This is a genomic window from Bacillus sp. BC05(2025), from assembly GCF_056725905.1.
The window spans coordinates 57,672-115,342 of the sequence record NZ_JBWYRA010000011.1 but is presented as its reverse complement, the minus strand read 5'-3'; the positions used below and the strand labels follow the sequence as shown (position 1 = coordinate 115,342).

The following is a 57,671-nucleotide window of genomic DNA, read 5'->3' as shown; positions in this document are numbered from 1 at the left end:
GACTATCAATATCAAGTACACCAATGACATTCCCATCCTTAATAATCGGTACGACAATTTCTGAATTCGAAGCACTGTCGCAAGCGATATGCCCTGGGAATTGATGAACGTCTGCTACAAGCTGCGTTGTTTTCGTTTCAGCTGCAACGCCGCAAACGCCTCGTCCAAACGGAATGCGTACGCAAGCAGGCATTCCTTGGAATGGTCCAAGAACAAGCTGATTTCCTTCTGTTACGTAAAAGCCAACCCAATTGACACGATCTAAAAATTGGTTTAATAATGCGGACGCATTTGATAAGTTTGCGACTACGTTTAATTCGCCAGTTAATAATGCATCCAGTTGTTTAATTACTGTCTCATATTGCTGCACGCGAGATCCTGCATAACTTTCTTTAGTAAACATGGAAACAGCTCCTTTTTTATCGAGATGTGTAAAATATTAGCAAAATACGATGTATTTCACATGACTTTGTCGATAGAAAATTAAAGGAATTTGTCTTAAAAGTCAAGAAATTTAAACTATAGCTGTTCAGTGAGAGGAAGTGAGCGCATGAAACAGACGAAACAAAAAGTAATTGATGCGGCAATATCGTTGTTTAATACGAAAGGTTATGATGGAACGTCGGTGCGAGACATTGCAAAGCGAGCGGATGTGAATGTAGCGAATATTTCATATTATTTTGCTGGAAAGCAAGGCCTATTAGAGCAGCTTATTACTAATTTTTTAGAAGGGTATATTCATGTGATTGAAACGTCCTTTGAACAGAGAGAATATTTGTCGGCTAAAGATGTGATGGTGCAAATGGTGCGCGGGATTTTACGATATCAATTTGAAAATAGGGAACTGACACGTTTCTTTTATCGAGAGCTGTCGCTTGATACGACATTAATTCGCGAAGTGATGACTGTTTATTTTTCTAAAGAAAGATATTATATAGAGCAAATCATAAAGCAAGGACAAATGAAACGAGAGTTTAAGAAGGTATCTTTTACAATGTTTATGACGCAATTAAAAGGCATGATGAATATGCCGTTTTTATATCCGCAATATATATCAGAAGTGCTGCATTCTTTTCCGTCTGAGACATTTTTCTTAGAAATGTACACGAAAGAAATTGAACAATGGATGGAACAAACGTTATGTATAACGAATATGTATCAGGAATGGCCAAGAGCTGTTCATATGTGAGAAATCCCCACCTAACGAACTGAGGTGGGGATTTTTGTGCTTTCTTTTCTTTGCCATACATTGTTGCATAATAGCGCGATAATTGTTAATGAGGCTCCGGCAATTTCAATTTTGTCGACTGTATAACCTCGAAAGATGGAACCGATCAGTGCAAGTACAGGAACTAAATTCATAAATAATATGCCGTTAATAGATGAAATATAGCGATTTCCTGTGTTCCAGCAAAATACAGCGATAACACCTGCAATAATCGACATATATAAGAGTTCAAAACGAACGTTCATAATTGTACGTAGTGACGGCACAGTAACGATGTTTGTATAAGTGAAGAAGGTGACAATGACGATGAGTGAAATTGAGCCGAATAAACAAGTTAACGTCGTGTACCTAAGTGGTGACCAAGATTGAAAACGAGCACCGCCGTTCGTGTAAATGACCCAGCAAGTCACGCCGCATAGCATAAGTATATTTGTTGAGAGGTGACTGGCAGCTCCAAATAATAAGTGAATATTTCCCTTTGAAATGACAAGCATAACACCGATTAGTGCAACGAACATACAAAGGAATGTATAGTTTTGTGGACGTTTGTTTTTTGCTATCCACTGCAATAATACAGCGATGAGTGGCATAAGAGATTGAATCATCGCGGCATGGATGGCTCCAGCAGGTCCGACAAGTTGTTGACCGTAAAAAATGAGAAAACCATATCCAGCGAAACCGACAGTTCCGTAAAAGAATAAAGAAAGTGTTCTTTTCTCTAAGCGGAGTGAAGTTTTCCCTTCAGTGATGAGTAGCAAAATAAGAAAAATAATAGCTGCTGATCCGTATCGGATAGTTGTGAAAAAGAACGGATCGATAAACTGCAGGGCATTTGCCATGACAGGAAACATGAACCCCCAAGAAGTGACGGCAAGTAGGCATAGGAGGGAGCCGAGTAGCATTTGTTTTTTATCCAAGAGTATCTTTCCCCTTTACATTTCGTTATAGTAAGTTGATGAAATAAGTATAAAGAGTAATTGTTTATAGAAGGAAATATCGATTTTTTATGACAGTTATAACTTTTTGTTAGAGGTGTGTACGATGGATTTAGAGGCAGTACGATCGTTTATTGAAGTAAAGAATACGCGAAGCTTATCGAAGGCGAGTAGGCTTTTACATATTTCTCAACCGGCGCTTAGTAAGCAAATTCAAAGATTAGAAGCGCATTTAGAGGTTACTTTACTGAAGCGTTCCGCGCAAGGAGTGGAGTTAACAGAGGCTGGGGAGTTATTTATAAAAAGAATGTTACCGATTTTGGAACACATATATGAAGTGAAAGAAGAAATGAAAAATTTTCAAGAAAAGCGGAAAATTTCTATAGGCATATTGCCGAGTTTAGCAGCACATTATATATCGAAATGTAATGATGTGTTAGGTGAAGGATTCGAAGTAGAATGGAAAATTGAGCATACGAAAGTATTAATGGGACTCTTTAAAGACCGAAAGATTGAAGCAATGTTCATCGATTCGGTAGTAGAAGGCGCTGCGTGTATAAAAGAAATACGAGAAGAAAAAATTGTTTGTGTCGTTTCAAATGATCATCTTTATAAAGAGAAAACAGTAATCCGAATGGAAGATTTGCAAAATGAAAAGTTAATCGTATATCCAGAAATTTGTGATGTAAGAAAAATGATTACAAATATGTTTCAAGGGATAGGTGCGAAACCAATCATTGCATTTGAAACTTCTTATGCAGAACCGATGCTTGCGATGGTCGGTGCTGGACTTGGTATCACGTTACTTCCAGAAATGTCAGTAGAGCAAGCGGTAAGCCAAGGAAATGTGCATGCGATTTCCGTTGAGCCGCCACTTGTGCGCAAAATTTATTTCGCATCTCATATGGAAGAAGGCCGTTTAGTGCATTCATTTGATGATGAGAGGTAATCCAAACGGAATATTGAGAAAGATTACAATTGCATTGAAAGAAACATGAAATTTTAAAAAAAACTAGGTCAAAAACAAACCATTACATGGTATGATTAGTACATTGTTAGTTGTTAAATATAGGGGGATTCCCTTTTTATACATAATGCCTTCCATTTCATAAACGGAACGGACAAAAAAAGAGATATAACTAGGAGGCTTTTTTGCATGGATTCTATCCTGACGATCGTTATCATTGTAGTAAGCTCTATTCTAGTGCTGCTCATGATAGAGCTTGTGATAAGAAATCGTTCATATAAAGATATTGAAGCACTTGAGCAGTGGAAACAAGAGATAAAAGATAAACCTGTGGCAGATGAACTAAAGCGGGTAAAAGATTTAAATATGACGGGTCAAACAGAAGAACTGTTTGGTAAATGGCGTGAAGAATGGGATGAGATTGTCTCAACAACCCTTCCGAAAGCTGACAAAGATTTAGCGCAAGCGCGAAAATTCGCCTCGCAATTCTCCTTCCGAAAAGCAAAGCATGCGATGAATGAATCCATAAGTGGTTTAGATGACGCTGATAATCGTATTACAGACATTTTAAATGAATTACAGCAATTGTTAGAAAGCCATGAAAAAAATAGCTCAGAAATTGAAGGGTTACGTGATACATATCGTAGTATGAAGAAGAGTGTTCTTGCTCATAGACATATGTATGGGGCAGCGGAGCAGAAAATTGAAGAGATGCTAGACGCTGAGTCTGAGAAATTCAAAAGCTTTGAAGAAGCGACAAATAATGGTGACTATTTAAAAGCGAGAGAAATTGTTATTAGTTTGGAAGAAGGTTTAGCAGATTTAGAAATCATTATTCACCAAATTCCAGATTTATTGGTAGAGTGTCAAGCGACGTTACCAGTTCAGCTGGAAGATTTATTACACGGACATAATGATATGGTAAGACAAGGTTATGTATTAGAGTATTTGGAGATCCCTAAAGAAGTTCGTGATATGAAGAAACAACTACAAACATGTTTAATGGATATACAGGAGCTTCACATAACGGAAGCGGCTGAAAAAGTAGAAAACTTAAAAACGATTTTAGATGGCTTCTATGATCAACTAGAACAAGAAGTACATGCGAGACATTATGTGGAGCAAAAAACACTTTCTGTTTATGAAGATTTAGAAGAAATTCGCACTGAAACGATTGAAACAAAAGCAGAAACACAGCTTGTGAAACAAAGTTACCAGTTACAAGATAAGGACATTGAGTCTCAAAAAGTAATTGAAAAGCAAATGCACATTTTAATGAAACGTTTTGAAATGTTGCAATTACGTGTTGCTGAACAAGATATTGCTTTCTCTATCATTCGTGAGGAACTAGAAGAGATTTATGAGCAATGTGAAACTTTAAAAGTACTTCATGCAGAATATAAAGAAATGCTGCAAACGATGCGTAAAGAAGAATTTGAAGCGCGTGAGAAGTTACAAGAAATGCGAAATACTATTTTTGAAACGAAACGCTTTATGCAAAAGTCGAATTTGCCAGGTCTTCCAGAGAGTATTATGGAAGATTTAAAAAGAGGACAAATGGCAATGCAAGCTGTATATGAGCAATTAGAAGTGAAGCCGTTAAATATGAATGCTGTAAATAGCAGTTTAGAAGAAGCGTACAAAACTGTTAATGGTGTAGCTGAAATGACAGAAGAGTTAATTGGACAAGCGTATTTAGTTGAAAAATTAATTCAATACGGTAATCGTTACCGCAGTCATGATGAAAACCTTGCAGAGAGCTTAAATTATGCGGAGAAATTATTCCGTGAATATCAATACGATGCTGCTTTAGAACAAGCGGCTTCTGTACTAGAGCAACTTGAGCCTGGCGTTGTTCAAAAAATAGCTGAATATGTAGACAATGAACAAACCCTTTCATAAGGGTTTGTTTTTTTGTGTAAATTTGAGGGCGATGTTGCTATAATGAATAGCGGAATACAGTAAGGTTATTCGTTTTAAAATATAACGGAACCTTTTAGTAGTCTTAGCGTAATGACACGTATTTGTGATATGATTATATGATGTGACAGCGCTGAAAGGGGAAGAACGATGATCTATTTTGATAATAGTGCGACGACAAAGCCATATCCAGAAGCTCTTCAATCGTACGTAACGGTTGCAGGGAAATATTTTGGGAATCCTTCTTCTATTCATTCGCTTGGAGGAGAGGCAGAGCGTCTATTAACACAATCAAGAACAATTGCAGCGCAGCTTCTTCATGTTAAACCTTCTGAGATTATTTTCACATCAGGTGGAACGGAAGGGAATAACCTTGCGATTAAAGGGATAGCGATGAGGAATCGTTCGCGCGGTAAACATATCATTACAACAAATATTGAACACGCGTCTGTGTTTGAAGCATATAAACAATTAGAAGATCTCGGTTTTGATGTAACATATTTACCGGTTAATGAGCATGGTGTTGTATCGGTAGAGGATGTAAAACGGGCACTTCGTGAAGATACGATTCTTGTGTCAATTATTCACGTGAACAACGAGACTGGAGCAATTCAGCCTGTTGCTGAGATCGGAACGTTATTATCGAACTATCCGAAAATAAGATTCCATGTGGACCATGTACAAGGGATAGGAAAAGTACCGCTTAATTTATATGCTTCTCATATTGATCTTTGCTCAATATCTGGACATAAATTCCACAGTGTAAAAGGAACGGGTCTTCTTTATGTACGTGATGGCGTAAGGTTAGATCCAATTTTATCAGGTGGTCAACAAGAGCTGAAGTATCGCTCTGGTACAGAAAACTTACCTGGTATTGTAGCGATGGTGAAAGCACTTCGCATGACAATGGAACAAGTGAAAGAAAAGGTAGCTCATTTACAAAGTTTACAAGCAGAGCTTGTTCGTTTCTTTAAAGAGATGGAAGATGTAACGATTAATACGTCGCTTGCATACGCAGCACCGCACATTTTAAATGTATCATTTGTAGGTTTAAAACCAGAAGTGGTCGTTCATGCTTTAGAAGAACACGGTGTATATGTATCAACGAAGTCTGCTTGTTCTTCAAAAGCAAATGAAGTGAGCAGAGTGTTAGTGTCAATGGGCGTACCGCATGCGGCTGCCGCAAGTGCTATTCGCATTAGTTTGGCACCAGAAAACACGATGGAAGAAGTAAAACAATTTGAAGGTATTGTGAAAGAAACAATGCCAAAATTATATGAAGTGATGAGGTAAAGGAATATGATGACATATGAATATATTTTAGTTCGTTATGGAGAGATGACGACTAAAGGTAAGAACCGTTCTAAATTTGTAAGCACATTAAAAGATAACGTGAAGTTCAAACTGAAAAAATTCCCAAATATTAAAATCGATGCAACGCATGACCGTATGTACATCCAATTAAATGGTGAAGATCATGAAGCGATTTCTGAAAGATTAAAAGACGTATTTGGTATTCATAAGTTTAACTTAGCGATGAAAGTACCGTCAGAATTAGAAGATATTAAAAAAGGTGCATTAGCAGCTTTCTTACAAGTAAAAGGCGATGTGAAAACATTTAAAATTACCGTACACCGTTCTTATAAGCATTTCCCAATGAGAACGATGGAATTATTACCTGAGATTGGTGGCCACATTCTAGAAAATACTGAAGATATTACAGTAGATGTTCATAATCCAGATGTAAACGTACGTGTAGAAATTCGCAGTGGTTACAGCTATATTATGTGCGACGAGCGTATGGGAGCTGGCGGTTTACCAGTTGGCGTTGGCGGAAAAGTAATGGTACTTCTTTCTGGTGGTATCGATAGCCCAGTAGCTGCGTACTTAACGATGAAACGCGGCGTATCAGTGGAAGCAGTTCACTTCCATAGCCCACCTTTCACAAGCGATCGCGCGAAACAAAAAGTAATCGATTTAGCACAAGAGCTAACGAAATACTGTAAACGTGTAACACTTCACCTTGTTCCATTTACAGAAGTGCAAAAAACGATCAATAAAGAAATTCCATCTAGCTATTCAATGACAGTTATGCGCCGTATGATGATGCGTATTACAGAGCGTATCGCAGAGGAGCGTAATGCACTTGCAATTACGACTGGTGAAAGTCTTGGACAAGTAGCAAGCCAAACGTTAGATAGTATGCACACGATTAACGAAGTAACAAATTATCCAGTTATTCGTCCGCTTATTACAATGGATAAATTAGAAATTATTAAAATCGCTGAAGAAATTGGCACATATGATATTTCAATTCGTCCGTACGAAGATTGCTGTACAGTATTCACACCAGCAAGCCCAGCGACGAAGCCAAAGCGTGAAAAAGCGAATCGTTTTGAAGCGAAATATGATTTCACACCATTAATCGATGAAGCTGTAGCGAACAAAGAAACAATGGTATTACAAACGGTAGAAGTAGTGGCGGAAGAAGAAAAATTCGAAGAACTTTTCTAAAACCATAAATTACCATATCTAAATCGTGTATGAAGTCATGTTATTTATCACACTCTATACTCACAAGGAGGTGATATAACATGTCACGTAGCACAAATAAATTAGCGGTTCCTGGTGCTGAATCAGCATTAGACCAAATGAAATACGAAATCGCTCAAGAGTTTGGTGTTCAACTTGGAGCAGATGCAACAGCTCGCGCTAACGGTTCTGTTGGTGGTGAAATCACTAAACGTCTAGTTTCACTAGCTGAGCAACAATTAGGCGGTTTCCAAAAATAATCCCATATAAGATGGCTTAGAAAGAGCGGGTTCTCCCGCTCTTTCTTTTTGTTGTCATGTCGCTATTTGTCAGTAAGTCGATATCCTTTGTCGAAACGTCGATATATTCAATTTTTCGTTGATAAATCCCAGGTTGTGTTCGATATATTTGAAAAATCGTCGATATAATTTCATTTACCAATTCGACAGAACTGAAAAATTTGTCAAAAGAAGAGGGTTCAAAATAGACAGAAAATTCTTTATTATATAAGGGAGGCATAAAGAAAAAGGAGGATGTTTATGAAAAGAGAGGAATTGTTGGCGCCACCGTCTTATAATTTAGTTTCTGAAATAGAGAAATATATAGGGGATAAAGATAAGCTTGCTTTAATCTGGCAAGATGATAAAGGGAATAGAAGAGAAGTTACATACGCTGAGCTTATGCAAGGTGCGAATAAAATTGGAAACGCTTTTATAAAGAGTGGTCTGCAAAAAGGGGACAAGCTCCTCATTATGATGCCGCGCTTAATTGAAGCGTACATGACGTATATCGCTGCGATTAAAGCAGGATTTGTCGTAATTCCGAGTTCGGAAATGTTACGCAAAAAAGATATCGAATACCGCATTGGACATGGGGAAGTAAAAGCGATTGTAAGTTATGAACCGTACATTGGACAATTTGATGATATAGAAGCGATGGAGTCTCTTCAAAAATTCGTTCTGAGCGAGCAGTCAGTAGATGGATGGATTAATTTAAAAACAGCGTTAGAAACAGAAAGTGATATGTTGGAAATGGCGAAGACAGATAAAGAAGATATGGTCTTTTTATCTTACACGTCAGGGACGACAGGAAACCCAAAGGGTGTTGTTCATACTCATGCGTGGGCATACGCTCATTTACGTACGAGCGCTCCAAATTGGCTCGGAATAGAAGAGAATGATGTTGTGTGGGCGACGGCTAGTCCAGGCTGGCAAAAGTGGATTTGGAGCCCGTTTTTAGCAACTCTCGGATCAGGAGCAACAGGATTTATATACAACGGTAAATTTGAACCGAAAACATATTTAAATTTATTAGACGATAATAAGGTGAATGTGCTTTGTTGTACGCCGACTGAGTATAGATTAATGGCAAAAGTAGAGAATTTAAGCCAGTACAATTTAGAAGCGTTACATAGCGCTGTATCAGCAGGTGAGCCGTTAAATAGAGAAGTTATTGAAACGTTCCAAAAGCACTTTCATATTACAGTCAGAGACGGCTATGGGCAAACGGAAAATACATTGCTTGTTGGTGTAATGAAAGGGATGGATATTAGACCAGGATCAATGGGAAAACCAACGCCAGGCAACCACGTTGATATCGTAAATGAAGAAGGTATTCCAGTTAAAGTGGGAGAAGTTGGTGATATCGCAGTTCACATTGAAACGCCAGCCCTCTTTAAACAATATTATAAAGACGATGAGCGCACAGCGATGCAATTCCGCGGTGATTATTATATTACTGGCGATAAAGCGAAGAAAGATGAAGACGGCTATTTCTGGTTTGAAGGGCGCGGTGATGATATTATTATTAGCTCTGGTTATACAATCGGGCCGTTTGAAGTAGAAGACGCGCTTGTAAAACATCCTTACGTAAGAGAGTGCGCAGTTGTCGCCAGCCCTGATGAAATTCGTGGAAGTGTCGTGAAGGCATTTATTGTATTAAGAGAGAATATAGAAAAGAACGAAGAAACATTAATCCCAATACTCCAACAACACGTCAAAGAACTTACTGCACCATATAAATACCCTCGCAAAATTGAATTTGTAGATGAACTACCAAAAACGATTTCTGGAAAAATTCGCCGTATTGAACTTAGAAAACAAGAGATGGAGATTCCGTCAAAATAATTTAGAAAATAGTTGAATGAACTGTAAACTATATGATATTATAAAAACGAACATAAGTTCGTGTTTATAAATTAAAAAAAGAGGTGTCCGTATGATTTTAGGTATTAATCCGTATTTAGTTTTAGATGGTAGTGGGCAAGAAGCTGTACAATTTTATAAAGAGGCGTTAGATGCAAAAGTAGAAGTCATGCAAACCTTCGGTGATATGCCTGAAAATCCAGAATACCCGATTCCAGCTGAAGCGAAAGAGCGCGTTTTACATGCTACTTTAAAAGTTGGTAATACGGACCTTATGATTTCTGATACATTCCCAGGTCAAGGGCATGCAATCGGATCTCAAGTAACAATCGCAATTCAAATTAATAATGCAGAAAAAGCGAAAGAAGTATTCGATAAGTTACAAGAAGGTGGAGAGGTTATTATGCCACTTCAAGAAACATTCTGGAGCCCAGCATACGGACAAGTAAAAGATAAATTTAATATTGAATGGCAAGTTACAACGTCTACTACTGAACAAAAGTAATGTTTAGAAAAGCACCATGTTTTGAAATGGTGCTTTTTTTTATACAATAATACAAAGGAGATGGGATATATGGGGGAAATTTGGTATGGCGGCACCATTTACACGATGCGAGAAGAGAATGAAAAAGTAGAAGCAATTTATGTTGAAAACGGTATGATTGTTGATACTGGGAATAAGGAAGAGCTAGAAAGTCGATATTCAGAAGTGAAGTTGTACGACTTAGAAGGGAAAACAATGATTCCAGGTCTCGTTGATAGTCATATGCATCTTATTGGGCATGGAGAGAGGTTACTTCGTCTAGATTTATCAAATTGTACATCTTACAGTGAAGTGCTGACTCTCGTTCGGAAACGAGTAGAAGAAGCACCAAAAGGTTCTTGGATTATTGGAGAAGGCTGGAATGAAAATAATTTTACAGATACAAAGCAAGTTCATGTACGTGATTTAGATGAAATCTCTAAAGAACATCCAATTTTATTAAAGCGAGTTTGTCGTCACGTTACATGGGTGAATTCATACATACTGCAAGAAGCAAACATAACAGAAATGACGCAAGACCCGAAAGGCGGGAAAATCGGCCGTGATTCATCAAATATGTTAACGGGGCTTTTATATGAACAAGGGCAAGAATTAATTAAACATGTACAACCTGAAATTGATGAAGCTTATTTACAAAGGGCTTTGCAAACAGCGATTAAAGACTGTTGGCAATATGGCCTCGTTGGTGGGCATACGGAAGATTTAAATTATTACGGTGGCTTTAGAAAAACGCACAATGCGTTTTCTCATGTCATAAAGGATATGCCATTTAAAGCACATTTACTCGTTCACCATGAAGTAGCACATGAACGAAAAGAATATGAAAATGAACACTATATTGAATTTGGTGCGATGAAAATTTTTTCTGACGGTTCTTTTGGCGGAAGAACCGCTTTATTAAGTGAACCGTATGAAGATGCGCAGGAAACAAATGGAGTTGCAATCTTCTCGCGCAAAGAGCTTGCGGAGTTAGTGAAAAAAGCACGAGACTTACATATGCCAGTTGCGATTCATACAATCGGTGATTTATCTCTTGAATATGTCATTGATGCGCTTGAATTATATCCACCAGCAGAAGGATTACGCGACCGCATTATTCATTGTCAGCTAGCTCGTGAAGAGTTGATTGAGAGAATGAAACACTTGCCGGCTATTATCGATATTCAGCCCGTCTTTCTGTCATCGGACTTCCCGTCAGTCATTGAAAAACTAGGCGAGCATCGTCTTCGTTATGCATACGCGTGGAAGACGTTACTAGAAGCAGGATTACACTGCAACGGTGGGTCTGACGCACCCATTGAACAAGTGAATCCGTTTTTAGGCATATATAGCGCTGTTACACGTAGAAGTTTTATTGACGGTGTATGCTATATGCCAGAGGAAAGATTAACCGTATATGAGGCTGTCTCTCTATTTACGACAGGAAGTGCCTATGCAATCGGAAAAGAAGCGAAACGAGGACAGATTACAAAAGGATATGAAGCGGACTTTACGATATTAGACCGCGATATTTTTGAGATAGAGGCGGAAGAAATAAAAGAGGTACAAACTGCGATGACTGTAATTGATGGGAAGATTGTGTATAGAAAAGATGCGTGAAAATATATCAGCGATTATTAAAGTATATTGATTTCCCGACAGGAAATGACAAAAATAGCGGCCGATAGCGAAAGAAAAAACCGCCGCATTATGGAATATCATAATGCGGCGGTTTTTTCATGTTATAAAAACGTTCTCTGTACTTTTTCCCAGAAGGAATTGTTTTTCAGTTTAACTGTTTTAATTTGTTTATCGCTTAAGCGTACAACAGCTTTTTCTACTTGTTTAATGCTAAGCGCTTCATTATCCATACCGATAACAGGATAATCGTTACCGTCTGGTCTTAGTTTTAAAGTTAGTGTACGTTCGTGATTTAAAATGAACGGTGAACCGAGCGTACGGTATGTGTTGTTATTTAATGACGCTAGTTCGCTTACTTGGAAGCACGGAATAAGTGGGTCAACAACCGCACCATGTAATGATTTATTGTAAGCTGTACTTCCTGTTGGGGTAGAAACAACTAAACCGTCCCCTCTAAATGTTTCGAAATATAGATCATCAACGTGAACATCTACAACGAACGTTTTAATAATGCTAGAACGTAATGAAAACTCATTTAAACAATGGAAAGATGTGCTACCATCCACATCTACTTCAATTGTTGGATATTTTCGCACTTCAATTTCATTTTTTGTAATTTCTTGAAGGGCTGTATCAACGTGATCAATGTGGAAATCGCAGTAGAAAGAAGTTTCATCTTTCGTAGAAATCCCTGCGTATAAGCAATCTTCTCTAAAACCAGTTTTACGAACGGCTTGCAAGAAAGTTGCATCATCTCCAACACTGACAATAGCGTTTGCATTTTTTGGATGATCTAATATGGTAAATCCATTCTCTTCTAAAATACGATAGATTGGTTTCATTTTTTCAACGAGCGTTGCTTTGTCATCACCATAAAAGAAAAATAAATTGCGACGATCTGCCATTATGTATCCCTCCACTGCAGTTAATTTTCTGTTCTTCGTGCTACATATCATCCAAATACGTTCCCCGATGATATGTTCAAATAATATATTTCGATATAAAATGTCAAAAAACCTTTTTATTTTTAGAAAAATTTTTATATTCAATCTTATGAAATTCTGTTTAATGATGAATAAACTTGTCGATAATGGGTACGGAGTGAAAGGATGATACGTATGAAGTGGTTCGTAATTGGAATAATAATTCTTCTCCTTTTTATTTTGCTTATACTATTGTCGAAAATAAAGCTTAAAGTGACATTTTTATATTCAGAAATGGAAAAGCAATGTTTGTTTCAAGTAAAAATATGGATGGTTCGCTATACATTCGATGTGTTGGAAAGAATTGAAAAGCAACAGAAGAAGACAGGGCAAAAGATTGAGAAAGCTGAAGAAGATGGTGGATTAGATAATAAAATTATAGCGCAACTTGATAGTATAGGGGAACTGATAAAAAAGCTGCAAGAAGTTCATACTATTGTTAAAGATTTTCTCAAACGAGTGAAAATCAATGGTTGGAGATGGCACACGCAAATTGGAGCAGGCGACGCGGCTAGCACTGGAATTGTCACCGGATATGCATGGGGGACAAAAGGAATGGCTGCTGGAGTTGTAGGACAATATATGCATATTGTAGACGTACCAGAATTTGAAATTACTCCTGTTTTTCAAGGAAAAGGATTTGCATCAAGATGTGAGTTAACGGCATCTTTTCGCATATTTCGTGCTATAAAAACAGGAATCAAATTACTCGTATTTATGAGAAAACAAAGATCTGGTACGACTGAAAAATCTGTTCAAGCATAAGGGGGGATATAGAATGGACCATCCAATTCAAGGTTTAATGACAACCGCAATGCAGCATTTAAAACAAATGACTGATGTAAATACAATTGTAGGCGATCCAATTAAAGCTGCTGATGGAAGTGTAATTCTTACCGTTTCAAAAGTGAGCTTCGGATTTGCGGCTGGTGGAAGTGAATTTGGTAAAATAGAACATTCAGGCCGTCATCCATTTGGCGGGGGAAGTGGTGGAGGAGTTTCTATTAATCCTGTTGCTTTTCTTGTAATAAATGGAGAAGGTGTAAAAGTGTTGCATTTAGATAAGCAAACACACGTCATCGATAAAATAATTGAATTAGCGCCACAAGCTGTTGATAAAGTGAAAGAAATGATGGATAAACGAAAAGAAGACGATCCTGAATTTCAAATTTAACGAATAAAGAAGCTGATCAATGGATTAGCTTCTTTAATTTTTTTGTAAATAAAGCGATTTTATTTGCATTATCGATAGGGACAAACTATCATTTACATTGTACATATTTTGTTTAAATAAGGGAGGATTTTCAAGTGGCAAACGTAACTTTTAAAGGTAACCCAATGACTTTAATTGGAACAGAAGTTAAAGTTGGCGATCAAGCGCCGAATTTCCAAGTATTAGCAAACGACTTATCTCCAGTAAGTTTAGAGACATACAAAGGCGAAGTAAAATTAATTAGTGTTGTACCTTCAATCGACACAGGTGTGTGTGATGCACAAACACGTCGTTTTAACCAAGATGCAGCAGGTATTGAAAACGCGAAAGTATTAACAATTAGCGCTGACTTACCATTCGCTCAAAAACGCTGGTGTGCAGCAAACGGTTTAGAAAATGTTGTTACACTTTCTGACCACCGCGACCTTTCATTCGGTGAAGCTTACGGCTTAGTAATGAAAGAGCTTCGTTTACTTGCTCGTGCGGTATTCGTAGTAGATAGCAACGACAAAGTAGTTTACGCAGAATACGTAAGCGAAGGTACAAGCCATCCAAACTATGAAGCAGCATTAGAAGCAGCTAAATCGGCAAAATAATGTGAAGGAAGATGACCTCTTTGTAAGAGGTCGTCTTCTCTCATATATTGCTATATGGAATCGATATACGAGAGAAGACGTTACATCATACATCACTAAAAAGGGAGCTCTTAAAAGGGGTCGCTTTTTCTTTTGGGAAAAAATCAGATTATGGTATGATATAAGTTATGTGTAAAAGAGAGAAGGAGGAATGTACGTGAGTCAGACAGTAGAAACATTATTTTCTATTTTTGATTCTTCTGCGGTAGTTTTACGTAAAGAATTAGATGTAACATATTTAGAGGCGCTTGTGGAAACAGGTGATAACTTGTTTGAAGGAGCGATTTTACAAGAGGAATTATCTGAATCAGCAATTGAAAGGCTGAATCATGAATATAGTACGTTTAATGAAGAAACATATAAAGGTGAAGAAATTCGTAAAGCATTTCAGTTAGCCATCTTAAAAGGAATGAAAGAAGGCGTACAAGCGAATCACGAAATGACGCCTGATGCAGTTGGTATGTTTATGAGTTACCTATTCCATAAATTTATGAAGGGTCAAAATGAAATTACTGTGTTAGATCCTGCAATTGGAACGGGTAACTTAATGACGACAGTGTTCAATAGCGCTCAAGAAAATGTTACGGTGAGTGGATTTGGTGTAGAAGTGGATGAAGTGTTAATTAAACTTGCTTTAGTAAATGCAAATTTACAAAAGCATGCAATCGAATTCTTCCATCAAGATGGACTAGCACCACTTTATATCGATCCAGTTGATGCAGTCGTTTCAGATTTACCGATTGGTTATTATCCAAATGAAATCGGTGCAAGTGAATATAAGTTAAAAGCAGATGAAGGAATGTCATATGCCCACCACTTATTTATTGAACAAAGTGTGAAACATACGAAAGAAGGCGGGTACTTATTCTTCTTAGTACCGAACTTCATTTTTGAAAGTGATCAAGCACCAAAATTACATGCATTTATTAAAGAAACATGCTTTATTCAGGGGTTATTACAGCTACCTGTTTCCATGTTTAAAAACGAGAAAAATGCAAAAAGTATATTTGTTCTCCAAAAGAAAGGCCCTAGTGTAACGATGCCAAAACAGGCGTTATTAGTGGAATTACCTAAATTCTCTAACATGAAGGCGATGGAAGACATTATGGACCAATTAAATACTTGGTTTGCAACGCATAAATAAGGTTAGGCATATGTAACAGGGGTAGTGATTCATGTAGTACAGTTTTATATGATATGTCATATTTTTAAATGTATACTAGATTAAACTGAATTTTTTTGAAATCTGTAATATATATTTTTTCTTGGTGTTACAATTTTTTCACTTGAAATATATGTCGTACGATGTTTAAATTAAAATCGTGAGTATAAAATTTGCTAAGAATGAAACGTTTTCATATTTAGTGAATTTGATCAGATAAAATCGAGCGGTTTGTGGAAACATCCACACAACTACCAAGAGAAAAAGGGGCGAAAGACTAGATGTCAAAAATCATCGCGATTAACGCAGGAAGCTCTTCCTTAAAATTCCAATTATTTGAAATGCCAAGTGAAACAGTATTAACAAAAGGTTTAGTAGAACGTATCGGTTTAGAAGATAGTATCTTCACTATTACTGTAGATGGCGAAAAACAAAAAGAAGTTACAAACATTCCAGATCACGCAGTAGCAGTTAATATGCTTCTTAACAAATTAACTGAAAACGGAATCGTTAAATCTCTAGATGAGATTGGCGGTATCGGTCACCGTGTTGTTCACGGCGGCGAAAAATTTGCTGACTCTGTTTTAATTACTGATGAAGTATTAGCTGATATCGAAGAATTAAGCGATTTAGCACCACTTCATAACCCAGCAAACGTTGTTGGTATTAAAGCATTCCAAGAAGTATTACCAAACGTACCAGCAGTAGCAGTATTCGATACAGCATTCCACCAAACAATGCCGGAATCTGCATTCCTATACAGCTTACCATATGAGTACTATGAAAAGTTCGGCATCCGTAAATACGGTTTCCACGGAACTTCTCATAAATATGTAACTGAGCGTGCGGCTGAACTATTAGGTCGTCCACTTGAAAGCTTAAGCTTACTTTCTTGTCACTTAGGTAACGGTGCAAGTATCGCAGCAGTAGAAGGCGGTAAATCTATCGATACTTCTATGGGCTTCACTCCACTTGCTGGTGTAACAATGGGTACACGTTCTGGTAACATTGACCCTGCGTTAATTCCATACATCATGGAAAAAACAGGCCAAACAGTAGAAGAAGTAGTTAACGTATTAAACAAGAAGAGTGGTATGTTAGGTCTTACTGGTTACTCTAGTGACCTACGTGACATCATTGCGAAAGAAGAAGAAGGCGATCACCGTGCGAAAGTAGCACTTGATGTATTCGTAAGCCGTATCCACAAATACATCGGTTCTTACACTGCTCGTATGAAAGGTGTAGACGCAATCATCTTCACAGCTGGTGTAGGTGAAAACAGTGCAATTATTCGTGAGCGCGTATTAGAAGGCCTTGAGTACATGGGCGTATACTTCGATGCAAAACGCAATAACGTATTCGGTGAGGAAGCATTCATCAACTTCCCACACTCTCCAGTAAAAATTATTGTAATTCCAACTGACGAAGAAGTTATGATTGCTCGTGACGTACTACGTCTTGGAAACATTGGTTAATATATGAAAAGAAAGACGAGATCCTATAGGATTTCGTCTTTTTTCTTTTGGATATAGTTTAAAATTCCATCTGGATATAGTACTTTCTTCCCTTGAATGAATGCAGTAATGGGAATCCATTTCGCATACGATATTATTTGCTCATCTTGTATATTCATTTTTTCCATTTCATATAGTGATGTGTCTAATAAGCGTAGAGAATATAGTTGGATGATTTCATGACCAATTTCTCCGTCAGGATGAAAGATATTTTCTAAGCAACCTAAATAATTGATGATTTCCACTTCTGTATGAAGCTCTTCTTTATATTCACGAATAACGGTATGTGCTGATTTTTCACCAAGTTCAATTGAACCGCCGATAGGTCGGTAATATATTTCATCTGCTGTACGATATTCTTGTACGAGAAGGCGACCGTCATGTATAGCAATGCCAAAAGCTTTTGCACGTGGATACATATACAACCACTCCTTATTTATTTTGTATAAGGATGATTATAATGCAGTGTGTGATAAAAAGTGTCATGTATTTAAGAATGTGGTTTAATCGTAATCCCATCGAATAAGTCTCCCCAAAATGCTTCATTGTACTGAAATACATCCATAATAGGACATTTTATAACACAAATATTTTGTAATCCCCAATCTTCTTCCGTAACAGTTGGTACATCTTCAGGAATGAGTAATAGAACGGAGAATGTATGTGTGACGATTTGAGATAAAATGTGTTCCAAGGAACGTGCTTCTTCGTATGTTCCTCCAGTGCGAATAAATAATGTGGATTGTGCTGTGTCGATTGTAGTTAGAAAACGATGGATTCGATGCTCATAGTTTAACTTAATTTCTGTATAAGAAGGCCAAGAAGTTGGTATATTTACATCTGTTTTAAAGTCGTGGCAAGAGTCGATTTCATATAGGTTGTCACGGAGTCTTAATTTTGCACCATCATCCCAAAATGAGATGAAGGATAAGTTTTCGAACTGTAAAAAACGGTCAAATCGATTTTGTAATAATACATTCACTTTTTCTAATGAAGGGCTTAGCATAAAATCGATAACGCCAAAAAATGGTGATAATTCGAATTGATATAATGCCCAAGCAGGCCAGCAGTTTTGCCCTAAGCTGAATACAGCGTTATATTCTTTTTTTATATTGGATAGATTCATCTGATCCATCTCACCCTTTTTGCTAATATTTTATGTCATGAAAAAATGGTGTGTGAATAAAGATAGACAAGCATATTTGCAAAGAATAAGCAGAAATATGTTACAATAGAAAAAAATCGAACGAGGTGGTTGTTACGATGCGATCGAAGCGAGAACAAGCCATTTTAGACAATATAAAAGAATGGGAATCGCAATTAGTTGAGCAAGAAGCGACTGATTTTCAAAAAATGTTTGATAAATGGGTACATAATACAATTGCGAAATTACCTGAGAAAAAACGAAAAGATTTCTTTACGAAAGCAGACGGATGGCTCTTTCATTTGCATGCATTGATTCAAAGTTCACAATCGCAGTTAGAGGCGCGTAATCGTATTTTAGGAACGTCGAGATTATTTGATGAATCGATTGAGCAACTAGAAGATTTAAAAGCATTATCTATTGATCAATTAACATACATAGCAGAGCAGCAAACAGCACGACATCGCTTATATTCATTCGTACAAGGCGGAGCAACGGGTGCTGGAGGGTTATTATTATTAACAGCTGATTTCCCGGTTATGATTGCGTTAAATGTGAAGGCTGTCCAACTTATTGCAACATCATTTGGGCATGATGTAAACAAGCCTTATGAAATGATGCTTGCATTAAAGGTCTTTCATGCGTCCTTACTACCAGGAAGACTTCAGCAATACGCATGGTACAATTTACTGCAAGAGCTAGAGCAAGAGGATTCGTTCTTCTACGAAGGAGACGAAGCGGTATTACAACCAGCTTCTACTGAAATTATTTTAAAACAAATTTTGAAAACATTTTCGATTTATGCTCTTCGTCGTAAATTATTCCAAGGTATTCCGGTAATTGGAATGGCAATCGGATCTACAGTGAATTACCGCTTAACAAGAAACGTTACTGAATTTGCAAATAGATTTTATCAAGTGCGTCACATAGTCGAGAAGGAAAAAAGAGCATAAAAAAAGCGAGAGGCCGAAGCCTTTCGCTTTTTTAATTTGTTGCATGCTTTTTGGACATTGGAATAGATACTGGTTGCTTTTCTTCTGCTTTTTCTGTTTTTGGATAATAAATTAAATCCAATGTTTTTGCCTGTACGGCAATCGAAAGAATAGTAAAAGCGATTTCTGTCCAATTTAAATAATATAATGAAAGCGCAAGAACAATCGCGTCAAAGACGAAGAAAATTTGCCCAATTGTAAAACGTGTTTTTTTACTTAATACAATTGTTAAAATATCGTCTCCACCGGTTGCACCGCCAAATCGCAATATAAAACCGAGTCCAATACCAGCTAACGCACCGCCAACTACTGCAGCTATAAATAAATTGTTTGATAAATCGACCGTAAATGGAGAATAATTTTCCATAAGAGAATAAAATACTCCGAATGAAATTGAACCTAAGAATGAATAGCCAACCATTTTTCTACCTAACAATGAAGCGCATAGTAAAATAATTGGGATATCCATCATTACAGTTGAAATAGATGGTGAAATATCATAAAAATTTTGGATGAATAGTGCGATACCTACAAATCCACCTTCTGTTAAGTGGTTTTGGAAGTGAATGTGATATAGCGCTGCTGCTAAAATAAATGAACCGATTAAAACCATAAAAACTTCTTTAATAATTTGTCGACTTTGGATGTTCCTCATCGTTATTCCTTCTTTCCGTAGTTAGTAGTCCTTTTTGTGTTGTAAACTAACTACGAGCTCACATGTAGCTTCAGTTAGTTTACGAAAAAACTAACTACGCTATATGTCGCTGAAGAAATAACGAATAATCCTCTCGTCCATCAATTCTCCCTACTTTCGTTTTAGTTTAAGTCTTAAAACGACTAAACAAAACGTGGAGTAGGATTCTTCATTTAGCAATCCTGCTCTTCTTTGTTTTGTTTAGCTAGTAACAATTAAGCCCTAAACAAAACGCTATGTGTAAGAAGAGTCTTTTTTTTGCCAAATTATCCTTCGGGCAATCATAATTTCCCCACTCTCGTATTTTTTTCGCTAGACTAAAGTATCTGAGCTGAAAAATACGCTACGTGTATGATTCGTCAATACGATGCCACATGCTCCTTCGAGCGATCATGATATCAAAATCCCTTCCTTCAAGATTTATATTATTATATCATACTTTCAAAAAATGTATGCGGATGGAAACCGACAATAAACGGAGGAAATCTACAAAAATTGTTATGTTTAAATATTTTTGTAGAAAAGCCTAAGTTATTTTGCAGAATTGGACAGTTTTTTAGTTTGTCCAATAAGTAAGAAAAGAAGAGTTTTTATTCAGTTGCATTCTTATCATCACTTTTATCTTTAAAAAACGCATCCCAGCTAATCACACTTAAAAAAGTTAAAGCGATAATAACGAAAGCACGCATAAGTTTGAACCTCCTTTTGTACATAGTATATGAATCGTTCACTTTGGAATGTGTCATTTTTTTACAAGTCTTAACTATTATGAGAGTATATTAATATAGATGGATGAAAGGGGAAATGAGAATATGCTAAAAGACATGTTTAAAAGAAAAGAGTTAACATGTGTTTCATGTCAGAAAAAGATTCAATATGAAGAAGAGCTTGTTGCTTTTGTAAAGTTGCCGAAAGAAAGAAGTATATTAGTTGGTCCATTTGATGTGTGTTTGGCAAAAACAGCACAAGAAATATATTGTAAATCGTGTTACGACAAAAAAGCATGACCCAAATTAATTGAGGGCATGCTTTTTTCATTGGTGTGCCTTCCCCTCAGATACGTTTTGAGTGAGTCGATACCAAAGCCAAAGGTCATTAATGATGGAAGCGAGATCGGCAATTTCTGAATTCAGTTTGCAAGAAATTTCGAAGTCTTCTTCGTTATTTAAATGATGCTGTTTTGCATTAATATAATGTTCGAGTTCTTTTATACGATCAGGAATCTTTCCGCGAACTTGTTCCCATTTTAATAAAATAGCATGCTGCATTTTTTCGGGGATATCTTCCCAATCTTCTTGTAAATGCGGAATTTCAATTCCTAGATGATCATCGTATAAGAAATACTTTTCCATAAGTTCACCCCCGTTTTCCTGCTTATATTGTACATAAAAACAGAAAGAAGTTCGACGAAATTGTTTGAAAAAATTTGAAAATGACTCTTGATACATTTTGTAAAAGGTGGTAAAGTGTGAATTATTATAAAAGAAAATGAATATTTATTCTTTAGGGGGATGCAAAATGGAGAAGAAAAAAGTTGTATTAGCATATTCCGGAGGTCTTGATACTTCCGTTGCAATTAAATGGTTACAAGAGAAGAATTATGATATTATCGCGCTTTGTTTAGACTTAGGGGAAGGTAAAGACTTAGCATTTGTAAAAGAAAAGGCACTTTCAGTAGGTGCAATTAAATCATATATGATTGATGTTCAAGAAGAATTTGCAAATGAATATGCATTGATGGCGATGCAAGCGCACACGTTATACGAAGGGAAATACCCTCTCGTTTCAGCGTTATCACGTCCGCTTATCGCGAAGAAATTAGTAGAGATTGCAGAACAAGAAGGAGCGACTGCAGTTGCACACGGATGTACAGGGAAAGGGAATGATCAAGTTCGTTTTGAAGTTTCTATTCAAGCGTTAAATCCTTACTTAGAAGTGATTGCGCCTGTACGTGAATGGAAATGGTCACGTGAAGAAGAAATTGCATATGCAAAAGAAAACAATGTACCAATTCCGATTAATTTAGATAGCCCATTTTCAATCGATCAAAACTTATGGGGACGCAGCAATGAATGTGGAATTTTAGAAGATCCATGGGCAGCGCCGCCAGAAGATGCATATGAGATGACATTGGCATTAGAAGATACACCGAATAAACCCGAGTTTGTAGAAATCGGTTTTGAAGCAGGCGTACCGACTACTTTAAATGGTACTGCCTATCCACTTTCAGAACTTATTAAAACGTTAAATGCACTTGCTGGAAAACATGGCGTTGGACGTATCGATCACGTTGAAAATCGTCTTGTTGGTATTAAATCACGTGAAGTATACGAATGCCCAGCAGCAATGACATTAATTACGGCGCATAAGGAACTGGAAGATTTAACACTCGTAAAAGAAGTAGCGCATTTTAAACCGATGATTGAGCAAAAAATAACAGAACTTATTTATAACGGTTTATGGTTCTCACCTTTAAAACAAGCGCTTAACGCTTTCTTACAAGAAACGCAAAAGAATGTAACAGGTACAGTGCGTGTGAAATTATTTAAAGGCCATGCGATTGTAGAAGGACGTAAATCTGAGTACTCTTTATATGATGAAAAACTAGCAACATATACTGCTCAGGACGAGTTTAATCATGATGCAGCAGTTGGATTCATTTCATTATTCGGTTTACCAACGAAAGTATACAGCCAAGTGAATCAAAAGAAGGTGGAAGCGTGAGCAAACTTTGGGGCGGACGTTTTACTGAAGAAGCGGAAGCATGGGTTGAAGAGTTCGGAGCATCCATCTCCTTTGATCAACAGTTAATAAATCAAGATATAAACGGAAGTATTGCACACGTAACGATGCTAGCAAAGCAAGGCATCGTTACGAAAGAAGAAGCCGAAAAAATAAAGATAGGTCTTCAATATTTATTAGAAGAAGCGAAACAAAATAAATTGCATTTTTCAGTTGAAGCGGAGGACATTCATTTAAATATCGAAAAGATGTTAATTGAAAAAATCGGTGAAGTAGGAGGGAAACTTCATACTGGCCGAAGCCGTAACGATCAAGTAGCGACTGACATGCATTTATATTTGAAAGAAAAAGTAGAACATATTATAAAAGCTACAAAACAATTGCAAACTGTTCTTGTTCATCAAGCAGAAAATAATATTGAAACAATTATGCCTGGTTATACGCATTTGCAGCGTGCGCAGCCGATTTCATTTGCACATCATATTCTCGCTTACTTTTGGATGTTAGAGCGCGATGTGAACCGTTATGAAGATTCATTAAAGCGTATTAACATTTCCCCATTAGGAGCAGGAGCGTTAGCTGGGACAACATTCCCGATTGACCGAGAATATAGCGCGGAGCTTCTTGGATTTAATGGAATCTATGAAAATAGCTTAGATGCAGTAAGCGATCGTGATTTCATACTGGAGTTCCTAAGTAACTCATCTATGCTCATGATGCACTTATCACGCTTTTGTGAAGAACTTATTTTATGGAGTAGCCAAGAGTTTCAATTTATTGAAATGAGCGACCAATACGCAACGGGAAGCAGCATTATGCCGCAAAAGAAAAATCCGGATATGGCGGAACTAATCCGCGGTAAAACAGGCAGAGTGTACGGTAATTTATTTAGTTTACTTACAGTCATGAAAGGATTACCGCTCGCTTACAATAAAGACTTGCAAGAAGATAAAGAAGGAATGTTTGATACAGTAAAAACAGTAGAAGGCTGCCTTCATATTATGGCAGGCATGCTAGAGACGATGACTGTCAACAAAGAAAAAATGGGGCAAGCTGTGACGCAAGATTTCTCTAACGCAACAGAAATTGCTGACTACTTAGCAAGCAAAGGACTACCGTTCCGTCAAGCTCATGAGATTGTTGGGAAGCTAGTGTTACACTGCACACAAAAAGGAATTTATTTAGTAGATGTACCACTTGAAACGTATAAAGAAATGAGCTTGTTATTTGAAGAAGATTTGTATGAAGTTCTTTCACCATATGCCGCTGTAAAGCGCCGTAATAGTGCTGGCGGGACTGGGTTTGAACAGATTGAAAAAGCTTTGGAGAAGGCGAAGGGATTAGTTGGAGAGTTTGTTGGAAGTTGATTGATAAGAAAGAAGGTACGCTAACCTTAGTAGAGGAAAGCGTACCTTCTTTGTGATTTTTACAGCTTAAAATGAATCATACTTATGTCGATCTTCCGTAATTCGAATATATTCAATATCCATTAAATCTCGTAGTAATGCACCATTACTTAGTTCCACACCATGTTTCTCTTTGAAATGTGTACGGATTGTATCTAACATTTCAATTTCCTTTCCGCTCACATCTAAAATAATACGTTCAGAATCATCCATGTTGCATCCTCCTTTTTTAAACATATATATTTTGTCCGTCTATTTCTAAAAAATGTATGTTAATGTAATGTTAGGAAATAAGAAAGGAATGGAAAATGAGACGTATTTATTTTATAGGGCTAATTTTGTATACGTTGGTTGTAGTACATGTTGCATTCCCAAGCGTATTTTCATTTAAGGATGTAGAAACAGTACACGTTGGGATATTTATCTTTACTCTATTTATAGTAGATTGCTGTATTTCAATATGGCTTTCGAAAAGAAAACATGTACAAGATAAAAATGAAATGGAACGAAAAAAGAGAAAACGTTCATTTTGGATGACGATGTATTGTTTTACTTTAGCGATTGCTGCTACTCTTTTTAGTGAGAATATCCCATTAGAAAGATTAAATATTGGATTTGGAGCGTTCGTATTTGCATATTATTTTTTCATGCATTTTCTTCCTTATATGAAAGAAAAGCGAGGAGAAGAGGAAGATCCACTTGTAGAAGAAGCGAGAGAACGAGAGCATAAGAGAATAGAAGAAGACATAAAGAAACTAGGAGAACAAAAATGGTATTTAAAATCTAAAATCATATATGTTCTTTGCTTTATTACGCCGCCAATTGGTTATTTGTATGTTTTCTTACTTCGTAAAAAAATGACAGAAGATGCAAAGCAAACGTACTTAACGGTTGCGACGATTATGATGGCGTTATGGTCTTTGAAGTTTCTTCCGCCTTATGTATTGGCAATTACTATTGTTATTGTGGCTTGTCTTGTATTTATAGTGAAATATGTGAAATGAAAAACACCAAGCCCATGTGGACTTGGTGTTTTATTTATAAATTAAAGCTCACCTTGCTCCTCATCACCACGAACAACAAGGACATCGCATTTCGCATAGCGAATAATATGTTCAGAGACGCTACCAATTAGGAAACGTTCAACAGCATTTAAACCAGTTGCACCACACATAATTAAATCTACTTTATGATTTGGAGCAATTTCTTTTGAAATTTTAGATTTAGGGTTACCGAATTCTAATACAGTCTCAATTTTTTCAAGGCCAGCTTCAAGCGCAGTTTTTTTGTAGTCTTCTAATAAGTCTTCTGCAAATAGATTTGCTCGTTCAGCAATTGCACGGCTATAAGCTTCTACTGCTGAGTATGCTTTTACATCAACGATATGAGCAATTGTTAATGTTGCATTGTTGCGTTTTGCGACTTGAATTGCTTTTTTAAAGGCTTTTTCTGCTTCTTTAGAACCATCCACCGCGATTAAAATATTTGTATATGTATTATTCATAGTAAATTCCTCCCAATCATTTTTATTACCTTTTACAACTTTATTATAAAACAAATTTTGGTAATGTGCTTATCGGAAACGTTACAGAATTTTGAAAACTCTGTTTCAATTCATTTTAGTTGTAATTGGTGCGAGAACTTGTTACATATGAAGTATAGCAATTTAAAAGGAGGCATGTTTGTGAGACACGCGCTCATTACAGCCGGTACGAAAGGTTTAGGAAAGCAAGTAACAGAAAAGTTATTGGCTAAAGGTTATTCAGTAACAGTAACATATCATAGCGATATAACGGCTATGGAAAAGATGAAAGAAACATATAAAAATATGGAAGAGCGTCTACAATTCGTGCAAGCGGATGTCACGAAAAAAGAAGATTTACATAAAATAGTAGAAGAAGCGATAAGCCGTTTTGGCAAAATTGACTTTTTAATTAATAATGCTGGTCCATATGTATTTGAACGTAAAAAGTTAGTCGATTATGAAGAAGACGAATGGAATGAAATGATTCAGGGTAATTTAACAGCGGTGTTTCATTTGTTGAAACTTGTCGTTCCGGTTATGAGAAAACAGAACTTTGGCCGTATTATTAATTATGGATTCCAAGGGGCAGATAGTGCACCGGGATGGATTTATCGTTCAGCTTTTGCAGCAGCGAAAGTAGGACTTGTTTCATTAACGAAAACAGTTGCTTATGAAGAAGCTGAATATGGTATTACTGCAAATATGGTATGTCCTGGTGATATTATTGGTGATATGAAAGAAGCGACAATTCAAGAAGCACGTCAGTTGAAAGAACGTAACACACCAATTGGTAGATCTGGAACAGGTGAAGATATCGCAAGAACGATTGCGTTTTTATGTGAGGACGATTCCGATATGATTACTGGCACAATTATTGAAGTAACTGGTGCAGTAGATGTTATTCATAGACATCGATAGAGCAAAATAAAGTGAAGTTTCGAATAATTGGACAGTTTATCCTGTATGCAAGGAGATGCGGATAATACTGTCCTTTCATGTAAGATTAAATCTATCGGAAAACTTGTATTATTTTTTGTCAAATATTGAGATATTATGTTAGAATATAAGAGCGTAGAAAGCGCTTTAAAAAATGATTCAGGGGTCATTTCATAACTCAAGGGGGAACTAATCATGCGTATCGGTATTCCAACAGAAATTAAAAACAATGAAAACCGCGTGGCAATGACGCCAGCGGGAGCAGTACATTTAGTACAAAATGGTCATGAAGTTTTTGTTCAAAAAGGAGCAGGTTTAGGATCTGGCTTTACAGATGAAGAATACGTACAAGCTGGTGCAAAGCTTGTTGAAACTGCTGAAGAAGCATGGAATCAAGATATGGTTATGAAGGTAAAAGAGCCAGTTGCAAGTGAATACGGCTATTTCCGTGAAGGTTTAATTTTATTCACATACTTACATTTAGCTCCAGAACCAGAATTAACGAAAGCATTAATTGATAACAAAGTTGTATCAATTGCATACGAAACAGTACAATTAGACAATCGTTCACTGCCGTTACTTGCACCTATGAGTGAAGTAGCTGGTCGTATGTCTGCACAAATCGGTGCACAATTCCTTGAGAAAAACAAAGGTGGTAAAGGTATTTTACTTGCAGGCGTCCCAGGGGTAAAACGCGGCAAAGTAACAATTATCGGCGGTGGTCAAGCTGGTACAAACGCAGCGAAGATCGCAGTAGGTTTAGGTGCAGATGTAACAATCATCGACTTAAGTGCAGAACGTCTTCGTCAACTAGATGACATTTTCGGTAACCAAGTAAAAACATTAATGTCTAATCCATACAACATTGCAGAAGCTGTAAAAGAATCTGACCTTGTGATTGGTGCGGTATTAATTCCAGGTGCAAAAGCGCCAAAACTTGTAACAGAAGAAATGATTCAATCAATGGAACCAGGTTCTGTCGTTGTAGATATCGCGATTGACCAAGGTGGTATTTTCGAAACAACTGACCGTATTACAACTCATGACAACCCAACTTACGAAAAACATGGCGTTGTTCATTATGCAGTTGCTAATATGCCAGGTGCGGTTCCACGTACATCAACTCTTGCATTAACAAACGTAACAGTACCATATGCAGTACAAATTGCGAATAAAGGCTACAAAGATGCTTGCTTAGGTAACACTGCATTACTAAAAGGTATTAACACATTAGACGGATATGTAACATTCGAAGCAGTTGCAGAAGCGCACGGCTTACAATACGCTGATGCGAAAGAGCTTCTTGAAAAAGCTCCTGCTTTATCATAATAGAAACAAATTCAAGACCTTTCTTTATGGGGAGGGTCTTTTTTTATGGAGAAATAATATGTGAATAATTGTTATTTATTGATGTAAATCGATTTTTATTATGATAATTTAGAATTATATAACAAATAGAGGGGATTCAATGGGGAGCAAAAAGAGGAAGAGAAAGCAAGCTAAAAGACAAAAGTATATAAAGAAAAAACAGGAACAGAACATACCTCTTTCGAAAAAAATAGTCATTATGATAGAGAAAACATTTCGGTATATTTGTATGTTCTTGTATGTAATTTTTTGTGTGTTTTTATGTGGGATGGTTAAAAGTTTGGGGATAACCCCTAATGTTATTGAAGGTATTTTTGGCGTTATGCTTGTTATGGTAGAAGGAATCTTATTTTTTATATTATTTGATAAGGTTTGGCCTAGTCATGAAAGTAAAAAAGATAGAAAAAGAAGCAAAAAATCTTCATCCAATTCAAGCTCATCAAGCGGATTTGGTGACTACAGTAGCGACGATTGTAGCAGCTCAAGTGATGGTGGAGGAGATTGCGGAGGTGGTGGAGACTAAGTTAGTTTTTCAGAAGAACGACTAATGAAAGGGTGGAACGAAATATGGAAACTGTGAATTTGATAGAATTAACAAAGGACATTCAAGATCAACATAAAAACTTCGTCGTTTCAAATATAAATAGTCATTGCTTACGAATCGCTGTATTTACTGGCGAATATGATTGGCACTATCATTCTAATTCGGATGAATTATTCATTGTGCTAGAGGGAGAATTACTTATTGATTTTGAAGATGGAGAAACAGCGGTATTAAAGCCAAATGATTCTATCTTAATTCCAGCATGCAAGATTCATAGAACGAGAGCGTTAAAGAGAACGGTAAATCTTTGTTTTGAAAATATAGAGGCGGATACGATTAAAGTGGAGCGATTATGAAAAAATTATCTGTAGCCGAGTATAGAGAAATCCTTCCGATTTTAGAAAGTCTGACAAGAACAACGACGTTTGCTTATGCGGTATGTGATCAAATGATAGATGGTGAGATTTTTGTCAACGAGAAGTTAACAGCAGGACTAATTCGTACAGCTAACGGTATCTATTATTTATTTGGTGATACGGCTGATCACAATTATAACGAAGATTTATTTGCGTATTTAAAAATGGCTATTGAAAAAACAGAGAAGAGATTTACACTCTTCACTTCAAGTGGCGAGTGGGAAATGATGTTGGAAGAGCGTTGTAATAATACACTTCGGAACATGCCACGAATGAAATTCCAACGAGAAATTTCTGAAGAGAGAAAACAAGATGCAAACAAAAATACATATGAAGTGAAGCGTATTAATAAAAGCGATATAGAACGAAGCAATGAATTTACAGAGGTGTATTATAAAGAATATTGGGGATCAACTGGGGCATTTTTAAATAATGGCTTTGGGTTTTGTATAGAACAAGATGGGATGATTGTAGCTGAATGTGTTTCGATATTTAACGGGAATGGATTTGCTGAAATTGATATTGTGACGCATGAAGCATATCAAGGAAAAGGATTAGCACAAGCTGTTGCAACACGATTTATTGAACATTGCATGCAAAATGATATTACACCGTGCTGGGATTGTTATGTAGACAATATTCCTTCGCAAAAACTAGCTAGTAAATTAAGTTTTCATAATCCAATAGAATATAGATTGTTTGTACGTAAGAAAACGGGGGAATAAAAATGAATGTGGAATTAACGAGATTCAAAGTGAAACAAGGTAAAAGTCATCGTGTAGATGAATGGATGCAGCTTCTTAATGACAATATGAAAGAAGTGCTTTTGACATTAAACGACGAGAAAATGTATGTAGAGACAATTTTCCGGGAAATAAGAGATGGAGAAGAATACTTATATTGGTATTCTGTGCAAGGAGAAGGCGGGGCTCTTGTCGAAAATTCTCATCATGAAATTGATAAAAAGCACTTGGAATTTTGGTATGAGTGTATTGATGAAGAAGCACCATCTGTTGATATGAAAACAGAAGTCGTTATGATTCAAGATGTTGTGAAGGACGCGATGAAATAATAGAATAGTATTTTTGAGAGAAGCACATCAAGGTAGTTGTGCTTTTTATTTTGAAAAAAATTTGAAGAAAAGCTGTATTTAGATATCTTTAAGTGAAAATAACGGGGGATATTAAAAATATTTTAGGGAAAACTATAACGAGATGAAAAACTTTAAAGCAAAAGATTTACCCATATACGGTGTAGTTGTAGCAGGTAAAACAGAGAATTTACAAAGTTTACAAGGAGCACAATATATTAAGGCTGCTGTTAGAGGTGTAACAGTTGAGAAATATTAATTACAGTCTATTAATGTGAATAATCAGAAAATTTATGGTATACTATGTGAAAAGGAGGTTTATATGAGGCAAATACATGGAGCAATTTATATTTACATAACAATGTTTTTCGTGGCGATATCCTATGGATTAGGGCACGTGTATTCGCATCCTATACTAACTTTTTTAAGCGGAGCATGTATGGCGTTTGCGCTTCTTGTCCACCTTTTCTCAGTTTGGATCGTGAAATTTCAATTAAATATTAGTGAAATAGAAGAAGGCACTTTCTAAGTGGCCTTCTTTTTTTAATAATATTTTGGAAGTTCTTGTAGCAATTTTTCAATTTTGCATTCGGTTTCTTCACATATAGACAGTGTGCGTAGTCGGAAAAACAAACTACGTAAGAAAGATTTTATATTTCCGTATAGGTACTCGTACGATTCAGTATGTAATGTCTGTTTTTTGACGGGTAATTGAGCTACTAATTCATGAAGGGCTAATAGGAGTACCTCTTCTTTTAGACCATTTTGTAGCATTGCGACAATTGGATAAACGAGGCGTTCGTCTTCTTCATATTTGTAGTAAATAGAATGGACACAAACCTTGTTTAATAAAGTTTGTAATATTTCTTCGTAATATAAAGTTTCCAGTTTAGGACTACGAACAAGCGCTTCAAATGTATCAGAAGCGTGAGCGATACTATGTGCCCAGCCGCGGTCCTGCACATATCCACGGAAATCATGCTCGTTGTTCATATATAGAACTAATTGATCTTTTGCATATAAAAGATCAGCCTGTGATAAGAAATTATGATTTGTATCGGCATCAATAATGAGTGCAATTAATAATGTTGTAAAGGCGCGGGTAAATACAGCATCTTCGTCATCTGAATGAATCTTATACAATAAATATTTTTCACTAATGCTTTCTAATAATAATTTCTGTAAGTGTGTATGTGAAATGTAGTCCTTTTTGATGAGATGATAAAAAGTAGAGCAAATGAGTTTGTCTCTTAAATAGCTATCGGTAACACCGATTTTCTCAAGCATATTGGAACTTAAAGAATCCATGTTAATTGTGTTATCCATTATGTAATTATTATTACGAATTTCTTCTAACTGTTGTTGTAACATATAAACCCCCCTATTTTAGAAAATTCTGTATTTTAATAGTATAATAAGAGGAAGAAATAGACAATAAATAAATGCTTTTGAATGGAGGGGCATGATGAAGAGAACATTATTCTTTTTAGGGAGTTGTTCGATTTGGTATGTTACTTTTTCTAGCGAGAGCAAAAGTTGGACGGGACAATATAAGGGTCATATTAAGGACGACAGTGAAGATGGAGTGTTTACGTTTCAGTATAAGGGCGGAGATGGGGATACAGAATTTAAAAATTTAGAGATTGCTATTAATGGAGCTTTTAGCACAATGACACAAACGTCAGAAAATCATAAAGGAGCAAAGATTGAAATGAAGTCTTCTTGTGTAAGTTGTGCGCCTTTATCTAAAGATGAACCGATAGAGGTTGTGATTAAATGGGATGATAAGTATGAGGAGAAGATGGTGTTAAATTTGAAATAGACTAGAGTAAGGAGTTAAAAATGAATAGGCATATGAAAAGCTTTATGTTTCTAAGTGTATTTTTAATCATATTATCAGCGTGTACTACAAAACAAGTAGAGCAAGTAGCAGTAAAAAAAGTACCTGAAGAAGGATATGTCATAGTAAGAAATGATACGGTATTTTTCGTCAGTGATAAAACGTTTGAAACGAAAGTAGAGTTACAAAATTATATAGAACAACAAATGAATAAAGAGTATCCATCACATATAGTTCTGAGTTTTAAGGTTAAAGATGCATATAATAAACTAAAAACAGGGGATAAAATAAAAGTATGGTCTTCTCAAACACTTGAAAGTTATCCAGCAAAAATGATTGTAGAGAAATTTGAAATAGTAGAGAAATAAAAAAGGCAGCAAACAAGCTGCCTTTTTTATTATTTCACAAATTGTAATTCTTTCGGGAATTTCGTTAAAATTTCTGATCCGTCTTTTGTGATGTAAATATCATCTTCAATACGAACGCCACCTACGTTTGGTACGTAAATACCTGGCTCGATTGTGAAGACCATACCTTCTTTTAATGGAGACTCGTTACCAGCTTTTACATCTGGATATTCGTGTACGCTAATTCCAAGTCCGTGACCAAGGCGGTGCGGGAAGAAATCACCGTAACCTGCATCTGCGATAACAGAACGAGCAGCGTTGTCGATTGCGCCAAGTGTAACACCTGGTTTACATGCTTCAACTGCTTGTAGTTGTCCAGCAAGTACAGTGTTATAAATACGAGTTTGTTCTTCAGAAATATCACCGAATGCTACTGTACGTGTAATGTCAGAGCAATAACCATCAATGATTACGCCTAAATCAAATAGTACGAAATCGCCGCGTTTCATTTTGTTTGCACCTGGAATACCGTGTGGAAGAGCAGAGTTTGCACCTGCTAATACCATCGTATCAAATGACATTTTATGTATACCTTTTGTTTTTAATTCGTGTTCGATAATTGCTAATACTTCTAGCTCGCTACGATCTTCTTTAATTGCATTTACACCAACTTCAACAGCATAGTCCGCCATTTTAGCTGCTTCGCGTAAAATAGAAAGTTCTTTTTCATCTTTAATTAAACGAAGTTCACGAACTTTTTCTTCAGCTGATTTGAAAGAGGCATTTGGGAATAGTGTTGTTAATTCTTCGTAGCGCTCTACGTTTAAATGTTCTTTTTCAATCGCAACCGCGTTTGCATTGATGCCGCGGTCTTTAATTGCTTTTGCAATCATATCCCATGGTCTGTCAGTATCAGTAAATCCGATAATCTCATGTGCCCAGCCAGCGTTACGTGCTTGGCCTTCTTCCATTTTAGGGCAAATTAAAATAGGCTCTTTTTCTTGGAATACAAACATACCAAGAAGTCTTTCGTGTGGTTCACAGTGGAAGTTTGTCATGTAGAAGACGTTCGGTGTAGAAGTTAAGAACGCAGCTTCTACGTTTTTTTCTTTTAGCCATTGCATTAAATTTTCTAATCTAGCATTCATCGATTGGCACCCCCGAAATATTTAATTACAAATATAACTTTACATCGTAGGAAAGCGTTATGACAAGTAAATCGATGTTAGAAAAGACAGGGAATTGAAAAATCATGTAGAATAAAAAGTGAGAATGTGAATAGAGGAGGAATGTAATAATGAAAGTATCTTATCATGGGCATTCAGTTGTAAAGATTGAAACGAATGGAAAAGTGATCTTAATTGATCCGTTTTTAACGGGAAATCCGAAAACAGATTTAAAGGCTGAAGATGTGAAAGTAGATGCGATTCTTTTATCGCATGGACATGGCGATCATGTTGGAGATACAGTAGAGCTTGCGAAGAAAAATAATGCAGTTGTTGTGGCACCATTTGAACTAGCGACATTTTTAAGTTGGCAAGGTGTAAATACACATCCGATGCATATTGGTGGTTCCCATGAATTTGACTTCGGAAAAGTGAAGTTTACACAAGCATTCCACGGTTCTAGTTATATTGATGAAGAAAATAAGACGATTACATATACAGGTATGCCAGCAGGTATTTTATTTACAGCAGAAGAGAAAACTGTGTACCATGCAGGAGATACTGCTCTATTCTCTGATATGAAATTAATTGGGGAATTAAATAACATTGATGTAGCATTTTTACCAATTGGTGATAACTTCACAATGGGGCCAGAAGATGCTGTTTTAGCAGCAAAATGGATTCAGGCGAAAACAGTTGTGCCGATGCATTACAATACGTTCCCGGTAATTGAACAAGATCCATATCAATTTGTAGAAAAGCTACAAAATTGTACAGGGAAAGTATTAGAAGCTGGAGAAAGTATTACACTATAGAAAAGAAACCCTTCATTTGAAAAAGACAAGTGAAGGGTTTTTTACGTGTGTAGGATAGCTTTTAAGGGTTGTACTTGTTTTGATGATTCTTTTCTTTTCGGAAGTGGCTGTTCAGGTGTTTCATTTAATTCCATTGCAACTTTTTTCCCGTCTACGAAAGCTAAAAATACAGCACCTACAACTTCTAATAATTTTTTCATCATGTATTCGCTCCTTTGTTTCATTTCTTGTCTTCATTGTATATGGAAGTGGTTGGACAAACTATCGAACGAGATGACAATACCATTACATTGTTGTAATGGAAGAAGCAGTGTAATGTAAGGCGTATTTTGTTATAAAAAAAATAGTACAGATATACAAAGAGAGAGTGTAACAGTTTTGAAAATATAGTATACTGAAAATACAACACATGAAGAATTTAGGGAAAAGAAAGTATGGTGAAACCATTTGGCTACCAAGCATAACCAAATTTTAGAACATATTAATAGCCTGCCAGTAGGCCATAAAATTTCTGTAAGGCAAATTGCGAAAGATTTGAGCGTAAGTGAAGGGACAGCTTACCGTGCAATTAAAGATGCAGAAAATAAAGGATATGTTAGTACGATTGAACGTGTCGGAACAATTCGAATTGAACAAAAGAAGAAAGAAAATATTGAAAAACTGACATACGCAGAAGTCGTTAACATTGTCGATGGTCAAGTACTTGGGGGCAGAGAAGGACTACATAAAACGTTAAATAAATTCGTAATCGGAGCAATGAAATTAGAAGCGATGATGCGCTATACAGAAGCAGGAAACTTACTGATTATCGGTAACCGTACGAACGCACATCAATTAGCGCTAGAAGCCGGAGCTGCGGTGTTAATTACGGGCGGATTTGATACGGAAGATCATGTGAAGAAATTAGCAGATGAATTAAAACTGCCGATTATTTCAAGTGGTTACGATACATTTACAGTTGCAACGTTAATTAACCGTGCGATTTACGATCAGCTTATTAAGAAAGAAATTGTACTCGTTGAAGATATTTTAACGCCAATTGAAGAGACACTATATTTAAAACCAAATGATACAGTGCAACAATGGCATGCGTATAACGAAGAGACGATGCACGGAAGGTATCCGATTGTTGATGAGAATAAAAAGGTATTAGGTATTGTAACTTCAAAAGATATGATTGGTGTTGCGAAAGAAACACCGATTGATAAAGTAATGACAAAGCATCCAATTACGGTAAATGGAAAAATGTCTGTCGCAGCTGCGGCCCGTATGATGGTGTGGGAAGGTATTGAGTTACTTCCTGTTGTTGATGAAGGAAATAAACTGCAAGGTATTATTAGCCGTCAAGATGTACTTCAGGCGTTGCAAATGATTCAGCGTCAACCACAAGTCGGTGAAACAATTGATGATATTGTTACGAATCAATTCATGACGCCGAAAGAAGCGAAAAATGAACATTTATATCAATTTTCAGTGACGCCACAAATGACGAATTCAATTGGAACGTTATCTTACGGTGTATTTGCAACGATTGTGACGGAAGCAACGAATCGCGTTATTCGTGCGCAAAAGAAGAGTGATTTAATTGTTGAGAACTTAACAATTTATTTCGTAAAACCAGTTCAAATTGACAATGTTGTATCGGTTCATCCGAAAGTATTAGAAATTGGACGTAAATTTGGTAAAGTTGATGTAGAAGTACATCATGAGGGTAATGTTGTTGGAAAAGCACTACTTATGGTGCAGTTAATTGATAAATAAAAAGATGGAGCAAGCCGCTTTGGTTTGTTCCATTTTTTTTAGAACGCTATAGTAGGGACTTTTAAAATTTAGTTAGCAACTGAATCTATCACGCCTTTCGAGAGGACTCCCGCCTCTAAACGTAAGTGAAGGTGGTGGGGTGAATCGAAAGAAATATTTTATTTTCAAGAAAAAAACAGGAAACGTACGTTCTCTTTTTGCTATAATATCCTTAACAAGGAGGTGAATAAAATGACAAAGAAAAATCCATCAAGCTATAAAACTCTTCAAATTTGGATTAAAAAAGGGCATCGTATGTATTCTTATTTTCAAGAATCTTGTCATAACGCTAAGAATATGTACAACACCACAAACTTTTATATACGCCAGGTGTACACTGGATTAACACAAGAAAAAGAGTTGCAGCCTTTGCAAAAAGAAGTTCTGGACAATATTCATAAAAATATTGGTAAGATGAATGACACACAACGTCTTGCCTATCAGAAGAAATTGGAAAAAGAGAAATTAAAGCCTAAAGAAGAACAGAAAGAGATTACATGTAATTTGTTTTCAGAACCTAATTTTGAAAAACCTTATGTAGATTACAACTTTCTAGATGCACTATTTAAGGCTATGATTCAAAATGATTATCGAGCTTTGCCTACGCAATGTAGCCAGTCAATCATGAAAGGTTTGTTCCAAAATTGGAAATCTTTTTTTGCTAGTTTAAAAGACTATAAAAAGAATCCAAACAAATATGCTGGAACGCCTAGGATTCCAAAGTATATTCGTTCTTCTGAAAAAGAGATTCTGTATACAAATCAAGATTGTATCATTAAAAACGGTAGATTTTTAAAGTTTCCAAAGACGAAATTACAATTAAATATTGGGAAACTAGGTTTCACTGAAGGTAAACTGAAACAAGTTCGTGTTATTCCAAAATACAATGAATATGTAGTGGAATTGGTAATTGATGTTCCTTCTGAACAACAAATGATTGAAGAGAATGCTCGTTATATGAGTATTGATTTAGGGATTGATAACCTTGCAACCATCGTAACAAACACAGGTATGAAACCTGTCCTTGTTAAGGGCAAACATGTCAAAAGCATAAATCAATATTACAACAAAATGAAGAGTCATTTTACAAGCATTCTTAGAAATGGAAAACAAACGAATGAAGGACCCTTTACTTCTAAAAGGATACAAAAACTTCATCAAAAACGTTACTTGAAAATAAAAGACGTCTTCCATAAAGTTAGTCACCATATCGTAAAACTAGCTCAAGAAGAAGAAGTTTGTAAAGTCGTTATTGGTCAAAACAAAAGTTGGAAACAAGAAACGCATATGGGAAAAAGAAATAACCAATCGTTTTGTCATATCCCACATAATTTACTGATTCAAATGATTACATACAAAGCAAATGCTGTAGGCATTCAAGTTGTTGTAATTGAAGAATCATATACATCGAAAGCAAGTTTTCTGGATAACGACTTCATTCCAACGTATGGAGAAAATGACCAAAATACAACTTTTTCAGGAAAACGAATAAAGCGCGGCATATATCGTTCAGCAAATAAAACTTTAATTAATGCAGATGTAAATGCTGCGGCTAACATTTTACGAAAAGTAATCCCAAATGCATGGACAAATGGGATAGAGGGGTTAGGCGTGAAAAAGCTCGCTAATGTGTTAACTCCCCTGACGTTAATCGTCCGTTAGGTCGAAACGTTAGAAACCCCCACTTCAAGCTTCGCTAAGTGGGGGAGTGTTCATCACGTTCTGTTTCATATTTATAAGATAGGGACACGCAATCACTTGAAGATGCTTGAACAATAATTGTGGAGGTGTCGCATGGGAGTAATAGTTCTCTTTTTGGGGGTAGTATTTGCAATAACTTTTCATGTGTTAACACATAGAAGAATGGATGCAAATAAAAAGAAATTGTATGTGGTAAGTTTGGTTTTTGCTATTATTTGTTCCGTTATTCCTATAATTGGAGAAAAGAAGAGTGATTTTCTGTACTTTGGTATACCAGCAGAAAATTTCATTTATTATGGTGGATGGGAAATTTCTTTTAATCCATTAGGCTTTTTTGTTAATTTTATTTTGTTTTATTTGGTTTTGAAATTATTATTTAAGCTACGCAAGAGTTCAGGTAGAGAAGTGAAAAAATAGAAGGATATGTATTTCGGAAGCATCTATTCGACTTGGGACTGCCTCAAGAATCTTCTATATGGCAGGGAAAATTCCATTAAGACTTGATATTGAACCTATTAAAAAGAATCCTGGGAATTTTATTCGCCGATATATTCGGTATGTGGAAGAGGAATTATGTGGAGAGACAATCGCTTGATGAAAAAACAGAATATTAATTCATTTAGATTCTAGACTATGTTATAATTGAATTGTAAGAAAATGGATTTCTGGAAGGTGGTATGCATTATGTCATCAACAGTACTCTTTTTTGGTAGTATCGCACTATTTTACTTTCTTGTGATGATACCGATTCAATATTTATACTTACAAGGTTTGCATGAAAAAAAGAAAAAAACAGGATTATCTCAGCGAGAGCTATATGAAAAAATGTCTTTTGGGGAAGAACAATTACACCTTCATGTGCAAGGCAACCCATTCAATATCCCTTCTGCTTTTGTTGCATATATGATTTTAAAAGTTAGAGGACGTAAAAAAGCATCACAATATTGATGCTTTTTTATGTTGCTTCATAAGATTCAGCCTCTTCAACTGCCAATGGTAAGAAATGTTTATATTGGCGAAATCCATTAAATACACTTGCACTACCAAATAGAACAAATAAAATACCAACGATAATACGAGCGGTTGAAAGTTCTAAAAAGAATTGGTTTATCCCGAAGAATAAGACGAATGAACCGAGTGCCATTGCGGATTTTCCAGAGAGCCAACCTTTCTCCATTGGGCGGTTTGTACGAAAGTATTTTGTTTTGTAGAAGAGATACAACATAAATGAGACGATAATAAAGAAGACTAATACTGGCATAATGCACACTCCCATCGTTTTATGAAAAATAATAGTGGAGAAAAATGAAATATCTAAACTTTCTAACTTTTATTATAAAGCAATTGTTCGCATGTATGAAATACTTTCCGTTATAATGAAAGATAAAGTGAAGAAGATGAGTAAAAAGGAGATTATACATATGCATGAGCAAATTTTAAGAGCCATTAAAGAGTTTGATACAATTATTATTCACCGTCATGTGCGTCCAGATCCAGATGCGTTAGGTTCACAGGGCGGTCTTGGTACAATTCTACAAGAATCGTTTCCAGAGAAAAATATTTATACGGTTGGGTATAATGAACCGTCCCTAGCATATTTACGAGTAATGGATGATATTGAGGATAGTGTATATGAAAATGCACTTGTTATCGTATGTGATACTGCGAACCAAGAACGTGTTGATGATCAACGCTATGCAAAAGGGAAGATGTTAATTAAAATTGACCATCATCCGAATGAAGATCCATACGGAGATATTACGTGGGTAGATACGACAGCAAGTTCTACAAGTGAAATGATTTATGAGTTTTATACGTATGGAAAAGATAAAGGATTACGGATAACAAAAGAAGCAGCTCGTCTTATTTTAGCGGGTATTGTTGGGGATACAGGTCGTTTCTTATTCCCGAATACAACAGCGAAAACACTTCGTTACGTGAGTGAGCTTGTTGATATGGATGTGAAATTCACAGATTTATACAACGAAATGTATAAGACGAAAGAAAAGATTGCTCGTTTAAACGGCTATATTTTACAAAACTTTACGATGGTAGAAGAAGGAGCAGCTTACATTAAATTAACGAAAGAAGTATTAGAAAAGTTTGATGTACTTCCTTCTGAGGCATCAGGCGTTGTTGGAGCACTTGGTAATATTGATGGATTAAAGGCGTGGGTTCTATTTTTAGAGGAAGACGATGTGATTCGTGTTCGTCTTCGCTCAAAAGGACCAGTAATAAATAAATTAGCAATGCAATATAATGGCGGAGGGCATCCGATGGCTTCTGGTGCAAAAGCATCTTCTTGGGAAGAAGCGGATCGTCTTTTTGCTGATTTACGTGAGCTGTGTAGATAAGAGATTATATAGTAGAACAAAAAGAAGGAGCGGCGCTAAAGCCCTCCTTCTTTATTTTTCTTTCTCTATCGTAATACTAATTTCAAGCACTGTATCAAAAGATATCGTATCGACTTTGAAACGGTATAGCCGATCGTAATGTTTGTACGTTTTGTTTTCAATTACCTTTTTGAGTAGGTCTTTATTTTTGGCTATACTTTGAATGTTTTTCGTTAAAAGATGTTGGAGGTCATTATGGATAGATGTGGTCATATTTTCAAGTGTAAGGTTGTCTAAATCGTATTTTTCTCGATTTATAAGTTTTATTTTAATCTCTTGAATGGTTAAGAGCCGTTTATTTTCAGTATTCAATTTTTCTTGATCTTCGAGAAGGACGTGGAGCTTTGCTTCTTGTTTTTCTATAATTTCTCTTTGTTCTGCTATTTTACTAGCTTGTTCTTCTTGAAAAACACCGTATATGTACAAAAAGATAAACCAGCTCAACACGCCTCCAACAGCAGCACCAGCTAAAACTAAATACCATCTTTTTGCTGTATTGGCACTTGGTACTCTCATACATGTTCCTGCGTTAGCCATTTAATAATAATAAGACCCGTTTGCATACCACCCGTTGCGAAAAAAATAAGGAGAATTTGTTTTACGATATCTTTCATATCTCCGCCAAAGAAACTTCTTTCAAAGCTATAAAAAGTATCAAATGTTCCGCCAATCGCTGCAACGAGTGCCCAAATTCTTAAATTTTGGGCGAATTGATTAATGTAAGTTAGAGTTGGTTTTCCGATAAGAAATGCACCAAATCCACCAATTAATGAACCACCAAGTATAACCCCAAAGGCAATAAAGTAACTAATAATAAGCAGAGAGAAAAAAGTATGTTCTCTTACATCCATCGTCATTCCCCTTTCTTCTTCATATATATGGACAAAGTGTAAGAAGTATGTTTTGATTTCCGCTTTCCTCTTCACCTATAATAAAAGTAGTCAAATAGGTAAAGAGAGGGTACAACAGTGAAGTTTGTGCATTTACAATGTCAAACCGTTTTTAGTTTATTAAAAAGTGCTTGTAAAATTGATGAGCTTGTAGTCAGGGCGAAAGAGCTTGGTTTTTCATCACTTGCTATTACGGATGAAAATGTTATGTATGGCGTTATTCCGTTTTATAAAGCGTGTAAGAAATATGGCATACATCCTATCATCGGCTTAACAGCTTCTATTTTTAGTGAAGAAGAAGAAAAATCTTATCCGCTTGTTTTACTTGCGGAAAATGAAATCGGGTATCAAAATTTATTAAAGATTTCTAGTAGCATTATGACGAAGTCAAAAGAAGGTATTCCGAAAAAGTGGCTTGCCCATTATGCGAAAGGATTAATTGCCATTTCACCAGGTAAAGATGGGGAAATTGAACAATTATTATTAGAAGACAAAGAGAGTCAGGCTGAAGAAGTAGCTCGTGCATATCAAAATATGTTCGGCAATTTTTATATGAGTTTACAGCATCATGCAATTCAAGATGAACTGCTTCTGCAAGAGAAATTACCTGAATTTATGAGTAGGATACATGTTCCAGTCGTTGCAACAAACGATGTACGCTACATCAATCAAAGTGACGCACTTGTTCATGAATGCTTATTATCTGTTGAAAGTGGAACGAAAATGACGGATCCAGATAGGCCGAGGCTGAAAACAGATCAATATTATTTAAAATCATCAGATGAAATGGAAGCACTATTTTCTCACGTAGAAGAAGCGATTTATAACACAGTAGCAATTGCAGAACGTTGCAAAGTAGAAATACCGTTTCATGTAAATCAATTACCGAAATTCCCTGTTCCAGCTAATGAGACGAATGATATGTATTTACGCCGCGTTTGTGAAGAAGGATTGCAGAAACGTTATGGTACGCCGAAAGAAGTACATATAAAGCGTTTGAATCATGAATTAAACGTGATTTCTAGTATGGGGTTTAGTGATTATTTCCTTATTGTTTGGGATTTTATGAAGTACGCGCATGAAAATCATATTTTAACAGGACCAGGCCGTGGGTCCGCGGCTGGCTCACTCGTTTCTTACGTATTAGAAATTACAGATATTGATCCAATTGAATACGATCTATTATTTGAAAGATTTTTAAACCCTGAACGTGTGACGCTTCCAGATATTGATATTGATTTTCCGGATATAAGACGCGATGAGATGATTCGATATGTGAAAGATAAATATGGTCAGCTTCGTGTTGCTCAAATTGTAACGTTCGGAACATTGGCAGCGAAAGCAGCAATTAGAGATATTGCGCGTGTAATGGGGCTTCCACCGCGAGATATTGACATATTCTCAAAACTTATCCCATCAAAGCTCGGTATAACGTTAAAAGATGCATATGAGGAATCGCAATCACTCCGTGAGTTTATACAAGGAAACCTTCTGCATGAGCGTGTGTTTGAAATTGCAAAGCGTGTAGAAGGCTTACCGCGCCATACGTCTATTCATGCAGCTGGCGTTATTATGAGCCAAGAGCCGTTAACCGGAAGTGTTGCAATTCAAGAAGGGCATAACGATGTGTATGTTACGCAATACCCAGCTGATGTATTAGAAGAGCTTGGTTTGCTCAAGATGGACTTTTTAGGATTACGTAATTTAACGTTACTCGAAAATATTATAAAGTTTATCGTGAAAAAGACGGGGACACAAATCGATATAAGAAATTTACCACTTCAAGATGAAAAGACGTTTCAATTGTTAGGTAAAGGGGATACAACAGGTGTATTCCAGCTTGAATCAGGTGGTATGCGAAATGTACTTCGCGGGTTAAAACCGAATGAATTTGAAGATATTGTCGCTGTTAACTCGTTATATAGACCAGGACCGATGGAACAAATTCCGACCTTTATTGAATCAAAGCACGGAAAAAGAAAAATTGAATATTTACATCCGGACTTAAAGCCAATTCTAGAAAGAACATACGGTGTAATTGTATACCAAGAACAAATTATGCAAATTGCGTCAAAGTTAGCGGGATTCTCGCTTGGAGAAGCAGATTTATTACGCCGTGCAGTGAGTAAAAAAAATCGTGATATTTTGGATCAGGAACGTAAGCATTTTGTACAAGGTTGTTTACAAAATGGTTATGACGAGACATCTGCTGAGAAAATTTACGATTTAATTGTAAGATTTGCGAATTACGGTTTTAACCGAAGTCACGCAGTAGCCTACAGTATGATTGGATATCAGCTTGCCTACTTAAAAGCGAATTATACGCTGGAATTTATGACGGCACTATTATCGAGTGCAATTGGAAATGAAGATAAGATTGTGCAGTATATACGAGAAACGAAGCGAAAAGGTTTTCATGTTTTGCCGCCATCTCTTCAGAAAAGTGGTTATAATTTCCAAATAGAAGGCAATGCAATACGTTACAGTCTACTTTCCATTCGAAACATCGGAATGGCTACAGTGACAGCATTACTCGAAGAACGAGAGAAAAAAATGTTTGAAGATTTATTTGAATTTTGTCTTCGCATGCCATCAAAATTTGTGACAGAGCGAAATTTAGAGGCGTTTGTCTGGTCTGGATGTTTTGACGATTTTGGTGTTTCGAGAACGAATTTGTGGAAAAGTCTTAAAGGGGCGGTAGAATACGCAAATCTTGCACGTGATTTAGGAGATGCTGTTCCAAAATCAAAATACGTACAAGGAGAAGAGCTTTCTTTTATTGAACAGTTAAATAAAGAAAAGGAAGCACTAGGTTTTTATTTATCGAGCTATCCGACAGCGCAGTATGTGAAGTTAGCGAAAGAATTAGAAATTCCATCTCTCGCTCAGGCGATGCGGCATAAGAAAAAGGTACAAAGAGCTATCGTGTATATAACAAGCGTAAGAGTGATTCGTACGAAAAAGTTGCAGAAGATGGCGTTTATTACCTTTTGTGATCAAAATGATGAAATGGAAGCAGTTCTTTTCCCCGAGACGTATATACATTTCTCAGATAGGTTACAAGAAGGAGCAATTGTTTTAGTTGATGGCATGATTGAGCTTAGAAATCATAAGTTGCAATGGATAGTAAATGGGCTATATCCGTTAGAAGAAATGGATGTGTATGAAGAAAAGAAAGACGCATCAGTTTACGTGAAATTGCCGTCTCAATATGAAAAAAAGCTGTTAAATCAGGTTACTAAAATATTGTTTGACTATTCGGGTTTTGCGAAAGTACTAATTTATTATGAAAAGGAACATAAAATGGTACAATTATCTCGGAGTTTATCGATCCATCCAAGTGAAGAATGTTTAGGAGCACTTCGTGAAATTGTCGGGGAAGAAAATGTAGTTGTGAAAATATAATGGACAATTTCCCTACACTTCGATTATTATAGTAGTAGTGTTCGTGGTCAGACCACTTGGAGAAATTGATATCAGCAAGAATAATTTGAGGAGAGTGGATAGTTTGTCAACACTTCGTGAAGAAGCACTTCACATGCATAAAGTGCATCAAGGAAAATTAGAAACTGTATCAAAAGTAAAAGTAGAAAATGCAAAAGATTTAAGTCTTGCATATTCTCCAGGGGTTGCAGAACCTTGTAAGGAAATTTATGACGATAAAAGTAAGGTATATGAATATACGATGAAGGGAAATATGGTAGCAGTTGTGACTGATGGAACGGCTGTACTTGGTCTTGGTAACATTGGACCTGAAGCATCTCTTCCAGTAATGGAAGGTAAAGCTGTATTGTTCAAGAGCTTTGCTGGTGTAGATGCATTCCCAATTGCCTTAAATACAAACGATGTAGATAAAATTGTTGAAACTGTAAAATTAATGGAGCCAACTTTTGGCGGCGTTAACTTAGAGGATATCGCAGCACCAAACTGCTTCATTATTGAAGAACGTTTGAAAAAAGAAACAAATATTCCTATCTTCCATGATGATCAACACGGAACAGCTATCGTAACAGTAGCAGGTCTTGTGAACGCGCTAAAACTAGTTGGAAAGAAAATGTCTGACATTAAAGTTGTCGCAAATGGCGCAGGTGCAGCAGGTATTGCAATTATTAAACTTTTATATCGCTATGGTGTACGCGACATTATTATGTGTGACCGTAAAGGGGCAATCTATGAAGGTCGTCCTACAGGTATGAATCCGGTGAAGGATGAAGTTGCAAAATATACAAATAAGAATCGTATCGAAGGTTCTTTAGCTGATGTTGTACAAGGTGCGGACGTATTCATTGGTGTATCTGCAGAAGGTGCATTAACAGAAGAAATGGTTCGTACAATGAATGACGATGCAATTATTTTTGCAATGGCGAATCCAGTTCCAGAAATTATGCCAGAATTGGCAAAAGCAGCGGGCGCAGCTGTTGTTGGAACAGGTCGTTCTGACTTCGCAAACCAAGTAAATAATGTACTAGCGTTCCCTGGTATTTTCCGCGGTGCACTTGACGTACATGCGACACAAATTAACGAAGAAATGAAGATGGCAGCTGTACAAGCTATTGCTGAGCTTGTAGCAGAAGATGAGTTAAATGCAGACTATATCATTCCGGCACCGTTTGACGCGCGTGTAGCGCCTCAAGTAGCAGCTTACGTTGCGAAAGCTGCAATGGAGACAGGAGTAGCTCGCCGTCAGGTAGATCCAAATGAAGTTGCTGAGAAAACAAAACAATTAGCGCTGATTGGTAAAGAATAAGCGAGGAATTTCCATTGACATCATCAAATACAAAAGTATATCTCGAAATTGTAAAGAAAATCCGTTCCATTATGGAAGAAGATGGATTGGTAGCGGGAGATCGTTTGCCGTCTGAGCGTGAGTTAAGTTCACGTTTAAATGTAGGGCGTTCTTCTGTAAGAGAGGCATTGCGTGCTTTAGAACTAGTAGGATTAATTGAAACGAGACGTGGTGAAGGGACGTTTATTCGAAACTTTTACGATAACGGTCTTGTACAATTAATTGCTCCGTTCTTGCTGCAAGATGAGAAAACAATTCGTGATTTATTACAAACGAAACGATTGCTTGAGAAAGATATGATTCGAATTGTATGTAATTTACCGAAAGAAACGTTTTCTAAAGTGCTAAGCAAATTACATCAAGTGCTTGAAGAAAATGAAAACTCAATTCCTATGCTTCATCAAACGTTCTTTAAAACACTTATTGAACAAGTCGATAATTATTTACTATATCGCATTTGGATGATCGTAAATGATTACGTAGCAACTCTTTCTTGTAAAGTTTCAGGAGATTCTATCGATATGTATAGAAAGCTTTACGCTACTTTGGAAGAAAAACAAGAAAATGATGCACTAAAAATTTACGATGAATTAGTAGAGAATATACAGTTTCACTCGTAATGTATAAAATTTGTCGAAATGACCATGACACGTTATGACAAACATTCTATCGCGTAGCGGTTAAAGTTAAACGTAAAGAGTGAGGTTATTAGACAGATTGAGAAGATAAGGCTAACATCAAACTTTGGTGTTAGCCCAATTTTCTTCTTACGCTAACCTTAGCTCTCAACGAAGGGGGTCAAATTGTGCTAAGAGATTTATTCGTGAAAAAGAAAAAGTACGCTGCAATACCTTCAGAACAAGTACGAAAAGACGTACCAGATGGCGTTATGACAAAATGTCCGAAATGTAAAAAAATCATGTATACGAAAGAGCTTCTAAAAAATTTAAAAGTATGTGTGAATTGTGGATATCATCATCCTATGAATGCATGGGAACGTCTTGATAGTATATTGGACGAGGGGTCATTCCGTGAGTATGACAAAGAAATGGTTTCGTTAAATCCACTCGAGTTTCCAGGGTATGAAGAGAAACTAGAGAGCGATCGTAAGAAGACTGAATTAAACGAAGCGGTTGTAACTGGTGAAGGAACAATTGATGACATGCTTGTTGTTGTTGCAGTAATGGATTCTCGTTTTCGAATGGGGAGCATGGGCTCTGTTGTAGGAGAAAAAATTGCCCGTGCGGTTGAAAAGGCATACGACTTACAAGTTCCATTTATTATCTTTACTGCTTCGGGTGGTGCCCGTATGCAAGAAGGGATATTAAGTTTAATGCAAATGGCAAAAACAAGCGTAGCTTTGAAAAAGCATAGTAATGCAGGAGGATTATTTATTTCTGTTATGACTCATCCGACGACGGGCGGGGTTTCAGCGAGTTTCGCTTCACTTGGTGATTATAATCTTGCAGAACCAGGGGCACTGATCGGATTTGCTGGTAGACGTGTAATTGAACAAACCGTGCGTGAGAAACTACCGGAAGATTTCCAAACGGCAGAATTCTTATTAGAACATGGTCAATTAGATGCGGTGGTACATCGTGATGATATGAGAGAATCGCTTCGCAAGATTTTGGAAGTTCATCAAGGAGGGGGAATGGCTGTATGGCAGAGCTAGAATTTGAGAAACCAGTTGTTGAGCTAAGAAATAAGATTCGTGAACTGAAAGACTATACGAAAAACAGCCAGATGGACTTCAGTGAGGAGATTCGTATTTTGGAAGAAAAGCTAGAAAATTTAGAGGAAGATATATACGGCAATATGAAAGTATGGGACCGTGTTCAAATTGCTCGTCATGCGGAACGACCGACAACGCTCGATTATATTGAGCACTTATTTACTGATTTTTTTGAATGTCATGGAGATCGTCTATTTGGCGATGATGCAGCGATTGTCGGCGGCATTGCGAAGTATAAAGGGATGCCTGTAACTGTAATTGGGCATCAACGCGGAAAAGATACAAAAGAAAATATTCGCCGTAATTTTGGAATGCCTCATCCAGAAGGATATCGAAAAGCATTACGTTTAATGAAGCAGGCGGAGAAGTTTAATCGTCCCATTATTTGCTTTATTGATACGAAAGGAGCTTATCCTGGTAAAGCTGCTGAAGAACGTGGTCAAAGTGAAGCTATCGCCCGCAATTTATTTGAAATGGCAGGATTAACAGTACCTGTTATTTGTATCGTTATCGGCGAAGGTGGTAGTGGTGGCGCGCTAGGTCTTGGAGTAGGGGATTACATTCATATGCTAGAAAATTCCACTTATTCTGTTATTACACCAGAGGGTGCAGCGGCAATTCTTTGGAAAGATGCAGGAAAAGCGAAGGAAGCTGCAGAAGCGATGAAAATTACAGCAGCAGATTTGAAAGAATTAGGTGTAATCGATGAAATTATTCCAGAGACAAAAGGTGGAGCGCACCGTAATATTTTGAAACAGTCAGAAAATATAGATTTAATGCTTGGAAAAACTTTTGAACAATTAAACGGAATTTCGAAAGATGAATTAATCGAAAAACGTTATGAAAAATATATGAAAATTGGGCAAGTTTCGTTTTCAAACGCTTCCATTTGGATAAAATAAGAAAAGCGTGCGTTCCACTTCGCGAATGCACGTTTTTATTATGAAAAGACACATCTTCTCCATTGTATTTTTATATTTTTTCGTGTTATTTTATTATAAGGCAAATAATCTTTATGAGGTGAGTACAAATGAAACGTATTGGTGTATTAACAAGTGGTGGAGATTCACCTGGTATGAATGCTGCCATTCGTGCAGTTGTTCGTAAAGCGATTTTCCATGATATTGAAGTATATGGTATTTACCATGGATACGCTGGATTAATTTCTGGTCATATTGAAAAATTAGAACTTGGTTCTGTTGGCGATATTATCCACCGCGGTGGTACAAAATTATATACAGCAAGATGTCCTGAGTTTAAAGACCCAGAAGTACGACTAAAAGGTATCGAGCAATTAAAGAAACACGGTATCGAAGGACTTGTTGTTATTGGTGGAGATGGTTCTTACCAAGGCGCTAAAAAATTAACTGAACAAGGATTCCCATGTGTTGGTGTACCAGGTACAATCGATAATGATATCCCTGGAACAGACTTCACAATTGGTTTCGATACAGCTTTAAACACTGTTATTGATGCAATTGATAAAATTCGTGACACAGCTACATCTCATGAACGTACATATGTTATCGAAGTAATGGGACGTCACGCTGGTGATATCGCATTATGGGCTGGTTTAGCTGATGGTGCGGAAACAATCTTAATTCCAGAAGAAGAGTATGACATGGAAGATGTTATCGCTCGTCTGAAGCGCGGTAGTGAACGTGGTAAAAAACACAGTATTATCGTTGTCGCTGAAGGTGTTGGAAGTGCAATTGATATCGGTAAGCACATTGAAGAAGCAACAAACTTTGATACTCGCGTAACTGTATTAGGTCACGTACAACGTGGTGGATCACCAAGTGCACAAGACCGTGTATTAGCAAGTCGTCTTGGCGCAAGAGCAGTTGAATTATTAATTGCTGGTAAAGGTGGACGTTGTGTAGGTATTCAAGATAACAAACTTGTTGATCATGACATTATCGAAGCGTTAGCTCAAAAGCATACAATCGATAAAGATATGTATCAATTATCTAAAGAATTATCCATCTAATCGGCGTAATGTCGGATATTTGGGAACGGTTTCATAATTTTCGGAGGTGCAATATGCGTAAAACTAAAATTGTATGTACTATAGGTCCTGCTAGTGAAAGTATTGAAAAATTAGAGCAATTAATCGAAGCAGGTATGAACGTTGCTCGTTTAAACTTCTCTCATGGTAGCCATGAAGAGCATGGAGCTCGTATTAAAAACATTCGTGAAGCTTCAAAGAAAACTGGTAAAACAGTTGGTATCTTACTTGATACAAAAGGTCCAGAAATCCGTACTCACGACTTCGTAGACGGACAAGCTGAGCTTGTAACAGGTGCAGAAGTTGTTATTTCTACTGAGCAAGTATTAGGTACTGCAGAGAAGTTCTCTGTATCTTATGCTGGTCTTTATGACGATGTAAACCCGGGTTCTCGCATTCTAATCGATGACGGTCTTATCGAACTAGAAGTAATCGAAAAAGCTGACGGAAACATCCGTACAAAAGTTCTTAACAGCGGAACTGTAAAAAATAAAAAAGGTGTTAACGTACCAAACGTAAGCATTAAGCTTCCTGGTATCACTGAAAAAGACGTAAAAGATATCCTTTTCGGTATCGAGCAAAAAGTTGATTTCATCGCAGCTTCATTCGTACGTAAAGCAGCTGACGTATTAGAAATCCGTGAATTATTAGAAGAGCATAACGCTCAATACATCCAAATCGTACCAAAAATCGAAAACCAAGAGGGTATCGACAACATCGATTCAATCTTAGAAGTTTCTGACGGCTTAATGGTAGCTCGTGGTGATATGGGTGTAGAAATTCCACCAGAAGAAGTACCATTAGTACAAAAACGTCTAATCAAAAAATGTAACGTGTTAGGTAAGCCAGTTATTACTGCAACACAAATGTTAGATTCTATGCAACGTAACCCACGTCCAACTCGTGCGGAAGCAAGTGACGTAGCTAACGCAATCTTCGATGGTACAGATGCAATCATGCTTTCAGGTGAAACAGCTGCTGGACAATACCCAGTAGAAGCAGTAACAATGATGGCTAACATTGCAGTACGTGTTGAAAAATCATTACAATATGAAGATATGTTCAAAAAACGCATTAAAGAGTTCACTCCAACAATTACAGATGCAATTAGCCAATCTGTTGCGCATACAGCACTTGCTCTTGATGTAGCTGCAATCGTAGCTCCAACAGAAAGTGGATATACTGCGAAAATGATCTCTAAATACCGTCCAAAATCTCCAATCGTAGCTGTAACATCTGACGAGCAAGTAGGACGTCGTCTTGCACTTGTTTGGGGTGTACAAGCATTTATGGCTGAGAAGCGTGCAGCTTCAACTGACGAAATGTTAGATACAGCAATTCAAACAGGTATGGATGCAGGTCTAATCGGACTTGGAGACACTGTAGTAATCACTGCTGGCGTTCCAGTTGCTGAAACTGGTACAACAAACTTAATGAAAATCCACGTTGTTGGTGAAGAAGTTGCTAAAGGACAAGGAATCGGTCGTAAAGCTGCAAAGGGTAAAGTAGTTGTAGCAAAAACAGCTGCTGAAGCTGTAGCGAACGTAAACGAAGGTGATATCCTTGTTACAACAAGCACTGATAAAGATATGATTCCTGCAATCGAAAAAGCTGCTGCTCTAGTTGTAGAAGAAGGCGGCTTAACAAGCCATGCTGCTGTTGTAGGTGTATCAATCGGTATTCCTGTTATCGTTGGTGTAAACGGCGTAACAGCAACTTTAAAAAATGGCCAAGAAGTAACAGTTGATGCAGCACGCGGAATTGTTTATAATGGACATGCGGAAGTGCTATAAGTAATACGGAGAGAAGGATCGGAGTCCTTCTCTTTTTTTTACACAAAAATGAGGTGAAACTAGCTTAAGACGTCTGAAATTGCTTTTAAAAGCTGTTTATTATGAAGTTTGATAAGAAAGTGCATTCGGCTTTTATATGGTGTATATGGACGTTGTGAGGGCGTTTAAAGTGATAGTATGTGAGGGGAGTGTAGAACTATGAAGTGGTTACTATTCTTGTTTATATTAATACCGGCGATTGAGATTACAGTCTTAATTGGATCGAGTCATGTAATAGGTTTATGGTCTACGTTCGCTATGATTGTATTTACGGGTGTTGTAGGTGTGTATTTAGCGAAAAGGCAAGGTTTTAAAGTGCTTGGAGAGATTCAATCTAAGTTGAATAGAGGAGAAATGCCAGGAGGAGCGGTCCTAGATGGTATTTTTATCTTTATAGGAGGTGTTCTTTTGGTGCTTCCTGGATATGTAACGGATATAATAGGTTTGATCTTTGTTATCCCTATGACGAGGGGGTTATTGAAGCCGTTTGTTATGAAGTGGATAGAATGGAAGTTTAGAAAGAACTCTACTATTATTGTACAGAAATAGTGCTTAGATTATAGCAATCTAAGCACTATTTTTTTGTCTATAAAAGGATGAGAGGGGTGGTTAAAGGTCTGTTAATTAAAATTTAGTGATTGTGCAGGTGAAATTCCTAAAGGTTAAAGTTTGATTTGTTGTATATTTTTCGAGTGAATCTGTAATTTGAGGAGTTAGTAGTTTTTAATGAGTCTGTTTTAGAATAATTTCTTTGAACTCAAGTTTGATTTGTATATAAAAAGAATGAATTGATGTGGAAATGTTAAAAGTGATCGGTGAAATGATTAGTTTAAGTGTAATTCTATGCACTTTTGTATATTTATTCATTTACATAAAAAGTAATAAATGTAAGTAATAATTATAAAATTAATAGAATAAATATGTAAAATTACCTCAAAATATACGTTTTTTATGCAAAAAACAAGAGAATTATCCTTTTTTAGGGCAATTCTCTTGTTGTGTGTAATGAGTGTGAAAAATAAGTGCAAGGAATAATCAGTGGGAATTTCCCACTGATTACATGTAAGTTTTTTGTTGTGTATGAATTAGAAACTATTATTTTGAAGGTGAGCCTTTAATATATTTCCACAAATCATGGAATACACGAGCTTTGTGCAATGTATTAAGTAGTACTAAGGTGACTGGACCGATGATTAATCCTAAGAAGCCAAAGAGCTTAAAGCCGACAAATAGAGCAATTAGTGTTGCTAATGGATCGAGGCCGATATTAGAAGAAAGTACTTTAGGCTCCATAATTTGTCTTTGGACAATCACGACGATGTATAAAATGAGAAGACCAATGGCGAAAGCAGTGTCGCCAGTGAAAAATACGTATATAACCCAAGGAACGAATACAGCTCCTGTTCCTAAATACGGGAGTAAATCTACAACTCCTGTAATAATCGCGATAGTAATGGCGTATGGTACGCGTAATATTAAAAGTCCGATTAGTACAATAACAGTTGTCATAGATACGAGTGTAAGTTGCGCTTTAACAAAACCGAATAAAGCTTTTCTTAAATCGACAAAAATCGTTTTTCCATAGCCATGAACACGGTTGGGTAAAAATTTTCTTACTTTCTGAGCAAGACGATGCCAATCGTAACTAATGAAGAAAGTAGCTAATAAAACGAATACAAGCACAGTTAAAGTTGTGGGTAATGCACTAATGAAATTTGTTAATCCGCTTATAATAGCCGTTAAAAGTTCTTTCATTTGCGTCGTTGCTTCTGTTCCTAGGTTTTGAATGTTTTGTGTAATCGTATAGCGCTGTGGTTCCCCGAGATGATTAAATTTAGAAATTAAATCATCATAGAGAGGCATAATATGATTAAGTGCAAATTGCTGAGCGAATGCAACGATATCTGGAAACTTTACTGTAACAAGTTGTAGTAAGTATGTTGTGGCAGATATTGCCTCTGTTACAAGGTATGTAACGAGTCCGACAATAGCTCCGAATACGAGAATTAAGCTAACGAGTACTGCGAGTGCGCGAGGAAATTGTAGTTTTTGATTAAGGAAATTGACGACAGGATTAATCAAATAAGCAAATGCGAAAGCGATAATGAAAGGGTAGATAAGTCCTGACATATATAGTAATGCATAGAACCCGGCTACCGTCGCTACAATGACAAATATGAGTCGCAATATCATATATAGTAAGTTTCGATTCAAAGATGTATACCTCCCATTCCAATTTGGATTATCCTAATTCGTTCAACTTATAACGAGTGTGCCCCACTGATTAAAGTTTCACTTTATGTTATAGTGGAATGATGGATTTTTCCTGCTTTTTCAGTACGTGAGTGACTGTGAAAGCTTGGTGTTGATGCTTCTACTATATGGTAAAAACTTCATTTTCTCTTCTTTTTATTTTACCTGTTTCTTTTTAGAAAAGAAAGGAGAGACGACCGTTTTTAAAAATGTATACATGCTCCCATTTTGATGGTGAAAGTCTCAGGTTATCATTTTAAAATACATAAAAAAATGAAGTGATTCATGTTGAATAGGCATCGATATAGCATGTATAACGATAGGTTTAAAGGTATTTTTGTTTGGAAATGAGTTCATTATTTTCAGAAAGGAAGTGTAAACATGATTAGTCAGTCAACGTTATTTTTATTCATACTACTTATTATAGGACTTATTGCGAAAAACCAATCGCTAACTGTAGCTATTGGTGTGTTATTTTTATTGAAATTTACGTTTCTAGGAGATAAAGTCTTTCCATATTTACAAACGAAAGGAATTAATCTCGGTGTTACGGTTATTACAATAGCAGTACTCGTCCCGATTGCGACGGGGGAGATAGGTTTTAAACAACTCGGAGAAGCAGCGAAATCGTATTATGCATGGATTGCTTTAGCTTCAGGGGTAGCGGTTGCCTTGTTAGCAAAAGGCGGCGTGCAATTATTAACGACGGATCCTCATATTACAACTGCCCTCGTTTTCGGGACAATTATAGCGGTTGCTTTATTTAATGGGGTTGCTGTAGGTCCGTTAATTGGGGCTGGAATTGCCTATGCAGTTATGAGTATTATACAGATGTTTAAATAAGGAATTTTATAGTAATATAAAAATTTTGAATTCTTTCTGTTCACAAAAGTCAGATAATTGTTTATAATAGGATTAGAAACTTTGAAAAGTTACATAACAGCAGAGACTTTACACCAGATAAAATAAAAACAACATAAAACAATTTTATAATGATATTGTTTTATGTTGTTTTTATCATAAAACTCTTCGGAATTAATTTTCCTCACTAACTTGTTGTTTTGAGCGTGAGGATTCGGGGAGACATTCACGCTCATGCTTTCCATGTAAACAATGGACAATAAGAGGGGAACATCGCAACAAATTTGCATGATCGTGCATTTTGCTTGCCTAAAGAGTGAACGGGCGTTCATAATTCAAAAGGGAAGCAAATAGATATAAGGAGCAAGGTTGGGAGAATTTTCAGGAAAAGGAGAGAATGTCATGACTGTTATTCGAGGTTTAGAAGGGGTAGTAGCAACAACATCATCTGTGAGCTCTATTATTGATGATACATTAACTTATGTTGGGTATAATATTGATGATTTAGCGGAGAATGCTACATTTGAAGAAGTAGTATACTTATTATGGCATCGCAAGCTTCCTAACGAACAAGAACTAGAGAAATTTAAAGGGACTATATCGGAATACTATAAAGTGCCAGATGAGATTTTAACATATTTGAAACAAGTAGATTTAAAAATCGCACATCCGATGTCGGTTTTACGAACTGCAATTTCCATGCTATCATTATACGATGAGAGCGCTGAAATTATGGATGAAAAGTCCAATTATTTGAAAGCGGTTAAATTACAGGCTCAAGTGGGAACTTTAGTTGCTGCTTATGCAAGAATTCGTAAAGGGCTAGATGTTGTTGAGCCTAGAAATGATTTATCATTAGCTGCAAACTTCTTGTACATGTTAAATGATCGCGAACCAAATGAAGTTGAAATTGAAGCTTTTGATAAGGCACTTGTACTTCACGCAGATCATGAGTTAAACGCTTCTACATTTACTGCACGCGTTTGTGTAGCTACACTTTCAGATGTATATTCTGGTATTACAGCAGCAATCGGTGCGTTAAAAGGTCCTCTTCACGGCGGGGCAAATGAAAATGTAATGAAGATGTTAACTGAAATTGGCGAAGAAGAAAATGTAGAATCATATATTCATAATGCTCTTCAAAATAAAGTGAAAATCATGGGCTTTGGCCATCGTGTATATGAGCAAGGTGATCCACGTGCAAAACATTTACGTGAAATGTCCAAGAGATTATGCGTGCTTTTAGGAGAAGACAAATGGTATAATATGTCTATCAAAATTGAAGACATTGTAACAAAAGAAAAAGGTCTTCCACCAAATGTTGATTTCTATTCAGCTTCTGTATACCATTGTTTAGGAATTGACCATGACTTATTTACACCTATCTTTGCAATTAGCCGTATGTCAGGCTGGTTAGCTCATATTCTAGAACAATATGAAAACAACCGTTTAATCCGTCCGCGTGCTGACTATAATGGACCAACACATCAAGTGTACGTTCCAATTGCACAACGATAAGCGAAAAACACTATTTCGATAGTGAAAATACGCTTTCAAAAGTCTGATTTTTTCGGAAAGATGTAATGATTAGAATATTTTAATTTGACTAACGGTTTGAACTGAGGGGTTATTCCCTCAGTTTCATACATATGAAATTTCAAACATGGGGGTTATCACATTGACGACAGGTGAAAAAATTACTGTAACTAATGGTGTTATGAATGTACCAAACAATCCGATTATTCCATTTATCGAAGGAGATGGAATTGGTCCTGATATTTGGGCAGCTGCATCTCGCGTACTAGAAGCAGCAGTTGAAAAAGCTTATGATGGTGAGAAGAAAATCGTTTGGAAAGAAGTGCTTGCAGGGGAAAAAGCATTCAACCAAACAGGCGAGTGGTTACCAGAAGAAACTTTAAATTTAATCCGTGAGTATTTAATCGCGATTAAAGGTCCACTTACAACTCCAGTTGGCGGTGGTATTCGTTCTCTAAACGTAGCACTTCGTCAAGAATTAGATTTATATGTATGTCTACGTCCAGTTCGTTACTTTGAAGGTGTTCCTTCACCTGTAAAACGTCCGGAAGATACTGATATGGTGATTTTCCGTGAAAATACAGAAGACATTTATGCTGGAATTGAATATGCACAAGGATCTCCAGAAGCAGAAAAAGTTCTTGCTTTCTTAAAAGAAGCAATGGGTGTTAATAAAATCCGCTTCCCAGAAACATCTGGTATTGGTATTAAGCCGATCTCAGAAGAAGGGACAAAGCGTCTTGTTCGTGCTGCAATTCAATATGCAATCAACGAAAAACGCTCTTCTGTTACATTAGTTCATAAAGGAAACATTATGAAATTTACAGAAGGTGCTTTCAAAAACTGGGGTTACGAAGTAGCGGAACAAGAATTCGGCGACAAAGTATTTACTTGGGCTGAATATGATCGTATCGTTGAGAAAGATGGTAAAGATGCAGCGAATAAAGCGATGGCAGACGCTGAAGCGGCTGGAAAAATCATCGTAAAAGATTCTATTGCAGACATCTTCTTACAACAAATTTTAACTCGTCCACGTGAGTTCGATGTTGTTGCAACAATGAACTTAAACGGAGACTACATCTCTGATGCACTTGCTGCACAAGTAGGTGGAATTGGTATTGCACCTGGTGCAAACATTAACTATGTAACTGGACATGCTATCTTTGAAGCTACACATGGTACAGCTCCAAAATATGCAGGTTTAGATAAAGTAAACCCATCTTCAGTTCTTCTTTCTGGTGTATTATTATTAGAACACTTAGGATGGAACGAAGCTGCGAAATTAGTAACTGCTTCTGTTGAGAAAACAATTGCTTCAAAAGTAGTAACTTATGATTTCGCACGCTTAATGGAAGGTGCAACAGAAGTGAAATGTTCTGAGTTCGCTAATGAACTTATTAAAAACATGGATGTAGCGATAATCAAAAACGCATAATTAAAGCGGGGGGTAAATT

61 protein-coding genes and 2 pseudogenes (1 of these 63 only partly in view) are annotated in these 57,671 nt (G+C 36.5%); 47 read left to right on the top strand and 16 right to left on the bottom strand.

What is annotated here, in order from left to right:
- On the bottom strand, window positions 1-403 hold the 5' portion of the coding sequence (locus ACZ76X_RS24940) for a GAF domain-containing protein (RefSeq protein ID WP_479852004.1). The gene continues 77 nt to the left of window position 1, outside the view; only the first 403 of its 480 coding nucleotides appear in the window; the start codon lies at window positions 401-403; its stop codon lies beyond the left edge, outside the window.
- A 147-nt stretch (window positions 404-550) separates the two neighbouring features.
- Here ACZ76X_RS24940 and refZ point away from each other — a divergent pair, with 147 nt between their 5' ends.
- Window positions 551-1,189 (top strand): forespore capture DNA-binding protein RefZ, encoded by a 639-nt coding sequence (gene refZ / locus ACZ76X_RS24935; RefSeq protein WP_479852003.1) that lies wholly within the window; start codon window positions 551-553, stop codon window positions 1,187-1,189.
- Between the two features lie 11 nt (window positions 1,190-1,200).
- On the opposite strand, the gene ACZ76X_RS24930 is transcribed toward refZ, so the two are convergent.
- The gene (locus tag ACZ76X_RS24930; RefSeq protein ID WP_479852002.1) at window positions 1,201-2,145 is read right to left on the bottom strand and encodes a DMT family transporter; all 945 of its coding nucleotides are present in this window, start codon (window positions 2,143-2,145) and stop codon (window positions 1,201-1,203) included.
- 124 nt (window positions 2,146-2,269) lie between these two features.
- On the opposite strand from ACZ76X_RS24930, the gene ACZ76X_RS24925 reads away from it, so the two are divergent.
- From ACZ76X_RS24925 to ACZ76X_RS24890, 8 genes are all read left to right on the top strand, one after another.
- The gene (locus tag ACZ76X_RS24925; RefSeq protein WP_479852001.1) at window positions 2,270-3,112 is read left to right on the top strand and encodes a LysR family transcriptional regulator; all 843 of its coding nucleotides are present in this window, start codon (window positions 2,270-2,272) and stop codon (window positions 3,110-3,112) included.
- A 207-nt stretch (window positions 3,113-3,319) separates the two neighbouring features.
- Window positions 3,320-5,032: a septation ring formation regulator EzrA gene (gene ezrA / locus ACZ76X_RS24920; RefSeq protein ID WP_479852000.1), complete on the top strand. Its 1,713-nt coding sequence runs from the start codon at window positions 3,320-3,322 to the stop codon at window positions 5,030-5,032.
- Window positions 5,033-5,200: 168 nt separating this feature from the next.
- Window positions 5,201-6,343: a cysteine desulfurase family protein gene (locus ACZ76X_RS24915; protein ID WP_000638965.1), complete on the top strand. Its 1,143-nt coding sequence runs from the start codon at window positions 5,201-5,203 to the stop codon at window positions 6,341-6,343.
- 6 nt (window positions 6,344-6,349) lie between these two features.
- Window positions 6,350-7,564: a tRNA uracil 4-sulfurtransferase ThiI gene (thiI, locus tag ACZ76X_RS24910; protein WP_306184565.1), complete on the top strand. Its 1,215-nt coding sequence runs from the start codon at window positions 6,350-6,352 to the stop codon at window positions 7,562-7,564.
- 80 nt (window positions 7,565-7,644) lie between these two features.
- Window positions 7,645-7,842: an alpha/beta-type small acid-soluble spore protein gene (locus ACZ76X_RS24905; protein WP_000091639.1), complete on the top strand. Its 198-nt coding sequence runs from the start codon at window positions 7,645-7,647 to the stop codon at window positions 7,840-7,842.
- 279 nt (window positions 7,843-8,121) lie between these two features.
- Window positions 8,122-9,708, top strand: coding sequence for an acyl-CoA synthetase MbcS (gene mbcS, locus ACZ76X_RS24900; RefSeq protein WP_479851999.1), 1,587 nt, complete (start codon window positions 8,122-8,124; stop codon window positions 9,706-9,708).
- Window positions 9,709-9,799: 91 nt separating this feature from the next.
- A complete protein-coding gene (locus ACZ76X_RS24895; protein ID WP_098670797.1) occupies window positions 9,800-10,231 on the top strand; it encodes a VOC family protein in 432 nt (143 codons plus the stop codon).
- 69 nt (window positions 10,232-10,300) lie between these two features.
- The gene (locus ACZ76X_RS24890; protein WP_479851998.1) at window positions 10,301-11,869 is read left to right on the top strand and encodes an amidohydrolase; all 1,569 of its coding nucleotides are present in this window, start codon (window positions 10,301-10,303) and stop codon (window positions 11,867-11,869) included.
- A 122-nt stretch (window positions 11,870-11,991) separates the two neighbouring features.
- Here ACZ76X_RS24890 and ACZ76X_RS24885 read toward each other — a convergent pair whose 3' ends face one another.
- Window positions 11,992-12,795 (bottom strand): NAD kinase, encoded by an 804-nt coding sequence (locus ACZ76X_RS24885; protein WP_098670795.1) that lies wholly within the window; start codon window positions 12,793-12,795, stop codon window positions 11,992-11,994.
- Between the two features lie 204 nt (window positions 12,796-12,999).
- Between ACZ76X_RS24885 and ACZ76X_RS24880 the strand changes: the two genes are divergently transcribed.
- The 5 genes from ACZ76X_RS24880 (at window position 13,000) to ackA (ending at window position 17,358) form a co-directional block, all read left to right on the top strand.
- Complete coding sequence (locus ACZ76X_RS24880; protein WP_479851997.1) at window positions 13,000-13,638, top strand: DUF2953 domain-containing protein; 639 nt, start codon at window positions 13,000-13,002, stop codon at window positions 13,636-13,638.
- 13 nt (window positions 13,639-13,651) lie between these two features.
- Entirely contained in the window at window positions 13,652-14,047 is a 396-nt protein-coding gene (gene ytfJ / locus ACZ76X_RS24875; protein WP_000350002.1) for a GerW family sporulation protein, read from the top strand.
- A 134-nt stretch (window positions 14,048-14,181) separates the two neighbouring features.
- Window positions 14,182-14,682 (top strand): thiol peroxidase, encoded by a 501-nt coding sequence (tpx, locus tag ACZ76X_RS24870; protein ID WP_306184552.1) that lies wholly within the window; start codon window positions 14,182-14,184, stop codon window positions 14,680-14,682.
- A gap of 196 nt (window positions 14,683-14,878) precedes the next feature.
- Window positions 14,879-15,865 carry a class I SAM-dependent methyltransferase gene (locus ACZ76X_RS24865; protein WP_479851996.1) on the top strand — a complete coding sequence of 329 codons (987 nt, stop codon included), beginning with the start codon at window positions 14,879-14,881 and terminating at the stop codon, window positions 15,863-15,865.
- A gap of 299 nt (window positions 15,866-16,164) precedes the next feature.
- Complete coding sequence (gene ackA, locus ACZ76X_RS24860; RefSeq protein WP_306184549.1) at window positions 16,165-17,358, top strand: acetate kinase; 1,194 nt, start codon at window positions 16,165-16,167, stop codon at window positions 17,356-17,358.
- Between the two features lie 23 nt (window positions 17,359-17,381).
- Here the strand turns inward: ackA and ACZ76X_RS24855 are convergent, their stop codons facing one another.
- Window positions 17,382-17,816, bottom strand: coding sequence for an NUDIX hydrolase (locus ACZ76X_RS24855; protein ID WP_479851995.1), 435 nt, complete (start codon window positions 17,814-17,816; stop codon window positions 17,382-17,384).
- 71 nt (window positions 17,817-17,887) lie between these two features.
- Complete coding sequence (locus tag ACZ76X_RS24850) at window positions 17,888-18,523, bottom strand: DUF1796 family putative cysteine peptidase (RefSeq protein WP_479852032.1); 636 nt, start codon at window positions 18,521-18,523, stop codon at window positions 17,888-17,890.
- Between the two features lie 137 nt (window positions 18,524-18,660).
- Here ACZ76X_RS24850 and ACZ76X_RS24845 point away from each other — a divergent pair, with 137 nt between their 5' ends.
- Window positions 18,661-19,494 carry an EcsC family protein gene (locus ACZ76X_RS24845; RefSeq protein ID WP_479851994.1) on the top strand — a complete coding sequence of 278 codons (834 nt, stop codon included), beginning with the start codon at window positions 18,661-18,663 and terminating at the stop codon, window positions 19,492-19,494.
- A gap of 31 nt (window positions 19,495-19,525) precedes the next feature.
- Here the strand turns inward: ACZ76X_RS24845 and ACZ76X_RS24840 are convergent, their stop codons facing one another.
- Complete coding sequence (locus ACZ76X_RS24840; RefSeq protein ID WP_001244531.1) at window positions 19,526-20,188, bottom strand: YitT family protein; 663 nt, start codon at window positions 20,186-20,188, stop codon at window positions 19,526-19,528.
- Between the two features lie 851 nt (window positions 20,189-21,039).
- Here ACZ76X_RS24840 and ACZ76X_RS24835 point away from each other — a divergent pair.
- Window positions 21,040-21,234, top strand: a complete 195-nt coding sequence (locus tag ACZ76X_RS24835) for a hypothetical protein (protein WP_000910292.1) — start codon at window positions 21,040-21,042, stop codon at window positions 21,232-21,234.
- A gap of 27 nt (window positions 21,235-21,261) precedes the next feature.
- On the opposite strand, the gene ACZ76X_RS24830 is transcribed toward ACZ76X_RS24835, so the two are convergent.
- On the bottom strand, window positions 21,262-21,579 hold the full coding sequence (locus tag ACZ76X_RS24830) for a hypothetical protein (protein WP_000417205.1): 318 nt from the start codon (window positions 21,577-21,579) through the stop codon (window positions 21,262-21,264).
- Window positions 21,580-21,745: 166 nt separating this feature from the next.
- On the opposite strand from ACZ76X_RS24830, the gene ACZ76X_RS24825 reads away from it, so the two are divergent.
- The gene (locus tag ACZ76X_RS24825) at window positions 21,746-22,951 is read left to right on the top strand and encodes an argininosuccinate synthase (protein ID WP_000412329.1); all 1,206 of its coding nucleotides are present in this window, start codon (window positions 21,746-21,748) and stop codon (window positions 22,949-22,951) included.
- Entirely contained in the window at window positions 22,948-24,336 is a 1,389-nt protein-coding gene (gene argH / locus ACZ76X_RS24820; RefSeq protein WP_479851993.1) for an argininosuccinate lyase, read from the top strand. The genes ACZ76X_RS24825 and argH overlap by 4 nt, the downstream gene beginning before the upstream one ends.
- Before the next feature lie 66 nt (window positions 24,337-24,402).
- On the opposite strand, the gene ACZ76X_RS24815 is transcribed toward argH, so the two are convergent.
- Window positions 24,403-24,588, bottom strand: coding sequence for a ProA domain protein (locus ACZ76X_RS24815; RefSeq protein ID WP_479851992.1), 186 nt, complete (start codon window positions 24,586-24,588; stop codon window positions 24,403-24,405).
- A gap of 95 nt (window positions 24,589-24,683) precedes the next feature.
- Between ACZ76X_RS24815 and ACZ76X_RS24810 the strand changes: the two genes are divergently transcribed.
- Window positions 24,684-25,379 carry a hypothetical protein gene (locus ACZ76X_RS24810; RefSeq protein ID WP_479851991.1) on the top strand — a complete coding sequence of 232 codons (696 nt, stop codon included), beginning with the start codon at window positions 24,684-24,686 and terminating at the stop codon, window positions 25,377-25,379.
- Window positions 25,380-25,420: 41 nt separating this feature from the next.
- On the opposite strand, the gene ACZ76X_RS24805 is transcribed toward ACZ76X_RS24810, so the two are convergent.
- Window positions 25,421-25,879 carry a universal stress protein gene (locus ACZ76X_RS24805; RefSeq protein ID WP_001066673.1) on the bottom strand — a complete coding sequence of 153 codons (459 nt, stop codon included), beginning with the start codon at window positions 25,877-25,879 and terminating at the stop codon, window positions 25,421-25,423.
- A gap of 147 nt (window positions 25,880-26,026) precedes the next feature.
- Between ACZ76X_RS24805 and ACZ76X_RS24800 the strand changes: the two genes are divergently transcribed.
- The 8 genes and pseudogenes from ACZ76X_RS24800 to ACZ76X_RS24765 all read left to right on the top strand — a co-directional run bounded on the left by ACZ76X_RS24800 (window position 26,027) and on the right by ACZ76X_RS24765 (window position 30,783).
- Complete coding sequence (locus ACZ76X_RS24800) at window positions 26,027-26,818, top strand: SDR family oxidoreductase (protein WP_479851990.1); 792 nt, start codon at window positions 26,027-26,029, stop codon at window positions 26,816-26,818.
- A gap of 213 nt (window positions 26,819-27,031) precedes the next feature.
- A complete protein-coding gene (ald, locus tag ACZ76X_RS24795) occupies window positions 27,032-28,165 on the top strand; it encodes an alanine dehydrogenase (RefSeq protein WP_001219405.1) in 1,134 nt (377 codons plus the stop codon).
- 139 nt (window positions 28,166-28,304) lie between these two features.
- A complete protein-coding gene (locus tag ACZ76X_RS24790; RefSeq protein WP_479851989.1) occupies window positions 28,305-28,727 on the top strand; it encodes a hypothetical protein in 423 nt (140 codons plus the stop codon).
- Between the two features lie 44 nt (window positions 28,728-28,771).
- A complete protein-coding gene (locus ACZ76X_RS24785) occupies window positions 28,772-29,104 on the top strand; it encodes a cupin domain-containing protein (protein WP_479851988.1) in 333 nt (110 codons plus the stop codon).
- On the top strand, window positions 29,101-29,889 hold the full coding sequence (locus ACZ76X_RS24780; protein ID WP_479851987.1) for a GNAT family N-acetyltransferase: 789 nt from the start codon (window positions 29,101-29,103) through the stop codon (window positions 29,887-29,889). The genes ACZ76X_RS24785 and ACZ76X_RS24780 overlap by 4 nt, the downstream gene beginning before the upstream one ends.
- A 2-nt stretch (window positions 29,890-29,891) precedes the next feature.
- Complete coding sequence (locus ACZ76X_RS24775) at window positions 29,892-30,236, top strand: DUF6176 family protein (protein ID WP_078417770.1); 345 nt, start codon at window positions 29,892-29,894, stop codon at window positions 30,234-30,236.
- A gap of 85 nt (window positions 30,237-30,321) precedes the next feature.
- Window positions 30,322-30,513, top strand: a pseudogene (locus ACZ76X_RS24770) (anti sigma factor C-terminal domain-containing protein); the annotation flags it as partial.
- A gap of 63 nt (window positions 30,514-30,576) precedes the next feature.
- Window positions 30,577-30,783: a hypothetical protein gene (locus tag ACZ76X_RS24765; RefSeq protein WP_001248905.1), complete on the top strand. Its 207-nt coding sequence runs from the start codon at window positions 30,577-30,579 to the stop codon at window positions 30,781-30,783.
- Between the two features lie 14 nt (window positions 30,784-30,797).
- Here ACZ76X_RS24765 and ACZ76X_RS24760 read toward each other — a convergent pair whose 3' ends face one another.
- A complete protein-coding gene (locus ACZ76X_RS24760; RefSeq protein WP_479851986.1) occupies window positions 30,798-31,625 on the bottom strand; it encodes a DUF2785 domain-containing protein in 828 nt (275 codons plus the stop codon).
- A 91-nt stretch (window positions 31,626-31,716) separates the two neighbouring features.
- On the opposite strand from ACZ76X_RS24760, the gene ACZ76X_RS24755 reads away from it, so the two are divergent.
- Window positions 31,717-32,076 carry a hypothetical protein gene (locus ACZ76X_RS24755; protein WP_479851985.1) on the top strand — a complete coding sequence of 120 codons (360 nt, stop codon included), beginning with the start codon at window positions 31,717-31,719 and terminating at the stop codon, window positions 32,074-32,076.
- A 20-nt stretch (window positions 32,077-32,096) separates the two neighbouring features.
- A complete protein-coding gene (locus ACZ76X_RS24750; protein ID WP_479851984.1) occupies window positions 32,097-32,462 on the top strand; it encodes a DUF3221 domain-containing protein in 366 nt (121 codons plus the stop codon).
- A 29-nt stretch (window positions 32,463-32,491) separates the two neighbouring features.
- On the opposite strand, the gene pepQ is transcribed toward ACZ76X_RS24750, so the two are convergent.
- Entirely contained in the window at window positions 32,492-33,589 is a 1,098-nt protein-coding gene (gene pepQ / locus ACZ76X_RS24745; RefSeq protein WP_479851983.1) for a Xaa-Pro dipeptidase, read from the bottom strand.
- Between the two features lie 149 nt (window positions 33,590-33,738).
- Here pepQ and ACZ76X_RS24740 point away from each other — a divergent pair, with 149 nt between their 5' ends.
- Window positions 33,739-34,422 carry a metal-dependent hydrolase gene (locus ACZ76X_RS24740; RefSeq protein WP_097832120.1) on the top strand — a complete coding sequence of 228 codons (684 nt, stop codon included), beginning with the start codon at window positions 33,739-33,741 and terminating at the stop codon, window positions 34,420-34,422.
- A gap of 41 nt (window positions 34,423-34,463) precedes the next feature.
- Here ACZ76X_RS24740 and ACZ76X_RS24735 read toward each other — a convergent pair whose 3' ends face one another.
- The gene (locus ACZ76X_RS24735) at window positions 34,464-34,625 is read right to left on the bottom strand and encodes a hypothetical protein (RefSeq protein ID WP_000976300.1); all 162 of its coding nucleotides are present in this window, start codon (window positions 34,623-34,625) and stop codon (window positions 34,464-34,466) included.
- 244 nt (window positions 34,626-34,869) lie between these two features.
- On the opposite strand from ACZ76X_RS24735, the gene ACZ76X_RS24730 reads away from it, so the two are divergent.
- From ACZ76X_RS24730 to ACZ76X_RS24710, 5 genes and pseudogenes are all read left to right on the top strand, one after another.
- Entirely contained in the window at window positions 34,870-36,183 is a 1,314-nt protein-coding gene (locus ACZ76X_RS24730) for a DRTGG domain-containing protein (RefSeq protein WP_479851982.1), read from the top strand.
- Between the two features lie 231 nt (window positions 36,184-36,414).
- Window positions 36,415-37,884: an RNA-guided endonuclease InsQ/TnpB family protein gene (locus tag ACZ76X_RS24725; RefSeq protein ID WP_479851981.1), complete on the top strand. Its 1,470-nt coding sequence runs from the start codon at window positions 36,415-36,417 to the stop codon at window positions 37,882-37,884.
- A gap of 132 nt (window positions 37,885-38,016) precedes the next feature.
- Window positions 38,017-38,340, top strand: a complete 324-nt coding sequence (locus ACZ76X_RS24720) for a hypothetical protein (protein WP_479851980.1) — start codon at window positions 38,017-38,019, stop codon at window positions 38,338-38,340.
- 10 nt (window positions 38,341-38,350) lie between these two features.
- Window positions 38,351-38,518, top strand: a pseudogene (locus ACZ76X_RS24715) (phosphotransferase enzyme family protein); the annotation flags it as partial.
- A gap of 89 nt (window positions 38,519-38,607) precedes the next feature.
- Complete coding sequence (locus tag ACZ76X_RS24710) at window positions 38,608-38,871, top strand: DUF3949 domain-containing protein (protein ID WP_140392564.1); 264 nt, start codon at window positions 38,608-38,610, stop codon at window positions 38,869-38,871.
- A 7-nt stretch (window positions 38,872-38,878) separates the two neighbouring features.
- On the opposite strand, the gene ACZ76X_RS24705 is transcribed toward ACZ76X_RS24710, so the two are convergent.
- On the bottom strand, window positions 38,879-39,184 hold the full coding sequence (locus ACZ76X_RS24705) for a YtpI family protein (protein WP_479851979.1): 306 nt from the start codon (window positions 39,182-39,184) through the stop codon (window positions 38,879-38,881).
- Between the two features lie 160 nt (window positions 39,185-39,344).
- On the opposite strand from ACZ76X_RS24705, the gene ACZ76X_RS24700 reads away from it, so the two are divergent.
- On the top strand, window positions 39,345-40,277 hold the full coding sequence (locus tag ACZ76X_RS24700; protein ID WP_479851978.1) for a DHH family phosphoesterase: 933 nt from the start codon (window positions 39,345-39,347) through the stop codon (window positions 40,275-40,277).
- Between the two features lie 51 nt (window positions 40,278-40,328).
- On the opposite strand, the gene ytrI is transcribed toward ACZ76X_RS24700, so the two are convergent.
- The gene (gene ytrI / locus ACZ76X_RS24695; RefSeq protein WP_001265736.1) at window positions 40,329-40,832 is read right to left on the bottom strand and encodes a sporulation membrane protein YtrI; all 504 of its coding nucleotides are present in this window, start codon (window positions 40,830-40,832) and stop codon (window positions 40,329-40,331) included.
- Complete coding sequence (locus tag ACZ76X_RS24690; RefSeq protein ID WP_479851977.1) at window positions 40,829-41,242, bottom strand: YtrH family sporulation protein; 414 nt, start codon at window positions 41,240-41,242, stop codon at window positions 40,829-40,831. Before ACZ76X_RS24690 ends, ytrI begins: the two co-directional genes overlap by 4 nt.
- A 42-nt stretch (window positions 41,243-41,284) precedes the next feature.
- Here ACZ76X_RS24690 and dnaE point away from each other — a divergent pair, with 42 nt between their 5' ends.
- From dnaE to ACZ76X_RS24650, 8 genes are all read left to right on the top strand, one after another.
- A complete protein-coding gene (gene dnaE, locus ACZ76X_RS24685) occupies window positions 41,285-44,611 on the top strand; it encodes a DNA polymerase III subunit alpha (RefSeq protein ID WP_479851976.1) in 3,327 nt (1,108 codons plus the stop codon).
- A 133-nt stretch (window positions 44,612-44,744) separates the two neighbouring features.
- Window positions 44,745-45,953: an NADP-dependent malic enzyme gene (ystJ, locus tag ACZ76X_RS24680; RefSeq protein ID WP_011199012.1), complete on the top strand. Its 1,209-nt coding sequence runs from the start codon at window positions 44,745-44,747 to the stop codon at window positions 45,951-45,953.
- 14 nt (window positions 45,954-45,967) lie between these two features.
- Window positions 45,968-46,612, top strand: coding sequence for a FadR/GntR family transcriptional regulator (locus tag ACZ76X_RS24675; protein ID WP_098668045.1), 645 nt, complete (start codon window positions 45,968-45,970; stop codon window positions 46,610-46,612).
- 185 nt (window positions 46,613-46,797) lie between these two features.
- Entirely contained in the window at window positions 46,798-47,667 is an 870-nt protein-coding gene (accD, locus tag ACZ76X_RS24670) for an acetyl-CoA carboxylase, carboxyltransferase subunit beta (protein ID WP_098668046.1), read from the top strand.
- Window positions 47,655-48,629 (top strand): acetyl-CoA carboxylase carboxyl transferase subunit alpha, encoded by a 975-nt coding sequence (gene accA / locus ACZ76X_RS24665; protein WP_479851975.1) that lies wholly within the window; start codon window positions 47,655-47,657, stop codon window positions 48,627-48,629. The genes accD and accA overlap by 13 nt, the downstream gene beginning before the upstream one ends.
- Window positions 48,630-48,757: 128 nt before the next feature.
- Window positions 48,758-49,717 (top strand): 6-phosphofructokinase, encoded by a 960-nt coding sequence (gene pfkA, locus ACZ76X_RS24660; protein ID WP_000821163.1) that lies wholly within the window; start codon window positions 48,758-48,760, stop codon window positions 49,715-49,717.
- A 53-nt stretch (window positions 49,718-49,770) separates the two neighbouring features.
- A complete protein-coding gene (pyk, locus tag ACZ76X_RS24655) occupies window positions 49,771-51,528 on the top strand; it encodes a pyruvate kinase (RefSeq protein WP_479851974.1) in 1,758 nt (585 codons plus the stop codon).
- 198 nt (window positions 51,529-51,726) lie between these two features.
- Window positions 51,727-52,116, top strand: coding sequence for an FxsA family protein (locus ACZ76X_RS24650; protein WP_479851973.1), 390 nt, complete (start codon window positions 51,727-51,729; stop codon window positions 52,114-52,116).
- A gap of 546 nt (window positions 52,117-52,662) precedes the next feature.
- Here ACZ76X_RS24650 and ytvI read toward each other — a convergent pair.
- Entirely contained in the window at window positions 52,663-53,781 is a 1,119-nt protein-coding gene (gene ytvI, locus ACZ76X_RS24645) for a sporulation integral membrane protein YtvI (RefSeq protein ID WP_001081377.1), read from the bottom strand.
- Window positions 53,782-54,201: 420 nt separating this feature from the next.
- Between ytvI and ACZ76X_RS24640 the strand changes: the two genes are divergently transcribed.
- From ACZ76X_RS24640 to icd, 3 genes are all read left to right on the top strand, one after another.
- Window positions 54,202-54,663, top strand: a complete 462-nt coding sequence (locus ACZ76X_RS24640) for a DUF441 domain-containing protein (RefSeq protein WP_000625507.1) — start codon at window positions 54,202-54,204, stop codon at window positions 54,661-54,663.
- 387 nt (window positions 54,664-55,050) lie between these two features.
- Complete coding sequence (gene citZ, locus ACZ76X_RS24635; RefSeq protein ID WP_142337383.1) at window positions 55,051-56,199, top strand: citrate synthase; 1,149 nt, start codon at window positions 55,051-55,053, stop codon at window positions 56,197-56,199.
- Window positions 56,200-56,359: 160 nt separating this feature from the next.
- Entirely contained in the window at window positions 56,360-57,652 is a 1,293-nt protein-coding gene (icd, locus tag ACZ76X_RS24630; RefSeq protein WP_071715229.1) for an NADP-dependent isocitrate dehydrogenase, read from the top strand.
- The last annotated feature ends 19 nt before the right edge of the window (window positions 57,653-57,671 follow it).

Excerpts from the sequence above, each read along its gene's own strand:
- ACZ76X_RS24835 (WP_000910292.1), top strand. The coding sequence starts at position 21,040 with ATGCTAAAAGACATGTTTAAAAGAAAAGAGTTAACATGTGTTTCATGT.
- ACZ76X_RS24840 (WP_001244531.1), bottom strand. The coding sequence starts at position 20,188 with ATGAGGAACATCCAAAGTCGACAAATTATTAAAGAAGTTTTTATGGTT.
- ACZ76X_RS24905 (WP_000091639.1), top strand. The coding sequence starts at position 7,645 with ATGTCACGTAGCACAAATAAATTAGCGGTTCCTGGTGCTGAATCAGCA.
- ACZ76X_RS24800 (WP_479851990.1), top strand. The coding sequence starts at position 26,027 with ATGAAGTATAGCAATTTAAAAGGAGGCATGTTTGTGAGACACGCGCTC.
- ACZ76X_RS24705 (WP_479851979.1), bottom strand. The coding sequence starts at position 39,184 with ATGCCAGTATTAGTCTTCTTTATTATCGTCTCATTTATGTTGTATCTC.
- ACZ76X_RS24915 (WP_000638965.1), top strand. The coding sequence starts at position 5,201 with ATGATCTATTTTGATAATAGTGCGACGACAAAGCCATATCCAGAAGCT.
- thiI (WP_306184565.1), top strand. The coding sequence starts at position 6,350 with ATGATGACATATGAATATATTTTAGTTCGTTATGGAGAGATGACGACT.
- ACZ76X_RS24790 (WP_479851989.1), top strand. The coding sequence starts at position 28,305 with ATGGGGAGCAAAAAGAGGAAGAGAAAGCAAGCTAAAAGACAAAAGTAT.
- ACZ76X_RS24740 (WP_097832120.1), top strand. The coding sequence starts at position 33,739 with ATGAAAGTATCTTATCATGGGCATTCAGTTGTAAAGATTGAAACGAAT.
- ezrA (WP_479852000.1), top strand. The coding sequence starts at position 3,320 with ATGGATTCTATCCTGACGATCGTTATCATTGTAGTAAGCTCTATTCTA.
- ACZ76X_RS24850 (WP_479852032.1), bottom strand. The coding sequence starts at position 18,523 with ATGAATCTATCCAATATAAAAAAAGAATATAACGCTGTATTCAGCTTA.
- ACZ76X_RS24855 (WP_479851995.1), bottom strand. The coding sequence starts at position 17,816 with ATGTATCCACGTGCAAAAGCTTTTGGCATTGCTATACATGACGGTCGC.
- ACZ76X_RS24890 (WP_479851998.1), top strand. The coding sequence starts at position 10,301 with ATGGGGGAAATTTGGTATGGCGGCACCATTTACACGATGCGAGAAGAG.
- ystJ (WP_011199012.1), top strand. The coding sequence starts at position 44,745 with ATGCATAAAGTGCATCAAGGAAAATTAGAAACTGTATCAAAAGTAAAA.
- ACZ76X_RS24735 (WP_000976300.1), bottom strand. The coding sequence starts at position 34,625 with ATGATGAAAAAATTATTAGAAGTTGTAGGTGCTGTATTTTTAGCTTTC.
- ACZ76X_RS24925 (WP_479852001.1), top strand. The coding sequence starts at position 2,270 with ATGGATTTAGAGGCAGTACGATCGTTTATTGAAGTAAAGAATACGCGA.
- ACZ76X_RS24650 (WP_479851973.1), top strand. The coding sequence starts at position 51,727 with ATGAAGTGGTTACTATTCTTGTTTATATTAATACCGGCGATTGAGATT.
- refZ (WP_479852003.1), top strand. The coding sequence starts at position 551 with ATGAAACAGACGAAACAAAAAGTAATTGATGCGGCAATATCGTTGTTT.
- accA (WP_479851975.1), top strand. The coding sequence starts at position 47,655 with ATGGCAGAGCTAGAATTTGAGAAACCAGTTGTTGAGCTAAGAAATAAG.
- ytrI (WP_001265736.1), bottom strand. The coding sequence starts at position 40,832 with ATGAGAGTACCAAGTGCCAATACAGCAAAAAGATGGTATTTAGTTTTA.
- ACZ76X_RS24815 (WP_479851992.1), bottom strand. The coding sequence starts at position 24,588 with ATGGATGATTCTGAACGTATTATTTTAGATGTGAGCGGAAAGGAAATT.
- ACZ76X_RS24830 (WP_000417205.1), bottom strand. The coding sequence starts at position 21,579 with ATGGAAAAGTATTTCTTATACGATGATCATCTAGGAATTGAAATTCCG.
- ytfJ (WP_000350002.1), top strand. The coding sequence starts at position 13,652 with ATGGACCATCCAATTCAAGGTTTAATGACAACCGCAATGCAGCATTTA.
- ACZ76X_RS24765 (WP_001248905.1), top strand. The coding sequence starts at position 30,577 with ATGAGGCAAATACATGGAGCAATTTATATTTACATAACAATGTTTTTC.
- ACZ76X_RS24825 (WP_000412329.1), top strand. The coding sequence starts at position 21,746 with ATGGAGAAGAAAAAAGTTGTATTAGCATATTCCGGAGGTCTTGATACT.
- pyk (WP_479851974.1), top strand. The coding sequence starts at position 49,771 with ATGCGTAAAACTAAAATTGTATGTACTATAGGTCCTGCTAGTGAAAGT.
- ACZ76X_RS24720 (WP_479851980.1), top strand. The coding sequence starts at position 38,017 with ATGGGAGTAATAGTTCTCTTTTTGGGGGTAGTATTTGCAATAACTTTT.
- ACZ76X_RS24710 (WP_140392564.1), top strand. The coding sequence starts at position 38,608 with ATGTCATCAACAGTACTCTTTTTTGGTAGTATCGCACTATTTTACTTT.
- pepQ (WP_479851983.1), bottom strand. The coding sequence starts at position 33,589 with ATGAATGCTAGATTAGAAAATTTAATGCAATGGCTAAAAGAAAAAAAC.
- ald (WP_001219405.1), top strand. The coding sequence starts at position 27,032 with ATGCGTATCGGTATTCCAACAGAAATTAAAAACAATGAAAACCGCGTG.
- ACZ76X_RS24725 (WP_479851981.1), top strand. The coding sequence starts at position 36,415 with ATGACAAAGAAAAATCCATCAAGCTATAAAACTCTTCAAATTTGGATT.
- ACZ76X_RS24750 (WP_479851984.1), top strand. The coding sequence starts at position 32,097 with ATGAATAGGCATATGAAAAGCTTTATGTTTCTAAGTGTATTTTTAATC.
- ACZ76X_RS24700 (WP_479851978.1), top strand. The coding sequence starts at position 39,345 with ATGCATGAGCAAATTTTAAGAGCCATTAAAGAGTTTGATACAATTATT.
- pfkA (WP_000821163.1), top strand. The coding sequence starts at position 48,758 with ATGAAACGTATTGGTGTATTAACAAGTGGTGGAGATTCACCTGGTATG.
- ACZ76X_RS24810 (WP_479851991.1), top strand. The coding sequence starts at position 24,684 with ATGAGACGTATTTATTTTATAGGGCTAATTTTGTATACGTTGGTTGTA.
- ACZ76X_RS24780 (WP_479851987.1), top strand. The coding sequence starts at position 29,101 with ATGAAAAAATTATCTGTAGCCGAGTATAGAGAAATCCTTCCGATTTTA.
- mbcS (WP_479851999.1), top strand. The coding sequence starts at position 8,122 with ATGAAAAGAGAGGAATTGTTGGCGCCACCGTCTTATAATTTAGTTTCT.
- ACZ76X_RS24760 (WP_479851986.1), bottom strand. The coding sequence starts at position 31,625 with ATGTTACAACAACAGTTAGAAGAAATTCGTAATAATAATTACATAATG.
- ACZ76X_RS24755 (WP_479851985.1), top strand. The coding sequence starts at position 31,717 with ATGATGAAGAGAACATTATTCTTTTTAGGGAGTTGTTCGATTTGGTAT.
- ACZ76X_RS24775 (WP_078417770.1), top strand. The coding sequence starts at position 29,892 with ATGAATGTGGAATTAACGAGATTCAAAGTGAAACAAGGTAAAAGTCAT.
- ackA (WP_306184549.1), top strand. The coding sequence starts at position 16,165 with ATGTCAAAAATCATCGCGATTAACGCAGGAAGCTCTTCCTTAAAATTC.
- ACZ76X_RS24895 (WP_098670797.1), top strand. The coding sequence starts at position 9,800 with ATGATTTTAGGTATTAATCCGTATTTAGTTTTAGATGGTAGTGGGCAA.
- ACZ76X_RS24805 (WP_001066673.1), bottom strand. The coding sequence starts at position 25,879 with ATGAATAATACATATACAAATATTTTAATCGCGGTGGATGGTTCTAAA.
- ACZ76X_RS24885 (WP_098670795.1), bottom strand. The coding sequence starts at position 12,795 with ATGGCAGATCGTCGCAATTTATTTTTCTTTTATGGTGATGACAAAGCA.
- ACZ76X_RS24640 (WP_000625507.1), top strand. The coding sequence starts at position 54,202 with ATGATTAGTCAGTCAACGTTATTTTTATTCATACTACTTATTATAGGA.
- ACZ76X_RS24845 (WP_479851994.1), top strand. The coding sequence starts at position 18,661 with ATGCGATCGAAGCGAGAACAAGCCATTTTAGACAATATAAAAGAATGG.
- ACZ76X_RS24785 (WP_479851988.1), top strand. The coding sequence starts at position 28,772 with ATGGAAACTGTGAATTTGATAGAATTAACAAAGGACATTCAAGATCAA.
- ACZ76X_RS24880 (WP_479851997.1), top strand. The coding sequence starts at position 13,000 with ATGATACGTATGAAGTGGTTCGTAATTGGAATAATAATTCTTCTCCTT.